A 50,450-nucleotide genomic window follows, 5' to 3' on the forward strand; every position below is an offset into this window, starting at 1 on the left:
GAGCGACTGAAACAGTAATTATCAACTACACTATATCTGATGAGAACAATGCTCAAAGTAATTCTACTATTACAGTAACAGTAAATGGAACAAATGATACTCCAATTGCATCTTCAAATATAGATTCTTCCACACAAGAAGATGCAAATTTAATTACGGGAACTATTATTTCCACAGACCTTGATACTGGTGCAATACTTAGCTATGCAACAACAGCAGCAATTGCAGGATTTAATTTAGACTTTAGTGGTACTTATAGCTTTAATCCAGCAGATGCTGCGTACCAGCACTTAAATGTTGGGGAATCTAAAATTATGACTATCCCTATAGTTGTAAGTGATGAGCATGACGCAACTGATAATATGAATATCACAATCACGCTAGTTGGGACTAATGGTATCCCAACCGCAAATGATACAACTAGTAATGCAAGTGAAGATAGCAGTATAATTTCTGGAACTATTATAGCAATAGATGAAGATACAACGGCTACACATACTTTTAACACTACATATCTAGTAAATGGCTTTACTCTTAATGCAAACGGAACCTATAGCTTTGATCCATCTCATAATAGTTATCAGTATTTAAATGTGGGCGAATCTCAAGTAATCACTATACCAGTAACTCTAAGTGATGAACATAATGCACAGTCTACTATGAGTATTACATTAACAGTAGAAGGTACAAATGATCAACCAGTAGCATCTTCTTCTGTAGTCCATTCTATGCTTGAAGGAAGTGGTTCGTTTGTTGGGCAATTTAGTGCTACAGATATAGATACTACAGCTACTTTTACTTACTCTTCAGAGTCCGTAGCTGGATTTGAGATTATAGGTTCAACAGGTTATTTTACATATGACTCAAACAACAGCGCTTATGATTATTTAAGTGTAGGCGAAACATTTACTAAAACAATAGCAATAACCGTAACAGATGATAATGGAGCAAGTGATGACACGAATTTAACTATCACTCTCTCCGGAAGCAATGATGCTCCAATTATCACTTCAAATGAAGGCTTAGAATATACAACTATTACTTATCCTGAAAATGACACCCAAGTTTTAACTGCTGTATCTGCAATAGATTATGATAGTGATGCAAATGTAAGATTTCATATAGCGAATAACTTTGATTATGAATACTTTGAAATAGATGCTAGCACAGGAGAAGTAAGCTTTATACAATCTCCAAATCATGAAGATAAACTTCTTTATACGCTAAAAATTATAGCAAGAGATAATCATAATGAAGAAGATGTTCAAACTCTCTCAATTGACATTACAAATGTAGTTGAAGATGAAGATACTAAAGACACAGATGAAGATGGCATTCCAGATGTAACAGACCCTGATGATGATAATGATGGAATCCCTGATGATGAAGAGGGAGTCAAAGACACAGATGGCGATGGTATCCCTGATTCGAAAGATAAAGACGCTGACAATGATGGTATTTCTGACACTGAAGAAGGTGCTACTGATAGCGATGGCGATGGTATACCTGATAACAAAGATCCAGATGCTGATAATGATGGCATTCCTGATATAGATGAAGGTAATGGAGATGCCGATAATGATGGTATTCCTGATAACAAAGATAAAGATAGTACAGGAACTAAAGATACTGATGGAGATGGTACTCCAGATGTAAGAGATACGGATGATGATAACGATGGAATAAGTGATGAAGACGAAGGTTCATTAAACACTCCTCCAACAGATTCAGATAACGATGGTATCCCTGATTATAAAGATAGAGACTCAGACAATGATGGAGTCCCAGATACAGATGAGGGATCAGGCGATAGCGATAACGACGGTATACCTGATAATCAAGATCCAGATACAACTGGAACTAAAGATACGGATGGCGATGGTATACCAGACATAACAGATGTGGATGATGATAACGATGGAATAAGCGATGAAGAGGAAGGTTCTTTAACTACTCCACCATTAGATTCAGATAATGATGGAATTCCAAACTATAAAGACGAAGACTCAGACAATGATGGCTTTAAAGATGTAGATGAAGGCGATGCTGATAATGATGGTAATGGTATCCCTGATTACCAAGATCCAAATTCCACTGGGACTCAAGATACAGATGAAGATGGAATATCAAATATAGATGAAGGTTCCACTGAAACGCCACAAAGAGATAGTGATGGAGATGGAACAGTAGATTATCTTGATAAAGATTCTGACAATGATGGTATCTTAGATATTGACGAAGGAAGTGGTGACACTGATGGAGATGGTAAACTAGATTATCTTGATGAAGACTCCGATGATGATGGTATACCTGATAATCAAGAGGGTGGTGGCGATAGTGATGGAGATGGTATTCCTGATTCTATAGACACTGATTCAGATAACGATGGTATAAGTGATATAGATGAAGGCAATGTAGATACAGATAATGATGGTATACCAAACTACAAAGATGAAGATAGTGATGGGGATGGTCAACTTGATAGCTCTGAATACACACTTGATGATGATAACGATGGAATTTCGAATTATTTAGATGATAATGATGCCGGTAGTGATGGACCAATAGATAATGGAGATGGAACACAAACAACTACATATAAAAAAGTTCCAGGAAGCGGTAATGATAAAGTAACTGAAGTAATTATTCCCAACGGTATAGCTTCTGATACTACAGAAAATGAAGATAACTCTACTTCTGTTACGTTCTATGAACCAAATGTAGATATAACAATTAAAGACGATGGTGGATTAGAAATAATCATGGATGAGACGAATGGAGATCATACTATATCAGTTGCTAATCCAGGTACAGATGTAACGGTACATGATGATGAAAAGATGAGTCTAATAACGCCACTTCTTACTAATAGTGATGGAAGTACATGTCAATATAACCTTGAAATAGCTTATGATGGTACAGATATGATTACTAAACATATCTTAGGTAAAATGGATGGATCGAATATCATTACAACAGTTGTTATGAAAATACTAAATGCGAATATAGACATTACAAGCGATAATAGAGTTCTTCATACGGGAGAGTTCATAAATAGCAATACTAAAAGAGTTAATGTTACAGCTACAGTTGATTGTAGTGGATCAATAGCAACAACAACCAAACTCGAAGATGTAAGTGCAACATACGTAGCTGTAAATAGACCTGGAAGTACTATTATTATTGATGTAGATGGAAATGTAGATACATCTACACCACTAGAAGAAAGCACCGATAATTCAACAGTTTTAGAAGGTCTTAATTTTAAAGTAGATAGTGATACTGGAGATGTTAATGCATCTAAAGTCTTTAAAGATACAACTACAGATGAAGTAACGTATACGCAAGCAAACATCTATTTAGCGGGTAGCATATTAAATGTAAATGGTAACTCAATTGCTGAAGTAGAAGTGGATTTAACAAATGTTAGGTTTGTCGAGGTTAGAGCTACCGATACTGCAAGTAATGTTATAACTTCTACAACCGAGATTGATAGTTCTGTGTTGGATGATAAAATTACTAGAACAAGTAATGGAGAGACAGGAGCGGTTACTACAGAGATTAGTACTCCAAAGAGTAGAATTGTAGTAGACAATTTTCTTGATGGAAAAGTGACTCATACAGTAGATGTAAATGGAACAACGACTTCAGCCACCTCAAAACTAGAAGGTGCGAATGTAACTGTAAATTCTAATGGAGTCACAACGACTTATGAAGATGAGACTAGAGGTCTTAAAGCTCAAGTCTTAGCGACCATAGATGGAATTGCTACTCACTTGCTACAAATTGGAAATCTACTTACAAGTGCTATTTCTGAAATCATTGGAGCAAGAACGCTTATTGAGAATGATGAAAATGGCGATATGAAGATAGTGACACAAGTTCAGACTACGAATGTAAATAATCGTTTAGTTGAAATACAAGTAGATGCAAAAGCAAATGGTCAAGCAATTCATATGATCACAATAGATGGTAAGTCAACTAAAGCTACATCTGAAATAATTGGTGCTAAAACAGTTATTAAAGAAACTGGCGAAGTTCAAACGAATTCTATCCTTGATACTTTAAATAATATTGTTGCCATAGTAAAAGCCTTAACAGATGGTTCAGCAGTTCATGAAGTAAATGGGGATGAATTTGATACGAAGGTAACTTCTAACATAGCAGGAGCACAAACAATTGTCAAAGTAACTGGAAAAGTACAGACAAGTGTTGATAATAAAACAGCACAATGTGAAAATGCTGCTCAATACACCGATGCATATGTTACAACTGCTAAAGATGGTACAAGCGTAACGAAGTTCGCAAAATACGCGTGTATAGATGATAGCTTTATTGAAGAAGATCCAACCTTATTGGATGATATTTCTTTTTATAGAAATAATAATGTGACTATACAAGAAGTTAACGGACGCATGAGAATAATCATAGTAACACCACTTAACGACGATATAAGATTCTAAGGAGAAGATGATGAAAAACGTATATTTAATAGTAATGGTAAGTGTAGTTGGACTTCTTCTTAGTGCATGTAGTGGCGGAGAAGGTAGTTTCGATACTGGAGAGGAAAAGATCACTATTACTCACTGTAGTGAGACGTATATAACTACACAGCTAAACGACTTACTAATAAAAGATGAAAGTGATACAACTATAGAAGTATTGCATGATGTTAATGGAACAAAGAGAGTGTGTGTACTTACAGGAAGTGCTCATATTATAAGGGAGAAAAACTAAGATGAATAAAATTATATGTAGTGTAGTAGCAATTGGAACATTATGCTCTCTTATCGCAAGGGATATAAACTCTGAAAATGATTACTTCGTAGGAGTAGGCGTTCATTCTAATGCCTTAAGTGTAAAGAAGACAAATATATCAGGCAATATACTTCTTGCTCGTACACTTGATGATAGTACATCATCTATAAGTGTACAGGCCGGGAAAAAAATAGAAAACTATGTAATGAGCATAAACTATGAATCAGCTAAACTCGATGATGTAGATATGAAAAGTCTGTACCTGAGTGTAGATTATGAGTTTGAGACATTTTTAAATCCTTTTATAGGTATCTCTCTTGGTATGAGCAACCTAAAGTGGAAAACAGATCCTTTAGTAAACTCAAAGATTAAAGATGAAAAACTCTCATCACTTCTATATGGAGTACAAGCTGGGATTAGTTATAAGCTATATAAAAACTGGAGTATATATTCAACAATTTCTTACCAAAAACTAGATTTTAAGACTAACCTTATTGCAACTCCAGCTAAGGCTGAAGTTACACATGAAGATAAAACTTCTATTGGAGTTGGGGTTAGGTATTCTTTTTAGGGAAATTTAATATATAGTATTATTGGGGTTTAAGAATGTAATAGTTGGTTTAACCCGAAAAGAAGAGCAGAAAATTTACAAGAAACCATCTTTAAAAAGTATATTTATAGAAGACAGATCTTAAAGGATTTAGAGCTTGATTATCATGCTGCTATGTTCATGGATAAAAAAGTAAATTGTCTGATAGTAAATATTCCATATAGTTGTAAATATATGTATCTAATGGATAAGTTAAGGATGAAGTTTAATCAAGATTTTATAAAGCATAGCTCAGTTATAATTTCTTATAAGAGCGAATGTATATCCACATTAAATATATATTCTTAATTAACTTAATGTGGATATATATTTGTATTAAACAACTTATTATAGGACTTTATAGAGTGTTTATTATTCTTTATGAGTTATAATAGAAAAAAATATTTGTAGGAATTTAATATGTATATAGAAGATTTGAAGTTCTCTTTATGGGCAGATTTTATAGAAAGAGATTATTTAGATAATGAATTTAAGACCTTAATTGATGATGGTATTATAAATGGAGCTACTTCAAACCCTGCGATTTTTAAAAATGCGATTTTAAATTCGCCAGCATATAAAGAACAACTCTCTTCTCTTACAGGCTTATCCCCAAAAGAAAAGTATGAAGCAGTTGCAATTTTTGATATTACTAAAGCTGCTGATATATTAAAACCTTTGTATGATAAGAACGATGATGGATATGTAAGTATAGAAGTAGATCCGTTTCTAAGTGATGACGCTGAAGCCACTATCTCTGAGGGTAAAAGACTTTTTAAAAGTATAAATAGAGAAAATGTAATGATCAAAGTACCGGCTACGCCTGCCGGATATATTGCGATGGAAGAACTTACAGCTTCTGGAATACCTGTAAATGCAACTTTAATATTTAAGAAGCAACAGGCTATTGCTTGTGCTAAAGCTTTTGAGGCTGGAGTAAAGAAAAATGCTGCGACAGTACATACTGTTATTAGTATTTTTGTGAGTCGAGTTGATCGCGCTTTGGATGCTAAACTTTCAGAAAATGGTATTGATGTAGCCTTAAGTGGGATTTATAATTCAGCGGATATTTACAATGTTATAGAAAAAATGCAAGTACCAGGATGTAGAACACTTTTTGCAAGTACCGGTGTAAAAGACGATTCATTAGCTGCGCATTACTATATAGATGGATTGTTAGCATATAACTCAGTAAATACTGCTCCTATCGATACAATAAAAGCTTTTCATGCTAATGGTGTAAAGAAAAAAGCCTTACCTTTAAAAGATGAGGTCATTCAAAAACACTTCGAAAAACTAGATTCAATAGGCATAGACTTTGAAAAAATCTTAGATAAACAAATTTCTGATGGACTAGTGGCCTTTGAAGATGCTTTTAGGGATATATTGGAGTCATTATGAGTCAGTACGACGTAGATATATCTCAGTTAACTTTTGAGCAATTAAAAAAAATCCGAGCCTATTTGAGGAAGATGATTGAGCTAGGAGGAAGTGACCTTCATATAAAAGCGAATTCTGTAATTCGTGCAAGAATAGATGGTGAGCTAGTGCAATTTGCTGGAGGTGTTTTATCTAAAGATGATGCTATGACTTTTGCAAAAGAGTTGCTCAAAGGAAGATTTGGGGAGTTTGTTGAAAACAAAGAGATAGATTTAGTGTACCCATTTGATGAGAGAAATCGTTTTCGTGTAAACATGTTTTTTCAAGTCGACGGAGTCTCCGCTGTATTCCGTGTTATTCCAATCCAAATTCCATCATTCGAAGAGTTACATCTTCCTGATATTTTAAGAAAATTTACGAAACTTGAACGTGGACTAGTTTTAGTAACAGGAATTACTGGTTCTGGTAAATCAACGACATTAGCTACTCTCATTAACGAAATAAACATTTCTAGAAAAAAACATATTATTACTATCGAAGATCCAGTTGAGTTTGTACATAAAGATAGAGGATGTATTATAAATCAGCGTTCAGTTGGACAAGACACCCTCTCTTTTAAAAACGCACTTCGTGCAGCACTACGTGAAGATCCAGATATAATCCTTGTTGGTGAAATGAGAGATATGGAGACTATTAATCTTGCCTTACATGCAGCGGACACAGGACATTTAGTATTTTCAACCCTTCATACAATTGACGCAAAAGAGACTATCAATCGTATAATTGCACAATTTCCAACGGAGGAACAGCCTCGTATACGTTTGTCTTTAGCAAGTGTTATTCAAGGAGTTGTATCTCAGAGGTTAATTAAAACGATAGATAAGAAACGTCGTGCAGCCATGGAAATTCTTGTTAAAACACCTAGAATAGAAAAACTCATTATGGAAAATCGTGATTATGAACTCAGTGATGCAATCGCTGAGGGTCGTGATCATTACAAATCGCAAACTTTTGACCAGTCGATTCTTGAGTTGTATAATGAGGGTATTATTTCCGAAGAAAATGCTCTGAGTAATGCCACTTCCGCTTCAGATTTAAAACTCAAAATGAGTGGTTTGAATGCATCTGGATCCTTAACTTCGAATGACGCAGCTGAGATAAATAATGAAAATGAAGATGTTTTTGATTTAAAATAATTTATAAACTAACATATTCTAAAGATAATTTAGATATAATTCCGCTTATTTTAATTTAAGGAATTAATATGTTAGAAGGTATAGTTAGAGAGAGTATTGGTAAGAAGGGTACAAAAGCACTTCGCCGTGATGGTTATCTAATTGCGAATATTTATGGAAAAGGTGTTGAAAATATCAATGCTGCATTCAAGATGAATGAGTATATCCGTGCAGTTCGTAATAAAGAAACTATAGCATTCCCAGTGAATGTTGGTGGTAAAGAGATGAATGTAGTAGTTCAGTCTTATGAGTCACAAGCAGTTACGGGTAGTCTTTTACATGTTGATTTAATGGTAGCACAAGCTGGTGTTGAAACTACTTTTAATATCCCTGTTGTTGCACTAGGTGAAGCAGTTGGTCTTAAAAATAAAGGTCTTGTTCATATGGCTAAAGAACGTGTAACTGTAAAATGTACACCGGAAAATCTTCCAAACACAATCGAAATTGATGTAACGGAAATGGATGTAGGTAATTCTAAATTAGTTCGTGATTTATCAGCAATTCCAAATGTTACAATTTTAGATTCTGATCGTGTTGCATTAATTAGTATTATTAAAGCTAAGTAATCATGCTTATAGTCGGGCTAGGTAATCCTGGACCCGAGTATGCTAATACACGCCATAACATAGGTTTTATGGTTCTGGATGAGCTTATTCGTAGACAAAATGCTCAAAAAATTTCTTCTTCATCATTTGAAGGTCTTCTTTATAAATTTCAAAATCATTTTTTATTAAAACCACTTACATTTATGAATCTTTCGGGTAATTCTATCGTTGCTGTTAAAAAGTTTTATAAAATGGAAGAAGTAGTTGTAATACATGATGATTTAGATTTACCCTTTGGAACACTTCGTTTTAAACATGGCGGTGGACATGGCGGGCATAATGGCTTACGTTCTACAGATGAGAGAATATCAAAAGCATATACAAGAGTAAGAATGGGAATTGGACGACCTGAACATAAAGGTGAAGTCGCATCTTATGTTTTAAGCAACTTCAGTTTATCTCAGCATATACATCTTCAAGAATGGATTATTAAAGCTTGTGATGCAGTAGAATTCTTACTAAAAAACTCCATGGAAGATACAAGTTCAAAGTTCTCTATTAAAAAATTTCAGATAAAATAAATATATGCTAGTATTCAAATATATATCTTTTCATTATCTCAAATATTTTTTTGTAATACTTGGGGCATTAGTTTTATTCCTTGTAGGTTTTGACTTTATGGATAAGGCAGAACAAGTTTCAAGATCTGCGAATATTATGCTTATTTATCTTGTATATAAATCATTTTTTGCTATAGATATGTTACTTCCATTGTCACTTATATTTGCGATGATAACAACAAAGATATTTTTAATTCGCTCAAACGCTCTTGTCTCTTTTTATTCGCTTGGATATTCTAGAATTGATATTTTACGACCTTTTGTTGTTGTCTCAACTGGAATTATCATTTTATTTATATCCTTACATAATTTACCAAATTTTTCACGTGCAGATGAATTTTCAAAAAATATTCGTGTACATTCTCAATATCTTCACCCTTCAAAAGATTTATTTTTTACGTATGAAGATAAATATGTGTATTTTTCTAAATTATTACCACTTACAAATGAAGCCAAAGACATTCGAGTATTTAGTGTAAAAGATAAATCATTAAAAGAAGTTATTATCGCAAAAAAGGCAACGTATAAAAATGAAGCATGGCATATTAAACAAGCCGACTTACTTATAAAACCAGATGATATGAGTTTTAATTCTCCTGGTATGATAGTCAAAGAGGAAAAAGACTTAGAAATTCTTCATGGATTTAAACCTAAAATGCTAGATCAAATTTATGAAGGAAAAGTGAATTTCACCATCACTGATGCCCTGGATGCCTACACGCTCCTAGAAAAGCAGGGTGTTGATACCAGTAGTATTAAAGGTGCTTTATATAAGATATTTATATATCCATTTTTTGTACCATCAGTTGTTATTATTATTTTCTTTTTTGTTCCAATGAGTGTACGATTTTTAAATGTTTCGTTATTTAGTTTTGGAGCAATTCTTGCAACCTTATTAGTTTGGGGAATGCTTTTTATGCTTATAGAAATTTCAACAAATAAGACAATATCAGGTGAAGTAGGAATTATTGGACCTGTTTTTATACTTTTTGTAATTGCGTTCAGGCAATGGAGAAAGTACAGACAATCAACATAATATTCCTATAACAAAAATATAAGCACTTTTTAGATAAAATCCATAAAAATATTTTAGGATTTTTATGATTGATTTTAAACAACTAGCGAGTAAGTATAAAACTCCACTTTACATCTATGATTTAGACTATATGACAGCTCAATATACAGAGCTAAAAGATGCATTTAAAGCTAGAAAATCAATTCTTTGTTACGCAGTCAAAGCAAACTCAAACCTCAGTGTAGTACGACATTTTGCAAAGATGGGAAGTGGAGCTGATTGTGTATCTATTGGTGAAGTTAGACGTGCTTTTCTTGCAGGTATACCAGCATATAAAATCATTTTTTCAGGTGTTGGTAAAAGTGATGATGAAATTCGTGAAGCAATTCTTAAAGATATCCTTTACATCAATGTTGAGAGTGAAGCAGAACTTGGTCGTGTGGAACTTATTGCAAAAGAGCTCAAGGTAAAATCACGTATTAGTATTCGTGTAAACCCAAATATAGATCCTCAAACACATCCATATATTTCAACTGGATTACATGACAATAAATTTGGAGTTGATTTAAACACTGCAAAAAGAATGTATATTAAAGCAAACAACTCTGATAACCTTGATCCAGTAGGAATTCATTTTCATATAGGCTCGCAACTTACAGAACTTAAACCAATTTATGAATCAGCTGAGATTGTTGCTGACTTGGTACGTTCTTTACAAAATATTAAGATTGAGTTGAAGTTTTTTGATGTGGGTGGTGGACTTGGAATTAAGTATGATAACGAAACTTTAATTCCAACATATGATTACGCACAAGCAATATTGAGTACTTTAAAGGGTCTTGATTTAACTATCCTTTGTGAACCAGGAAGATTTTTAACTGCGAATGCTGGCTATTTCGTATCTAAAGTTTTGTATGAAAAACAAAATGGCTCCAAGAAATTTGTTGTTATTGATGGTGCAATGAATGACTTACTTCGTCCAGCCTTGTATAGTGCATATCATAAGATTGAAGCTATAACAGATTCAAAGTCTGAGCTAAGGGCTGTTGATATTGTTGGTCCTGTATGCGAAAGTGGAGATTTCTTTGCGAAAGATTATAGTTTGCCTGAATTAGAACATAACGACTTAGTTGTTGTACATAGTGCCGGAGCATATGGTTTTGGAATGGGTAGTAACTATAACACGCGTGGAAGAAGTGCTGAAATAGCGTTAGAAAGTGGTAAAGCAAGACTGATTAGAAAGCGTGAAACTTTTGAAGATCTAATCGCACTAGAGACAGAATACTTAGAAGACTAGGGGAAATGTACACTTGTATTTTATAGACGTTCAAGGAACTCTTATTAGTGATATTGATAAATCTCCACTTCCTGGAAGTATAGAGTTCATCAACCACTTGAATGAAAATAATATTCCTTATATGATTGTGACGAATAATACTAAAAAGTCAAGTCAAGATTTTTATACTTTTTTACAAAGACAAGGTTTTATTTTTTCTAATGATAATTATATTGATCCCTTAATGCTTTTAGAGTCTCGTGTAGCGAAAACTTCGGTTGCCGCATATGGAGCAGAAGAGTTCTTAGATACTCTTGTTGGGATGGGATACACCCTTAATTACGATAATCCTCAAACAGTTCTCATCGCAATAAAAGAAAATTTTACACACGATGAATATGCACAAATGATAGATTTTTTACTCTCAGGTGCATCTCTAGTAGGGATGCATGAGACTTCGATTTATGCCAAGAACAATAAAAGATATCCGGGTGTTGGTGCAATTTTAAAGCTTCTTGAGTTCGCTACATCTGTGAAGTATGATGTGATAGGTAAACCAAGTGATGCATTTTATAAAAAGGCTTTGGCTAAGTTAGCTAAGGGTACTAAATTTACAGATATCACAATGATTAGTGATGATGTAAAAGGTGATTTGGGTGGAGCAAAAGAGCTTGGTATGAAAACAATTTTTGTAACAAGTGGAAAGTATAAAACACAAGAAGAGATAGTTCCATTTTTAGATGAGAATCTTCGACCAGATGAAGTATATGCTGATATGCAAGAAATTTTAGACAAAAGTGAGTTAGTATGAAAACATTAGATGATTGTCGCGTAGCTATTGATTCCATAGATAATGAGGTTCTAGAACTTTTAAATAAAAGAATGAAAGTTGTTGAGAGAGTTGGTGAAATAAAAAGTGACTCAGGTGGAGCTATTTATCGACCAGAGCGAGAAAAAGCTATTATCGAGCGTTTATCACTTCAGAGTAAAGATACTAATGGTCTTTTAAATGATAAAGCTATTGAGGCTATATTCCTAGAAATTTTTGCGGTTTCTCGTAACCTTGAACTTCCTGAACGTATTGCATATCTTGGTCCTGAGGGAACATTTACCCATCAAGCAGCTGAGAGTAGATTTGGTGCGATGAGTGATTATATTTCACTTGGTTCCATTCACTCTGTTTTTAAAACACTTGAAGCTGGTCGTGCAAAGTTTGGTGTAGTACCAATAGAGAATTCAAAAGATGGTATTGTTGGGGAAACTCTTGATTTACTTTCAAAGTCTTCTGTCAAAATCGTAGCAGAACTCTACATGCCTATTCATGCTTCTTTTGCGACGAAGGCTAAAAAACTTGAAGATATTACAAAGATTTATTCAAAAGATAAAGGTTTTGGTCAATGTCGAGAATTTTTACAAGAACATGGTTTTGTTAACATTGAACAGATTCCAGTAGACTCAACTGCTAAAGCAGCAATTTTAGCAGCTGAAGATCCAGAAGCTGCCGCAATATGTTCTCATATCGCTGCAAAGTTGTACGGTGTCCCTACTATGTTTGAAAATATTGAAGATGAACATGATAGTTCTACTCGCTTTATCATTTTAAGTGATTTTAAAAATGCTCAAAGTGAACATGATAAAACTTCAATTTTGGTAAAATTACATGATGCACAAGAACCAGGTTCTCTCGTACACTTTTTACAAGATTTTGATTCAGAGGATATAAATCTCTCAAAAATCGAATCACGTCCTTCAAAAGGAAAAAGTGGTTTTGGATATTGGTTTTATATAGATTTTTATGGACATATTGATGATGAAGCAATCCAAAGAGTTTTAAATAAACATGATGGTGAAGTTACATGGCTTGGTAGTTATGTTAAGGGGGAGGATTAATACATGAATTTTAATAAAAATCTAGAAGATATAAAAACATATGAAGCTGGAAAACCAATTGAGTTGGTTGTTCGTGAATTTGGAATAGAACCTAAGGACATTGTAAAGCTTGCTTCAAATGAGAATCCTTATGGTTGTTCACCCAAAGTTCAAGATGCAGTAGGTAAAATTATCGCAAATATGGCTCTCTATCCAGATGATTCGATGGTAAAACTAAAAATAGCCTTGAGTGAAAGGTTTAAAGTAGAAGCTAACAACTTAATTATTGGTTCAGGGAGTGATCAGGTCATTGAATTTTTGATGCATGCCAAAGCAAATGCTAAATCAAAAATTCTCATAAACAGTGTGACATTTGCAATGTATGAGATTTATGCAAAGCATGTAGGAGCCGAGATCATCCGAACTACTTCACAACAGCATGATTTAGAAGAATTTTATGAGCTTTATAAACAAGAATCTCCAGATATAATTTTTCTTTGTACTCCAAATAATCCAACTGGGGATGCCATTGACGCAAAAGAAATGTTTAGATTTATAGACAAAATAGACAAAGATACTTTAGTAGTAGTAGATGGTGCTTATATGGAATATGCACAGCTAAAAGATGAAAGTAAAAAGGTTGATCCAAAAATAATTGTAGATTCATACGATAATGTAATTTATCTTGGAACTTTTTCAAAAGCATATGGTCTTGGTGGTATGAGAGTTGGATATGGTATAGCGAATGAAAAAATTATAAAAGAACTCTATAAATTACGTCCACCATTTAACATTACAACACTTTCCCTTGAAGCTGCAAGTGTAGCTTTAAGTGACGAAGAATTTGTACAAAAAAGTGTGTCTTTGAATTTTGATGAGATGAAACGTTATGAAGAATTTGCATCGAAGCAAAAAATAGCTATAATAAACAGCTATACAAACTTTGTAACTTTATGCCTAAATAAAGATCAAAATTCTTCAGAAATATCCTCTGCATTACTACGTAGAGGAATGATAGTAAGAGACTTAAATGGCTATGGTATGAACGCGATACGTGTAACAGTTGGGACTTCTTTGCAAAATAGTAAATTTTTTGATTTATTCGAAGAACTAATATAAATATAAAACGGGAAATGAATGGATTTTAAAGTACTTTTTTCACAATTATCTGTTTTATATACAAAGTTAACACAGCAACAGCGTATAATTATTGCTGTTGCAATTGTTGGGATCGTTTCCTTTTTAGTCTTTATGGTAATTTTCACAGCGAATAAAAACGGAAAAGACAAGTATGAAGTACTTTTTGATTCTCTTAGTTCTTCTGATGCAGCTAAAGTTGTAGAACAGTTAGAAAAAGATGAAATTCCGTATGAACTTTTGGATAACAATGTTATTAAAGTTCCAAAAGATGTAGTGTATAAAGAAAGAATTACTATTGCATCTTTGGGAATTCCAAAAGATGGTGGTGTTGGATTTGAGCTTTTTGATACGCAAGAATTTGGAGCTACAAGCTTTGATCAAAAAATTAAACACCTTCGTGCATTAGAAGGGGAACTCTCCCGTACAATCAATGCACTCTCTCCCATAGATAATGCAAGTGTAAGTTTAGCATTACCAAAAGAAACACTTTTTGTTTCAAAAGAGGTTGCTCCTACTGCTTCAGTTATGGTTACTCTTCTTGAAGGACGAAATTTATCATCTAAGCAAATTAGAGGGATAAAAAATCTTGTTGCTTCTGCCGTACCAAAACTTACCTCAGAAAATGTAACATTAGTCAATGGAGATGGTGTTACTCTTGGAGATGAAAACGAGATGGCTCAAATGGGTGAACTCTCAGTGGTAGAGCAAAAATACAAATCAAAAGAAGAGAAAAAAAGACAAAACAAGATTATCCAAATTATTTCACCATTTGTTGGTGGAACTTCAAAAGTTATTGCTCAAGTGGCTATTGAGTATGATTTTTCAGTGCAAAACTCTACCTCTGAAACATATGACCCTGAAAATGTTGTAAGAAGTGAGCAGATTAGTGAAGAAAAGCGTGAGGGTGGATCTCCTGAACAAGTTGGGGGCGTACCTGGGGCTGTGAGTAATATTGGCCCTGTTCAAGGTCTTCAAAAACAAGATAGCTCTGAAAAGTATGAGAAAAATACAGGTACAACAAACTATGAAGTCGGTAAAACTGTACAAACAACAAAGTCACAGTTTGCACGAATAAAAAGAATTACTGCGGCGGTAATAGTTGATGGAAAATACAAAAATAAACTTGACGGAGATGGTGTAGATACAGGCGAGATAGAATATCTAGCCCTAGAAGAGAGTGATCTTGAGGCACTTTCATCTCTCGTTCGTCAATCAATAGGGATTAATGAAGAACGTGGAGATGTCATTAGTGTAAAGAATCTACAGTTTAAAAGAGAAAGTACGGAACCTGGTAAAGATGCAGTATCCCAGGTAGCTTCGATGATAGATATATACATAGCACCATTTTCTGGAGTGTTTAAATATTTATTTGTACTTATTTTATTGTTAATCGTATATAAAAAAGTTATTACTCCATTCTCTATTAGAATGCTTGAAGTTTCAAAAGAGGATGATGATATTGAGAAACCTTTTCTTGATTTAGAAGATGATGAAGATGAAGATCTTATTGAAAAAGTACAGGCTATGCGTAAAAAAGTTGAAGATCAACTTGGTGTTAATGATGGATTTAATGAAGATGAACTTAAGCATGATGTATTACTTGAAAAAGTGAAGGTTATGGTTGCTGATGCACCTGAAGACATAGCGGTGCTTCTTCAAGCTTTACTCAGTGAAGAAGCAGAAGCAACAGCACCAAATTAGGACAAGGAAAAGTTATGAACTTATCTCCAGCACAACAAGCGTCATTTGATGAAATGTCGATATCAAAAAAGATGGCAATTCTTTTACTTCAGTTAGGTGAAGACGTAACTGCAGAAATTTTTACTCATATGGATGTAGAGTCTATTACAGACATTTCCAAACATATTGCTGCCGGTAGTTCTATTGATAGGGGAGTTGCGAGTGCTGTTTTAGAAGAGTTTCATGCAATTTTTCAATCTGGAAAGTATATGACTTCAGGCGGTATGGAGTATGCACGAGAGTTACTATATAGAACACTTGGTCCAGAAGAGGCAAAAAGAGTTATGGAAAAACTTTCAAAAAGTATGCAAAATACACAAAATTTTTCGTATCTTTCTAAGATTAAACCACAACAATTATCCGACTTTATTACGCATGAACATCCTCAAACTATTGCTCTAATCTTAGCGCATATGGAACCTACTGAAGCTGCAGACACTTTACAGTTTTTCCCGGATGATTTACGAAGTGAGGTAGCTATGAGAATGGCACGACTCGGGGATATTTCCCCATCGGTAATTAAAAGAGTCTCCGCTGTACTTGAATCTAAACTTGAATCTCTTGCTTCGTATAAAGTTGAGGTTGGTGGAACACGTGCTGTTGCAGATATATTTAATCGTCTTGGTGCAAAATCGTCTAAATCTACACTTGCTACAATTGAGCAAGTTGATGAATCATTAGCATCTCAGATCAAAGAGATGATGTTTACTTTTGATGATATGGTTTCACTTGATAAAAATGCAATTACAGAAACGCTAAAAACTGTTGATAAAGCTGAGTTAATGCTTGCCCTTAAATCTTCACCAGAAGAGCTTAAAGAAAAATTCTTCTCTGCAATGAGTGAAAGAGCTAGAGACGCATTTGAAGAAGAAATGCAGTTCCTTGGTGCTGTTAAAATGAAAGATGTAGAGGCTGCGCAGAGAAAAATTGTTGAAGTTGTCGATGGTCTTGCTGAAGCTGGTACTATCCAAATGGGTTCATCAGAAGAGATGATTGACTAACAATGTCTACATTAATAAGCACCGAAAGTTTAGATAAACATACTGTAAATAAATATAACTTTAAATCGCTTAGTGGTGCGGGTGAAGAAGAGGTAGCCTATAGCTCTTTAATTGATTCTCAAAATGAAGAGGAAAATATTGAAGAAGTAGCGGAAAACCCAGTGAGTGAATCATATACGGAGGATGAGAATCCAAATCGTAGAGTAAGTGATGTAGATGCTAGTTCTATGAGTAAGAGCTCAAAGGATGCACTTATAGAGTCGTTAATGAAAAAAACAGATGAAATGTCATCTAATTTTATTAAGTTGCAAATGAAGCTTGAAGATAAAGAAGTAGAATATACAGCATCTCTAGAGACAACTAAAACAACCGCATACAATGAAGGTCTAGCTGCTGGTACAAAACAAGCGATGGAAGATACAGGTAGTGACTTAAAAGAAGGGATTGTACAACTTGGTAACTCGATAAAGACTTTGGAAAATTCAGCGAAAGAGTTTGAATCAGCTTTAGAAGTGATTAAGGCTGACTTAATGACAGCTGCTATAGATATTGCCCAAGAGGTTATTAATGTAGAAGTTGATACAAAGTCTTCAGAAATTGCATTAGTACTTAGCGAAGCACTTATAAAAGATCTTCAAAGTGCAGCTAAAATTACTTTAAAAGTAAATCCAAAGGATCATGGATTTATCTCCGAACAGGTTGGTTCATTAAAACATATAGAGATTGTGTCGGACTCTGCAGTAAGTGATGGTGGTGTCATAGCAATTAGTGATGCCGGTAATATTGATTCACAAATATCAAAAAGATTTGAAAGAGTAAAGAGAGCAGCACTTAGTGAATAATATAAATATAAAAGAAAAAAGCTTAGAAGAATTAGATAATGTTTGTAAAGACATTAGAGAAGAGATTTTAAGAGTTGTAAGTAAAAACGGTGGTCATTTAAGCTCTACTCTTGGAGCTACAGAAATCATTGTAGCTATGCATAAGGTATTTGATTCTAAAAAAGATCCATTTATTTTTGATGTGTCTCATCAGTCCTATGCCCATAAATTAGTGACAGGAAGATGGGCAGACTTTGATACCCTTCGTCAGTTCAATGGTCTATGTGGCTATACAAAACCAACTGAAAGTGAAGATGATTATTTTGTTGCAGGACATAGTTCAACTTCGATCTCTTTAGGTGTTGGTGCAGCAAAAGCTATAGCCATTAAAGGTGAAGAAGACTCTAGAGTTCCTGTAGTTCTCATAGGGGATGGGTCTATGACCGCTGGTATGGTGTATGAAGCGCTCAATGAACTAGGGGATAGAAAATATCCTATGGTTATTATCTTAAATGATAATGAGATGAGTATAGCAAAACCTATTGGAGCAATTAGTAGGGTTTTAAGTTCTGTTATGGCGGGACCTTTTTATCAAAAATTTAAAAAACATACTGAAAGTTTTGTAGATAACTTTGGCGAGGGTGCTCATTATATTGCTAAAAGAATGGAAGAAGGTTTAAAGCTTATTACTCCAGGATTACTGTTTGAAGAGATGGGTATTGAATATATTGGTCCAATTGATGGACATAATTTAAAATCGCTTACAGATACTTTAGAGTTGGCAAAAGGGATGGGAAAACCAGTAATTGTTCATTGTCAAACACTTAAAGGTAAAGGCTATGAGATAGCTGAGGGTAAAGAAGAAAAGTGGCATGGTGTAAGCCCGTTTGATATAAAAAGTGGAACAAGTGCTAAAAAATCTTCTGTAAAGTCTGCTACTCAAATATATACAGACGCTTTAATGCATCTAGCAAAAAATAACGACAAGATTGTTGGTGCTACAGCAGCAATGCCAAGTGGTACGGGATTAAGTGATTTGATGGAAGCATACCCAAACAGATTTTGGGATGTAGCGATTGCTGAACAGCATGCAGTAACTTCAATGTCTGCCTTAGCAAAAGAGGGATTTAAACCTTTTTGTACGATATACTCAACATTTTTACAACGGGGATATGATCAAGTTATCCATGATACATGTTTAATGGATTTACCTGTGGTGTTCGCACTTGATCGTGCTGGTATAGTTGGAGAAGATGGTGAAACACATCAAGGTGTCTTTGATATTTCATTTTTACGAGCTATTCCAAATATGACTCTTTTTGCACCACGTGATGAGAAGTCATTTCACCAAGCAATGGCGTTTGCATCAGAGTATGATCATCCGTGTTCTCTACGTTATCCAAGAGGTTCTTTTACCCAGACAGATCTACCGGAGTCAACACCATTTAGACTTTCAAAGTCACAACTGCTTCGTTCTAACGAAAGTAATATACTTTTCATTGGTTACGGAAATGGAGTTGGACGTGCCTATGAGACAGCAAAGCTTATTGATGAAAAAGTGAGTATTTTAGATTTACGTTTTGTAAAACCATTAGATACACAAATGCTTCTTTCTCTTGTCAGTAAACATAAAAAATGGTTTGTATTTTCAGATAGTGCAAAAATGGGTGGAGTAGGCTCTGCAATTTTAGAATTTTTAGCGCATGAGAAAATTATGAATATTGAGTTAACTAGCTTTGAATATGAAGATGATTTTATTACACATGGAAATACAAAATTAGTGGAAGAATCTTTAGGTTTACTTCCTACTCAACTCGCTCAAAAAGTGAAAAATTCACTTTAGCATAATAACTCCGGCAAATCTTCCTGTATTTGCCTTGGCTCTATATGAATAGTACTTCTCTTTTAAACAGCAAGTACATTCATTAGAAACTTCAATGTGTTCTTCTTGTATGCCGGCATCTAAAAGTTGTTTTTTAAGAATATAACTTACATTTAGGTAATAATGATTTCCTCTTATTTGTAGAGAATCTTCTAAATTCAATTGTTTAGCTTCTTTATATATCTCTTCTCCAACTTCATAACAACATACCCCAATGCTAGCTCCAATACTTACATGTATATTTTTCTGAGATGCGTAAAAATTCAGACACATAGCATCTATAGTATTTTGCACAATATTTTTAAAAGCACCTTGTCTACCAGCATGAGCAACAGCGATTACCTGAGTAGTATCATCATAAAAAAGTATAGGAGAACAATCTGCAACCATTACCATTAATGGAGTGTTTCTTTTGTTTGTAACGAGTGCATCACAGCTCTGTGGATTTGTGAAATTATCATCAGCATTGACAATTCTAACATCAGCAGAATGAATCTGTTTCATATGGAGAAGGGAGTCTTTTTTATAGTCTAGTTCATGTGCAAGTTTTTCATGGTTTTTGGTAACGTTACTAATAGTATCGTTGACATGAAAAGCTAAGTTGCCAATTTCTCTAGTCGTAAAGCCTGATGTTAAATTTATAAACTTTCTTAACGAAGTACTTTGAATAATATTCATATAATGATTATAGCAACATAATCCCTAATACAGTTTTTTGTACAGGGAACTTTCGGGAATTTTTAAATATCATTTTTTATGATTGTTAATTATTGATATTAAGGCTGTTCTATATATAATGATGTTAAATAAATGGTTAAGTATCAAAAGGAGATTATTAATTGATAGATGAAAGCAACCCAGCAGGTAGATTACATAAAGTACTCTCCCAAGCTAAGAATAATCCAGATAATATAAAGGTAAGAGAAGTATGGTCAAAAGTTCTTGAACTTGAAAAAGATGATGTAACTATTACAAAAGCCGTAGTAGAACTCTATTCACTCTCAAATGAAATTCAGTCTCTAATCAAAATGAACAACCAACTTAATCATGAGTTGTATTTAAAGTCTTTCAATTCCATAAATCAGGCATTCTTTCCTTTAAATCTAAATACAAATTGGAATACCGTAAAGGCACACTTAACTGATGAAGCTTTAACACGACTGCAATTTTGTGCAGAATTATTATCCTCATTTTACGCCGAAGACACTCTATCTGAAGAAGATTTAAAACAAATAATTGAAAAAACTGAAGCATTATTTGAAGCTGTTTATTCTTCCAATCTTCCTGATACGCTAAGACTATCACTTTTAGAAGAAGTTGAACGTTTAAGAAATGCAATTTCTATGTATAAAATAAAGGGTGCAAAAGGTTTAAAAGAAGCGATGCAAGGGACTATAGGAGCTGTTGTTGTCAATCAAGATAATTTAAAGTCAACTTCTGAAGATAATCCTAATGTTCTAATAAAATTGGGAGAACTAATTGATAAACTTGACTCTTTTACTGCAAGAGCTTTGAAATTAAAAAAAATGCTAACACAACCAATACGTTTTTTATTAGAAAAGGCAACTGATCCTGAAGATGAAAAAAATGAAGTTGAAGCAAGTACTTAACAAATCGAAGTAGCAATAATTGACCCAAAAGCGAGTCAATTATTGCTCTCCTTAACCGCGTTATACACACAAGGACAACATGAAAAATCCAAATAGAGAAATTGTTTCAACACTAGAAGCCTTACCAAATCTTGGAAAAGCTATTAGTGCTGACCTTAGATTAATAGGAATATCTAAACCTCAAAACTTAATTGGAAAAAATCCTTTTGACCTATACAATGAACTATGTATAAAAAAAGGTAAACATGTTGACCATTGTGTCATAGATGTATTTATGTCCGTAGTAGATTTTATGGAAGGTGGAGAACCACAACCATGGTGGAATTTTACACATGAACGAAAAGAAATTTTGAAAAAGGAAAAATAAAATGAAGGAACATGAAAAAATCAACTATGTTGTATTTTCAAAAGAAGGGCTTTAATTATTTTTTACAGTAATGATTTAAAAACTACTCAATCAAAAATTATAGATGCTGATGGTTCTATAATAAAACCAATATAATCGTTATATAAAGGAAAAAAGTGAATATCATAAAAATAATTCTACTCATTAGTATAATCTTAAATTTAGCACTTGCGAAAGACAATAAGTTAACAAATATCTTTGATAAAACTAAGCTAAATGGAACATTAGTTATAGCATCATTAAATAATGATATAAAGTATATACACAATAAACAAAGGTCAATTAAAGGATATATACCTGCTTCAACATTTAAGATAATTAATACGCTTATTGCTCTAGAAGAAAAAGTCATAAAAGATGAACATGAAATCATAAAGTGGGATGGAAAAGTTCGGTCATACACTCCTTGGAATAAAGACCAAACTTTACAAAGTGCTATTTCAGTTTCATGTATATGGTGTTACCAAAAATTTGCAAAAGAAATTAAAAATAAAAAATATTTAACTTATCTCAGTAAGATAAATTACGGTAATCAACAAACTGGCTCTAATGTAACAACATTTTGGTTAGATGGTAACATAAGAATCTCAGCCATGCAGCAAATAGATTTTTTAAAAAAGTTATATAAAAATGAATTGCCTTTTAAACAAAAATATATTGATATCACTAAAAAAATATTAACAGTTGAAAAGACAAAAGACTATACGATAAAAGCAAAAACTGGATTTTCTGGAAAAATTGGTTGGTATGTTGGCTATGTAGAAATAAAAAATAAAGTTTGGTTTTTCGCACTAAATGCTGATGTAACAAAAGACAAACTAAAATATAGAAAACAAATTGTAATGGAAGCTTTAATAAGCAAAAACATCATATAATAAGTACTGGGAGAGATACAAGAAGCCTAGCAGGTCAACTTATTTCTCAAGACAAACATTATGTAAGAAAAGAGACTAATGGAAGTTGTAGAAATAAGTTAGAGCATTTTGAAAATTAAGAAAATGCTTAGTTATCAAGTCCCGTATTTCAAACTTTCTTAGTCGTAAAGCCTTGACTGAAGTTTATAAACTTATTTAATGAAGTACTTTGAATTATTTTTATATAATGATTCTAACAAATTTAAAGGTAGATTTTGAGCCAACTTAGTATGTCCCCTATAACACTTGATGGTAATGATATTCAGATGAAACGTCAAGAGATCAAAGAATATTTTTTAAATACATGTGAACTTTATGAAAGAATCTTTGATGTGCTTAAAAATGATGAAGTGTTTTATAAAAAAAGCGAGATTACACGGCATCCTATGATATTTTATTTTGGTCATACCTCTACATTCTTTGTAAATAAATTGATACAAATGAAAATTATCCAAAAGCGTATAAATCCAGAGTATGAATCGATTTTTGCAGTTGGTGTAGATGAAATGACCTGGGATGATGTAGATTCCTCTCATTATCAATGGCCAAGCGTAGATGATACAAAAAGGTATAGAGAAGAAGTAAAAGAACTGGTATTAGGTCTTATAGATACACTACCTTTATCTTTACCTGTTTCCTGGGAAAGTGAGATGTGGGTAATCCTTATGGGAATAGAACATGAGAGAATTCACCTCGAAACATCCTCAGTACTTCACCGTCAGATGCCATTGGAGTATATTAAAGATGTTAATGAATTTAAGGTCTATGAAAAGAGCAATGAAGCACCTCAAAACGCCTTAGTCACAATTCCTTCTACTGAGATATATTTAGGTAAAAATCATAACGATACATATTATGGATGGGATAATGAGTATGGTAAAAGTAAGCAAAATGTTGAAGAGTTTGAAGTTTCAAAGTATTTAGTCTCAAACGCAGAGTTTTTAGAGTTTGTGAAAGCTGGTGGATATGAAAGAAAAGAATACTGGAGTGATGAAGGTCTAAAGTTTTTAAAAATCTCTAAGGCAAAACACCCTATTTTTTGGGTGGAGGAAAATGGAGTATATGAATACAGAACTTTAACATCTGTAATAAAAATGCCAAAAAACTTTCCAGTTGATGTGAATGCACTTGAAGCAGAAGCCTTCTGCAAATATAAATCGCTTAAAGATGATAAAGATTATGTATTACCAAGTGAAGGTGAATATGAGGCTATGTGTATTTATTCTGGAGTTGATGACTTAGTGCAAAATAAAGAAGCAAATATTGCTTTTAAACATAGTTCTTCAACACCGGTTGATAGCTACAACATGAATGGTATCTATGACGTCGTTGGAAATGTTTGGCAATGGTCTCGAACATTAATGTATCCATTTGATGGCTTTAAGGTGCATCCAGCATACGATGACTTTACAGCCCCAACATTCGATGATAAACATGCATTGATTTTGGGTTCTTCATGGGCAAGTACCGGAAATTTGGTAATGAAAAAATCTCGTTATGCATTTAGAAAGCATTTTTACCAGCACACTGGTTTTAGATATGTTGTTACAAATAAAAAGGAAGTAGAAGTGAAAGATATATATGAAACAGATGATTTAGTATCTCAGTATTGTGAGTTCCAATATGGAGATACTCATTTTGGAGTTGAGAACTTTGCAATAGAGTGCGCAAGAATAGCAAGTTCATTTGCAAGTAACAAAACAAAGGCTCTTGACTTAGGTTGTGCCACAGGTCGTGCAACATATGAGTTAGCTAAAGAGTTTGACAACGTTGAAGGAATTGATTTTTCAGCGAGATTTGTTCAAGTCGGGTCAAAACTAAAAGAAGATGGTTACATTGCTTTTAGCTCAAAAGAAGAGGGTGAATTAGTCGCACATAAAAAAATTACTATTGAAGATTTAGAATATGAAAATTTAAAAGAAAAAGTTTCTTTTTGGCAAGGTGATGCTTGTAATATGAAGCCAAATTTCAGTGCTTATGATTTAGTAATGGCAACTAACCTTATAGACAGACTATACAACCCAAGACTTTTTCTAGATACGATTGAAAAGCGTTTAAATAAAGATGGAATTCTCGTAATTACTTCACCATACACTTGGCAAGAAAGCTCAACTCAAAAAGAGTTTTGGCTAGGTGGTTATAAAGATGAAAATGGTAAAGAAGTTAAAACACTTGATTCACTTCAAAAAATTCTTTCAGATAGATTCGAATTAGTGCATACACAAGATGTAGATTTTGTCATCAAAGAAACAGCGAGAAAATATCAACATACAATCTCGGAGTTAAGTGTTTGGAAAAAGAAGTAAAATATACTTTTTCTCGCTCAGCTGAGAGGGAAAATACAAATGCTGAGAAATATACTCTAAGAAAAGAGTTATTTGGTACAGATGATGTAATTCCAGCTTGGGTAGCTGATATGGACATAGATACTCCTGACTTTGTTTTAGATGCAGTTAAAGAGAGACTAAAGCATCCAGTGATGGGGTATGAAGAAGTACCTGAATCCGCATTTTTAGCGCAGATTCAGTGGATGAAAAAGGAACATAATTTTTCCTTTAATCTCGAAGATATACTTTATTCTCATTCTGTTGTTGCTAGTATGAGTGTAGCAATCGAAGCTTTTTCTGAGATAGGAGACAAGGTTATTGTTCAGACACCGGTCTACCCACCTTTTTTTCACTCTGTACGTCATTCAAAAAGAAAAGTGCTTAACAATTCACTCAAACAGCTTGAAGATGGAAGTTACACTTTTGATATAGAAGACTTGAAATCAAAAATAGATAAAGATACAAAGCTTTTACTTTTATGTTCACCACATAATCCAGTGGGAAGAGTGTGGAAGAGGGCAGAACTTGAAGAGATTTTAAAAGTATGTATTGAACATAATATTGTTGTTTTTGCAGATGAAATACATTCTGACTTAGTGTATGCACCTAATGTACATATCCCTTTTTCGACACTTTCTCCAGAGGCCAAGAAGATTACAATAAGTGCTATTGGAGTTGGTAAAACTTTTAATATGGCTGGTTTCGCTATAAGTACTGTAGTTATCCAAGATAAAGCTTTACGTGAAAAGTTTAAATATGTGTATGATAAAAATCACTTTGCACAAGGAAGCTCTCTTTCTCATGTAGCATTTGAATCTGCATATAAAAATGGAAAATATTGGTTGCAAGATTTAAAAGAACATCTGCAAATAAACTATGATTTATTGGCTAAGCTTTGTAGTCGTTATTCAAAATATATAAAATTGACAAAGATTGAAGCTACATATTTGGCTTGGCTTGATTGTAGAGGAATGGAGTTACGGGATAAGTACTTAAGAGAATTTTTTGTTGATGAAGCAAAACTAGGTTTAAATGCTGGAATTAGTTTTGGTAAAGAGGGAAGTGGTTTTATGAGATTGAATTTTGCTATTTCTTCTGCTAAAATGATAGAACTAATTCAAAGATTAGAAAATGCATTAGAAAATAGGAAGTAAACGTGTTAACATTTAATTGGGATGAATATAAAGAATTTAAGAAGCATACGAGTCAAACTGATAAATTAAAAATCGCAATAGATTTTATGAGAAGTTATTACAATATAAGTAGTCCATATGAGATGTTTGGGATGCTAAAAGCAGATGAACTTGGTGAAATGCTACTCAATAAAAGAGAAATTACATCTTCGGATGAACTAGAAAACTTCATGTACCAAGGTCTTCACAGTTAAAACAAAAGAAAAGATAGAGGAATTTCTAGGTAGGCACCATGTACTTAGTCTCGCTACGTCAAGTGCTGAAGATTTAAGTGTATGTAGTTTATTCTACTCATATATCAAAGAAGAGACTTCCTTTATTGTGGCTAGTAGTGATGATACTACACATATAAAACATACTAAAAAAAACAACTCTGTTGCAGGAAATATACTACTTGAAACTAAAACAGTAGGTAAAATTCAAGGAGTGCAATTTTCAGGGAGTATTATACTCTTAGAAGAAAAAAGTTTAGCAAATCACTACTTTAAAGACTTTCCCTATGCTCTTGCTCTGAATCCAAAACTATGGCAAATAAAAGTTACATCTTTTAAGATGACAGACAATAGATTAGGTTTTGGTAAAAAGCTTATTTGGCCATAGGTTTTTGCTTAAACAGAGTACACGCAGTACCTGAACTTTGAAAGACTACTATTGAAGGGATATTATCTGACTTGAAGCCATATGCCTTACATCCGTGAGGTTGCTTAGGTTTCCAAGTTACAAAATAGTGCTCACATCTTCTACAGTTTATTCTTTTCATAAATCTCTCTTTTTAAGTATGGAATAGTAGCATATTAGATAAAATAAACAAATAAAATTACAAAGAGAAATATAATGGATAAAATACTTTTAATGATTCAACTTCAAGCACAGCTTAATGATGCTACAAATGGTGAAGATTGGACAAAAGGTACTACAAAAAATGGTAAGACTATTAACTGGAAAAGATGTATATATATGGAATGTGCTGAGATGGTGGATTCTTTTTCTTGGAAACATTGGAAAAGTATAAATCAAGAACCTGATTGGGATAACTTACAGATTGAAGTAGTTGATGTATGGCACTTTATTATATCTTTAGCTATTGAAGATTATGCACGAAATATGAAAGGTGGTGTTGAAGACTTAGGGATTAATATATCACAACTAGAGAGCTTTGCTACAATAGATGTACATAATTATGAGTTTGATACGCAAGACAATGTTATAGCTAAGGTTGAAAATATAATCCGTTTATCTTTAGCTCAAGATAACTTAGATATCGAAGTACTGATTGCAGAATTTTTTGATTTAGCTGTGATGAGTGGACTTAATTTAGAATCACTTTATAGGCTTTATGTTGGGAAAAATATTTTAAATCAACTACGTCAAGATCATGGTTACAAAGATGGCTCGTACATTAAAATTTGGAATTCTGAAGAAGATAATGTTGTAATGAAAAGAGTATGGGAAAAAGATGCAAACATTAAACCCGATGCACTTTATAAAGAACTAACAAAACTATACATGGCATTAACGAAGAAGTAAATTTTGAATAAAATCTTAGAGGTCAATAATCTCTCTTTTGGATACATGAAAGATACCTTGCTTTTTGATGATTTCTCCATAGAGCTTCATAAGGGTGAAGTAAAGGCGATTGTGGGTGAAAGTGGTGCTGGTAAAAGTACACTTTTTGAACTCATTTTGCAAAACCTAAAGCCGTTCTCCGGTACTATAAGTAGTGCTAGATGTGCACAAGTATTTCAAGATCCTTATAGTTCCTTTCACCCATCCTATACACTTTTAAATCAAATCCAAGATGTAGCACCAACAGATGATATACAAGAGCTTTTAGAGTTAATTAACTTAGATTATGAGCTTTTACTCAAGTTACCTCATGAACTCTCTGGTGGTCAACTACAACGCGCCTCAATTCTTCGTGCTATGCTCATGAAACCAGATCTATTACTTTTAGATGAACCAACTTCAGCACTTGATAATGTAATTCAGCTTGAAGTTATGAGTATGTTAATGAATAATCTTGATGGATTAGGAATACTACTCATAACACATGATATGGAATTAGCTTCTTGGTGTGCAGATGAGGTTGTTGTTATTTAAGGGTGGGGTGTATTTAAAATAAATTGTTTAACGATGTAAAATCCACTACCTGCCATAAATACAGACCCAAAAGCATTGAGTGAGATATTTGCAAGGGCGAGTAAAATATGTCCACCTTCAAGCAACAAAAAACTCTCTATCGCAAATGTAGAGTAGGTTGTAAGCGCACCTAAAATACCAGTAGTAAGAAAAGACTTAGTGTGAAGTGAAAAAAATGTTGTGTACATAAAATAAGCTACTAGCACACCCATTAAAAAACTACCTATGAGGTTTACTCCAAGTGTACCATAGGGTAAATCGTGTGCTACTCTATGAGATATTAGACCATTAAGATAAGATCTTAGGATTGCACCTATAAAGCCACCACTACCTATGGCTAAGATTGTTAGAAAGCTCATCGTCATACACCTTTTGCATTTTTATACGTAAATTACTTAACCATTTTTCATCACTTTTATCTGCGATAAATGAGTCCATAAAAATAACTTTAATTCTTCCTGGTTTATAGTAAAATCTTTTTATATCATAGTACTTTGCTGTTTGCATTAGGACAATAGGTTGTACTTTGAGTTGATATTTGTCAGCTACAACTTTTGCCCCATTCTTAAAGGGAAGCATTTTAAAGTTTCTCGATCGTGTTCCTTCGGGAAACATAGTAATAACTCTCCCTTTGTTAAGTCGATCTTTAGAATTTTTCAAAAGTTTTAGTAGAGATGTTTTACTTTGTCTTTCTATGGGAATATCTTCGGGCATACTCATAACAAGACCAAAAAATGGAACATCAAATAACTCTTTTTTTGCAACCCACGAAAGGTCTTTTTTAGAGATAGTTTCCATTATCCCTATATCTAAATCACTTTGATGGTTGATGAGATACATTTGCGCAGCAGGGTCTTCTACTCCTTGTATATCCGTGGAGAAAAAGATACTTAGTCTTACAAACCACGCAGATATTTTTCGTGCATAAGGACGAGGTAAAAGCCAATAGGTAAGGATTACTAAAGTAAGGGAAATAAAAATAATGGTAGTAGCATAAAGCCAACTAAGGTGTGCAAAGATCTTCATTTCTTACCCAACCAATTTTTTCATTGTTTAATTTTACTTTTGTATATGCCTGAGCACTACCTTCTTTTGTAAGTATATATTTACTTTGTGTAGTCTCGAAAATTGTACCATTATTTACAGGAAGTAAGTGTATATTACTTCCCATTTTAATACATACATCTTTTGCAGGAATAGAAATATAAGCTATATAAGCGAGAGGAAATAAAACTAAAATTAAATAAATAAATCGTCGTCTAAAAATTGCAAATAGGAAAATAAATATTGCTATACCAATGGCAATATTAACTTTTAGCTTTTCTTTAGATTGATCTTTAGGTTTTAAGTCAGTTTGCGTTGTAACGCTATCATCATCGACAACAATAGGAATCGTGATATCAGCAAATTTATTCATTTGTAAATTAAAGTAAGAGAAAGAAAACTTTTCAAGTTCTTTTCGTATAACTACAAAGTAGGTTATTTTAGGGTCTATAACATTGTTTTTACTAAGAGATTCTACACCTTGTTTAAATACATTTTTAAATTTAATAGGAGAAAGACTAGTATTTTGTGCGATTGCTGTAAATACAACAATATTATGTTTGTTGTCATAGCTAGTTGTTTTGTATTCAGTAATTTCAAAAGAGGACGCTATAACATTTGAGAAATCTTGTTTTGGATTTAATGATATGACATTAAGTTTAGGACCTATAAGAGTAGTTTTTTCATACTCTATATCAGCATCTAAAGAAGCAATTATATCAGGGAGTCTTGAGTTATTTCTCGTGGCAATAAACTTGAAAGTCTCAAGATAAAACTTCCCCTTTTGTTCTCTATAAGGAATTGTATTTAAAATTGTTACACCCATTTTATTAGAGAATCTATATTTTATTTCATTGAAGTTTTTTACAGTTGATATAGTTTTGATTGTAATAGAAAAAACTTCACCTTTAATAACTCTATCTGGAATATTTTCATAGCTTAGGTATAAAACCTTATTAGCAAAGAGACTTGAAAATAAGAAAAGAGTTAGTAGGAGTAGGGCTTTCACTATTTAAGAAACCCTTGAAGCATTGCTACACCATCGTCTGAACCAAGGATAGACTCCATTGCACGTTCTGGATGTGGCATAAGACCAAATACATTTTTTTCTTTGTTGCAAATACCAGCGATAGATGCAACACTCCCATTTGGATTTTGGATTTCACCATTTTTATCAGTGTACTGTAAAAGGATTTGATTGTTTTCTTTCAAGTCTTTTAATCCATCAGAATCAATGAAATAGTTTCCATCATGGTGTGCAATCGGAATGTTTACTATCGTACCATTAGCAAGTTTTTCTAAAAAAGTATTGTCATTATTGATAACTTTTAAATGATGATGTTTAGAGATAAAGTGAAGGTTGTCATTTCTCTTTAATGCACCTGGAAGTAGTCCAGCTTCAGTTAAAACTTGAAAACCGTTACAAATTCCAAGAACTTTTCCACCATTGTTTGCATAAGAAACTACAGCTTTCATAACAGGTGAAAATTTAGCAATTGCACCTGAACGTAAATAGTCTCCATAAGAAAATCCACCAGCAACAACAAGTAAATCAGTATCTTGGGGAAGAGATTCCTCTTTATGCCATATTATTTGGGTATCTGCACCAAGATTTTCAAAAGCATGCTGTGTATCATACTCACAGTTAGTACCCGGAAACTGTAAAATTGTTACTTTCATTATACTAACTCAATCTCGTAGTCTTCGATTACCGTGTTCGCTAAAAGTTCTTCACACATTTTTGTAACATCAGCCATTGCCTCAGTCTTATTATCAGTATCTAACTTTAAAATAATTTGTTTTCCAACACGTACATCAGATACATCTTTAAAGTGTAGAGAGTCTAAAGCATGGTGAACAGCTTTTCCTTGAGAATCTAACACTCCAGCTTTCAAGCTAACATTTATTATTGCTTTCATTTATTTTCCTAAAATTCTGTTTAATACTTCTTCGTAAGCTACTTTTAGCCCACCTAAACCTTGACGGAATCTATCTTTATCCATTTTTTTACCACTTTCAATGTCCCAAAAACGACAATTATCAGGTGAAATTTCATCAATTAAGATGATATTTCCATCTTTATCTTTACCAAACTCTAGTTTGAAATCAACAAGGTTAAGACCTTTTTCTTCAAAGTATGGTTTAAGAATATCATTGATTTGTCGCGCTACTCGACGAAGTTTATCTAACTCATCTTGATGCTCTACAAGTTCTAAGATAAGGGCATGTTGATCGTTAAGTTTCGGATCACCTAAGTCATCATCTTTGTAGTCAAATTCTACCAGTGTAAAGGGAAGTACTTTCCCGTCTTCTATACCAAGAGTACGAGTTAAACTACCAGTTGCAATATTTCTAACAATAACTTCTATTAAAATTACATCTGCTTTTTTATGAAGCATGTGATTATCATCTAGCATTTCTACAAAGTGAGTTTGAACACCTTTTGAGTCAAGATATTTAAAAAGTTCTGTTGAAATCTTATTGTTAAGTGCGCCTTTTCCAGCTTCACTAGATTTTTTCTCACCATTAAATGCAGTTAAATCATCTTTAAATTCTGAGATTACTAAGTTTTCATCATCTGTTAGGAAAAGTCTTTTTGCTTTTCCTTCATAAAGGAGTTCCCTTTTTTCCATATATTCTTTATCCTTTTATTATTACTAGTGCCTTCAAGATATCTACAGCCTCTTTAAGTTGCATATCTTTATTCATCATCTCTGGTGTAATTATATCTTTATTTGCTTTATCATCATCTTTTTCATCAGTATCTTTTTCATTTTTCCCGTCAACTTTTTCAAGTTCCTCTTCGAGGTGCTTTTTAAGGTCAGCTTCTTTGATTGCGAATTCGTTCTTTTTAGTATTTACAAGACCGGGAAAAACTTCAATATCAGGTTTTACACCAACAGCCTGAATAGTTCTTCCACTTGGAAGATAGTATCTTGCAATAGTGAGTTTAATAGCTTCTTTGTCAGTAATTTGAAGTACGATTTGAACACTTCCTTTACCGAATGTATTTTCACCTAAAAGTACAGCACGTTTATGGTCTTGCAGGGCACCACTAACAATTTCACTAGCACTAGCACTTCCCCCGTTTATAAGTACTACAACGGGAACTGAAGTGATTGTGGTACTTGGCGATGCTGAGTATGTTTTGTTATCTGCATCATCACGCCCTTTTTGTGAAACGATATCTCCTTCGTCAACAAATAAATCTGTAAGACCGACTGCTTGGTCAAGTAAGCCGCCTGGATTATTTCTTAAATCAAGAATGATACCTTTTGTAGTTTTTTTTCTTTTGTTAATTTCTTTTGTAACATCTTTTACAACTTTCTTATCAAAGCTTGTAACACGAATATAGCTAATATCATCTCCAATATCTTTGGCATATACAGATTGAATAGAAATAACACCTCTCACTATATGAATTGCTATAGGTTTATTTTCCCCTTCACGTACAATCATTAAATCTATTGGAGTCCCAACCTTACCTCTCATAACATTTACTGCATCATCTATACTCATTCCAATAGTTGATTTATCATCAATTTTGAGAATAATATCTTTAGATTCTAAGCCAGCTTTGTCTGCGGGAGTTCCTTCAATGGGAGCAATAACTGTTAATGCTCCATCGCGTACACCAACTGTAATTCCAAGACCACCGAATTCACCTTTAGTCTGTACTTTTAATTTCTTATAATCTTTTTGTTTGAGATAGTTTGAATGTGCATCAATATTGCTAAGCATACCTTCAAGAGCTTTGTCCATAAGCTCTTGGATACTTAAGTCATCTACATTGTATTTTTCTACGATACCAATTACTTTTGTAAATTTTGCTAAAGACTGTAATCGAGAGAGCTCTTTCTCTTCAGTGTTCACGCTATCTGATTCTTTTGCAAAAAGGTTTGAAGAGAGGAGTAAACTAACTGCTACGGCAATTGAGGCAAAGCCAAGAGTAATATATTTTTTGTTTTTCATTGATGTTCCATGTATAAAGAGTTTTAAAGAGATATTATAGTTAAAAGCTGTTTATATAACAAATGTAAGAAGCTGATTCTTTATTGTGATTTAACAAGAGCTTTAAAAATCCTTTTATGAAATTCTTTTTCATCGGCTAAATGAAGTGAAGCATCTCTCATTTTTTCTCCCCACATAGGATTTGGAAAATAACTATCTTCTTCAAATCTAGCCATTACATGGATATGTACACGTGGAAGCATATTTGCAAAAGAGGCCATATTTATTTTTTTTGGATTGTAGTAGTGCTTCATTTCGTACTCAAGTATATCGTATACTTCCCAAAGTCTGGTTCGTAACTCTTTTGGAACATCTCCGAGTTCTTTATAGGGTTCTTTTGTGAAAATTTTCAACCACGGAATTTCGCTTTCTTCTTTTTCAATATATATTTCTTTATCTTCATAAATGAGATGCATAAAAGTGCCTTTGTATTTATATATAAAAATTATAGCAAGTTTTAGTTTCTAGGAAGTATTAAAAGGTTTTTGGCACCTCAAGGATGCCAAAGAGGAGTTATAAAGGTTAGTCTCTATGTCTGTTTGAACTAGAACGGTTTCCACGGTAACCACCGCCGCCACCATCTCTGCTTCCACCACCATCACGACTTCCGCCTTCTTTGTTTCCACGGTAACCACCGCCACCATTTCCGCCACCATCACGACTTCCGCCGCCACCTGAACGTGGTTTGTTACCACGGTAACCACCACCGCCGCCGCCACCATTTCTACTACGTCCACGACCACGGCCACCACCGCCGCCTCCACGTTGTGCAGCACGAGCAAGAACAGCGTCCATTCTATCAGCAGGAATACCAATAGAGTTAGGTCCTTTAATTTCTTGTTGATCAAGAAGCATTGAAATTAACTTATACGCCATTTGCTCTTCATCTATATCTTCACGAAGTTTGTCTAAAACTTTATGTGCTTCGTCATAAATTTTATGATCTTCAACTTTTTTAACAAGTGAATCTATAGTTGATTCTCTTAAGTCATTCTTGCTTGGAATATAAGCGTGACCCATAGAAGTTCCAACTTTATTCTTAATACGTTGCAATTCTTTAAATTCTAGTGGAGTAAGTAAAGTAATCGCTTTACCTTTTGTTCCAGCACGACCTGTTCTACCAATACGGTGAACATAAGACTCAGGATCAAATGGAATATGGAAATTGAAAACATGAGAAATATCATTTACATGTATACCACGAGCAGCAACATCAGTAGCAACAAGTACTTTTACTGAGTTACTTTTGAAACCTTTAATAACAGTTTCACGTTGACGCTGCTCCATATCTCCATGAAGACCATTTGCAAGGTAACCAGAGTTAGAAAGTACATTAGAAAGTCTATCAACTTCAGATTTTGTTCTACAAAATACAATACATTTATTTGTATCTTCTGAATCCATAAGACGAATGATTGCATCATCTCTTTCAGATTCTTCAATTACGTAGTAAAGTTGTTCGATGTCAGAGTTTGTAGTCTCACCCTTTGTAATAGAAATAAATTCAGGCTTATCAAGAATTCTAGAAGCTAGAGTCTTAATAGGCTGAGGCATAGTAGCCGAGAAAAGTAGTGTTTGACGCTTCGTTGGTAAAAATGAAAATATTTCATTAATATCATCTAAAAAACCCATGTCAAGCATCTCATCAGCTTCATCTAGTACAACCATACTTGGAGCGAAATCTTTAAGCATACCACGCTTAAGAATGTCTAAAAGACGACCAGGAGTTGCAACTACTACAGAAGCTCCACGGTTTATTAGGTCTAGTTGACGACTGTATGAACTACCACCATAAACTGTAACAGTTTTAGCATTTAAGTTTCTACCATATTTGAAAATTTCATCTGAAACTTGCGTAGCAAGCTCTCTTGTTGGTGTAATAACTAGAAGTTCAACTTTCCCATTCATTTTCATGTTGTGAAGTGCTGGAAGACCAAAAGCAGCTGTTTTACCAGTACCAGTATGTGCTTGACCTACCATATCGCGACCAGCCATAACTAATGGAATTGCTTGGGCTTGAATAGGACTTGGTGTAACAAAACCAGCGAATTTCACGCTTCTAAGTAGTTCTTGTTTTAAACCTAAGTCATCGAATGTGAGTGTGTTTTCTTCTTCAACGGGTGAAGTTTCTTGTGCATTTTCTTGCATCATAATCCTTTGCATTAAGGAGATGATACAAGCTCTTTCCACGCTGTAATAGCGGTCTTAAGCATCTTCCCCTTAAATAATACGCGAATTATAGCTAAAAGAACCAAAATTTTTATTGAAGTTATTTATATTTTTAATAACTTAATTTTATACTGCTACAAATCGGCTACTATTTTTATGTCTTTTAGTCATAAAATATACGATAGCACTTTGAATATTGTATAATAACTTAAATTTAATACTAAAGGTTTTGTTGGTGAATATCTCTTTACAAACTAGTTCTGATTTATATATGGTACTTTTTATACTTGCGTTTTTTGTAATTATTGTATTGACAACTATATATTTAAAACTCAAAGAGAAATTACATGGGAGCTATCTAGAAAATGATGAACTTACATCAGTGCATGCAAAAGTTTTAGAAGAAAAAAATAACTTGCACCTTAAATATGTAGTACTCCATACACGTTATGAAGAAGAAGTTAAATCTTCAAGTGAAAAACTAGATGTTTTACAAAATGCAAAAGATGAGTTAAGTAAAGAATTTAAAATCCTTGCAAATCAAATCTTCGATGATAAAACAAAACAATTTACCCATACGCAAAAAGAACAGTTCGATATTTTACTCAAACCATTTCGCGAACAAATTACAAACTTTGCTACACAGTCACGTGAACAGTTTAACACTAGTGCTAAAGATGGCTACTTACTAAAAGATGAACTTAAGCGTTTAAAAGAGATGAATACGCAATTATCTCGTGATGCACTTAATCTTACAAATGCACTAAAGGGTGAGAATAAAACGCAAGGAAACTGGGGCGAATTTGTTTTAGAGCGGATTCTTGAAGAATCAGGCTTACGTGAAGGTTCAGAGTATGAACTGCAAGCTACCTTAAAGTCCCAAGAAGGGAAGACGTACAGACCTGATGTTATTATCCATATGCCAGAGGAACGTGATATTGTCATAGATTCTAAGGTTTCTCTTGTTGCCTATGAAAGGTATATGAGTACAGAAGAAGACACGTTAAAAGCACTTGCTTTAAAAGAGCATCTTCAAAGTATTTCTGGGCATATTAAAGAATTAAGTGCTAAAAACTATGAAAAACTTGAGGGGATAAATACCCTTGATTATGTCCTGTTATTCATGCCTATAGAAGGTGCATTTCATTTGGCACTTGGCGCAGATGGAGAGTTTTTTAAACGTGCATACGATAATAACATTTTAGTTGTTTCGCCGTCTACACTGTTAGTAACACTGAGAACTATAGAACATATTTGGCGTACACAAAGGCAGCAAGACCATGCACTGAAGATTGCTAGTGAAGCTGAGGCTATGTATGAAAAGCTTGTTGCTTTTGTAGAGGAGATGAAAAAGGTTGGAATGCACCTTCAAAAAGCTCAGGACTCTTACGATATATCTATGAATCGTTTAAGTTCAGGACGTGGAAATATTATAAAAAGAGCGCAAAATATTGTTTCACTTGGGATTAAACCTAAGAAGATGTTGAGTATACAAAGTGAGGATGAGGAATAATGAAAAAGCAGTTTATTTATATTGGTGTTATCGTTTTATTTGTTATGTTTCTTGGCTTTAGTATTTTTTATTTTTGGAATGAAGATACAAGGCAGGAAAAAAAATATCCAATGCCAAAAAAAATACAAATCATTAAAAATACTGTGCCAGAGTTGAAACCACATAAGGAAGAAGCAATTGAGATTAGTATGGATGATATTTTTCAAGTAGAAGAGATACATGAAATCGTAGAAGAAGCTGTAGTTTTAAGTGTCCAAGAAAGAGAACTAGAATTAAAAATAAGGATACAAGAACAGCTTGAAACTCGTATGGATTTCATATATAGACAATCTCAAAAGATAAATACAAAAAAAAGCATTCTCCAAAAGTTTCAAAAAATGCAATATGAAGATGTATTTCTTTCGGACATGGAAGGGAATACACTGTATGGTTCGAATGATATTGAAGATATAAATGTACGAACAATTAAACTAGAACAAATACAAAAAGTTGGCAAATACGGTGAAGGATTGATTGTAAGTGATGTTGATAGACAAGGGAATAAACGTTATATTTATGTTAAAAGCTTAGCGCTTGAAAATCTATATATAGGTGTAGAGTTTTATGCAACAAGCTTTTAATTAGGATATGATAAACATATGAAAATACAAACACAATACAGCTATGAAAAAACATGGACAGATACAAATGAAAAAGACTTACTTCGAATGATAGAAGAAGAGATAGGGGATGCAGACCCTCAGGGTACATTACTTTATGTTAAAGAAGTTATAAAAAATGGAAAAACAATTACTGTAGGCAATTGTAGATTTAAAATAAAGGGATAATCATGGATACTGAATTAATAAATAAAGAGTTAGAAGAGGTAAGTCAATTTTATAACATTGTTATAGAGTTTTTTACGAACTACTCTTTCCAAATTATAGGTGCCTTAATAATATTTACCATTGGTATCTTTGCATCTAAATTTATACAAAAAATTGTGTTAAAAGTTTTACTGAAAAATAATATAGATGAAACGTTAAGTGGATTTATTGCAAGTTTTGTCCGTTTTTTAGTTGTTATGATGGTTGCTATTTTGGCACTTGGAAAACTTGGAATCTCCATAGCACCATTTATAGCTGCGATTGGTGCTCTTTCATTAACTGCTGGTTTGGCTTTACAAGGAAGTGTCGCAAACTTTGCTGCTGGAATCATTTTAGTGATAACTAAACCTTTTAAGATAGGAGACACTTTAACAGTACATGAAGTATATGGTGAAGTAGAAGCAATAAAACTATCTTACAGTGTTTTAAGAAATGAGGATGGTGAAGAGATAACTATACCAAACAAGTACATGATAGGAGACGTTTTAGTGAACTCCTTTTCTTACCGTGTAGTTGAGGGAAGTGTTGGTATAGCGTATGACAGTGATGCTACAAAAGCGATAAGTGCAATTAAAGATATGCTGATTAAGCATGAAAATATCAGCTCAGAGAATGAAGCTATAGTAGGAATAGAAAAGTTTAATGATAGCAGCATAGATGTTGCATACAGATACTGGGTTCCAACAAAAAGCTTTTTCAAGACACAGTATGATGTAAATTTACAAATTCTAGATGTTTTAAATAAGACAAATATTACGATACCTTTTCCTCAAAGAGAGATCAAAATACTAGGAGAAACAGATGTTCCAAAATAACGATATAGCAAAACTATTACTCAGGATACTCGTTGGCGGGATGATGATGTTTCATGGCCTTGATAAAATAATCAATGGCATAAAAGGTGTAAAACAATTAACAGTGAACGCAGGCTTACCAGAATTTTTTGCTTATGGTGTGTATGTTGGTGAAGTGATTGTTCCAATTCTTATTATTCTTGGACTATATGCGAGAGGAGCTTCTCTCGTTCTAGCTTTAAATATGATTATGGCTATTTTCTTAGCTTACGGGAATGACCTTTTTACTTTAGGGAAGCATGGTGCACCACTGATAGAATTACCACTTTTTTACCTTGTTCTTTCTGTAGTTATATTTTTTCTTGGAAGTGGAAGATACGCTGTAAATTCTAAGTAAGAGATATACTTCATGAATTATCAAAAAATACTTGAAGATATTGCAGAAGAAATTAAACCTCATTTAAAAGATGGTCATGTTGCAGATTACATTCCTGCTTTAGCTAAAGTAGACCCTGAACAGTTTGCGATGAGCCTGACGCTTTTTGATGGGACGCAGTATCATGTAGGAGATACTGAGACATTGTTTTCTATTCAGAGTATTTCTAAGGTTTTTACATTTACCTTAGCTCTGAAGTTTTATAACAACAGTATTTATAAGCGCATAGGTGTTGAGCCCTCAGGAAATCCTTTTAACTCTTTAGTGCAACTCGAGTATGAAAATGGAAAACCAAGAAACCCATTTATAAATGCGGGAGCTATTAATATGACTGATGCATTAGTAAAGCATTATAAAAATGCAGAGCTAACATATAAAGAAGTTTTGAATTTCATAAAAGAAATTGCAGACGATAACTCAATATCTTTAAACGACGTTATTCTTAAATCTGAAAAAGAGCATGGATATAGAAATATTGCCTTAGCAAACTTAATGAAAAGCTTTAATAATTTAGACAATGATGTAAGTGAAGTAGTAGATATTTACTTTAAACATTGCTCACTTGAGATGAATACTAAAATGCTCTCTAGAACTATGCTGTATCTGGCAAACCATGGTGAAGACCCTATAAGTAAAAAAACACATATATCTCAAAGACAAGCCAAACGTATAAACTCAGTCATGCTTACTTGTGGACATTATGATGCCTCAGGAGATTTCGCCTTTAATGTAGGACTTCCTGGAAAAAGTGGTGTTGGCGGTGGTATAGTTGCTGTAGTGCCAAAACTGATGGGGATCTCAGTATGGGCACCAGCTCTCAATGAGCAAGGCAATTCTCTAGTGGGAACAATGGCATTGGAGCTTTTTACGACAAAAACAGGTTTGTCGATTTTTTAGGTCTTCATTTCGCATAATAACTGCCCAGTTGTTTATACTAAACAGGATTTGTTTTGAAGTAACTCATTTAAAATGAGATGATTGAGACTATAATCCACAGGTACATCGATAACATGGACACCTTTAGAGTTTATCGCAGTTTTTAACACAGAGACGAACTCATCACAAGAATTTGGACGGTATCCAACGGCGCCAAATGAGTTTGCATACTGAACAAAGTCAGGATTTGAATAGTCGAGTCCAAAGTTTTCAAAACCCATACCTTCTTGTTTCCACTTGATCATACCAAAAGCATTGTCATTTAAAATAATCACGACAAGGTCTAATTGAAGTCTAACAGCTGTTTCTAACTCTTGGGAATTCATCATAAAGCCGCCATCACCAGAGACTGAGATAACTTTTTTTTCTGGAAAGATCATCTTGGCAGCCATAGCTGAAGGAAGTCCTGCACCCATAGTTGCTAGCGCATTATCAAGTAGAAGAGTGTTGGGGAGAGAACATTTATAGTTACGTGAGAACCATATTTTATATACGCCATTATCAAGTGTTAAAATGCCATCTTTTGGTAATATATCTCTTATGTCTTTAAGAGCTCTTTGCGGTAATATTGGAAATCTATCATCTTTAAAATATTTTTTTATATGCTCTTGGGATTCGTCTATAACCCTCATATAATAGGAAAAATCCCAATGCTCTTGTTTTTGAGTAAGTTGTGTGAGTTGTTTTATATTACATGCAATGTCCCCTGCAATATCTAAGTGAGGAAAATATGTGGGGTCTACATCAGAAGGTAAAAAGTTGATATGGATTACTTTTGTTTTGCCTTTTTGCATAAAGAATGGAGGCTTTTCAATAATATCATGGCCAACATTTATAATTAAATCAGCTCTATCAATAGCACAATGCAGATAATCATTGTCTGAAAGAGAAGCTGTTCCTAGACAAAGAGGATGAAACTCATCTACTACACCTTTACCCATCTGCGTCATAAAAAATGGAATCCCTAACTTTTCTATGAAGTCTGTCATAGCTGTACCAATACGTGTACGATTCGCTCCAGCACCAATCAAAATCAGAGGCATTTTCGCTTTATATATCATTTGTATAGCTGCATCTAAATTTTCTTCTCGTGCGATTGGGTATCGTTGACTATGAACATGATATATAATATCCTCTACCTCTTCTCTTGCAATGTCTTCGGGAAGTTCAAGGTGTACAGCCCCTGGTCTCTCTTGTGCAGCTATTTTAAAACTTTCACGAACCATAGAGGATATGTTGTTACCATTGACTATCTGTTTTGAGTATTTAGTAATAGGCTTCATCATTTGCACAACATCTATAATTTGAAAACGGCCTTGTTTGCTTTTTTTGATTGGTTTTTGCCCAGTTATCATAAGCATAGGCATCCCGCCTAAGTTGGCATAAGCAGCAGACGTAACTAAGTTTGTAGCTCCTGGACCTAGCGTAGCTAGGCAGACTCCAACCTTTCCTGTCAATCTTCCATAGGTAGCGGCCATAAAACCTGCACCTTGTTCATGACGAGTAAGAATGAGTTTGATACTTGAGTTCTGTAAAGAGTTTAGAAAATCAAGATTTTCTTCTCCTGGAATTCCAAATATATACTCAACACCTTCGTTTTCTAAGGCTTTTATAAACAAATCTGAAGCTTTCATTTTAGAGTCCTTTATTACGTAGATACTATTTTTATACAAGAATTATAGTTAAGGTAAGCTAGCCTTGGTAAATTACCTAGCGCAGTGTATGAGATATTTAAGTTATAATAATTACAATTTTAACTATACATCAAAAGGATAATGAAAATATGAATGATTTTACATATCATAACCCGACAAAAGTAGAATTTGGAAAAGACAAAGAGAAGAAGATTGGTCTTTATATAAAAGAAGCAAATATTAAAAAAGTTTTACTTGTTTATGGAATGGGAAGTATCAAGAAAAATGGTTTATATGATAATGTTATCGACTCGTTAAATGAGCATGGCATATCCTATGAAGAATTGGATGGAGTTGTAAGTAATCCACTTCTAAGTCGTGTAAACGATGGAATTAAAATGGCAAAAGAGAAAAATATAGAAGCTATTCTCGCTGTAGGCGGAGGAAGTGTAGCTGATTCAGCAAAAGCAATAGCTGCCGGTGCTGTGTACGATGGCGACGTATGGGACTTCTTTACGAACAAGGTTCAAATTAGCCAAGCGCTTCCAGTCTTTACCGTTATGACTCTTGGAGCAACGGCTAGTGAAATGAATGGAAACTCCGTAGTTATGAACGATGAGACAATGCAGAAGTATTCTATAGCTTCGGTTTTTGTAAATCCTCGTGTTTCAGTTGTAAACCCTCAACTAATGGCAACAGTCTCAAAAGCATATTTGGCATATTCTGCTGTAGATATCATCGCTCATAGTATAGAAGTTTACTTCACAGCGACTGATCATCCTCATTTCAACTCTCGTATCGTAGAGTCAATCATAAAAACAGTGATACAGACAACAGAAGTTTTACTTGAGAATCCAAATGACTATGATGCAAGAGCAGAGTTCGCATGGGTAGCTATTCAAGCACTCAATGGTCTTACTCCAGCAGGAACTGAGGGCGGAAACTTTCCAAATCACATGATAGAACATTCACTCTCCGCACTCTATAATGTAGCACATGGAGCTGGTCTAGCAGTAGTTATCCCAGCTTGGATGAAGTGGCATAAAAATCAAAATATTAAACAATACGAGCGATTTGCAAAAGAGATTTTTAACGAAGATAATGCAGATAAAGGTATAGAACTTTTAGAATCATGGTTCGCTAAAATAGGTGCGCCAGTAACTCTCGAAAGTGCAAAGATTCCAAGGGAGGGCATCAAAGGATTAGCGATAAATGCTAATGGCACGGCAAATATGTGGGGAATGGGTGAAGATTACTCAGTAGATACTATAATTGAGATACTTGAAAAAGCATAAGGAAAAAACTTTTTAAGTAACTAAATTAAGGATGTCTCACTTTGATAGTAGAGTTGAGACTCCATCCAATAACTGCCATTAAAGTTACAACAACAAGTGCATGTGAAATTGCATAGGCATGAGAAAGATATACAAGCCAAAGTAAAATCGCACCAAGTGGGGTTGGAACTCCTGTGAAGTACTTGTCTACTTCACCCGCATCTGTATGAATGTTGAAATGGATTAATCTTCGTAGTCCTGAGATAACATAGTAGATACTAACAATGGCAGCAACAATAATTTCTATGCCTGAGAGTGAAGTGCTATACACAGCTTGAAAAATCAAAAAGACAGGTACAAGTACAAAGCTTAAAAAGTCTGCAAAGCTATCTAGTTGTACACCAAACTCATTAGAGAGATTATATTTTCTAGCGATTTTCCCGTCAAATATATCAAAAGCTCCACCTATCCAAGCTAGGATGACAGCTAGAAAAAAATTGTTTTGAGTTATAAAATAAGTTGCTAAAAGTCCAGCTGTAATGTTTACAAAAGTAAAAAGATTTGCCAAGTTAAAATGTGAAGATGGAGTCCATAAAAATTTCATACAATACCTTTAAAATGAATATGTAATTGTATCTTAATCTTAATAATTATATCAATAACACATTAATATAATTATTTTAGTTATGAGTAATAATTTTTAGTATACAATCCACGCATATAATGAAAAAGTTCAGAATTAAAATAGTATCGGCTCTATTGTTAGCATTTACATTCTTCATGGTTCATGATTATGTGATACAACATCCAGCGGATGTGCAATATACTCAGTTGTACTTGGATGCTAATAGCATGGAAGATATATCTGAAGTACATGATAAAATTCATTCAGTGTTTCATAGTAGTTTACTTATTATAACTCTTCTGGATTTTGATTCTATAAATACTAAACCAAATACAAATGAACCTATCTACCTTTCCCACACTAGTTTTATTCCTAGTCGACCTCCTGCAATATAATCATTTTTAAATCAATACATTAAAAAACAATTATAATACAAAGGTCAAAAATGAAAAGAATACTTCTTTTAAGTATATTTGTAGCCCTGAATCTCAGTGCAAATAACTTATCTCAAATAATAAAATCAGTACAAACAAGTAGTAAATCAAAAGCAATTTTAGAAAAACTAAAATCAGATATAGCTCAAAATGAGCTTTCGCAAAGTTATGATGCACCCTCCCTTAATGCGAGTGTATCTCATGCGGACTCCATCCCTAGTGATGCAAAAGATGGCATAGAATATGCAGTCGGAATTTCTCAAGACATATCGCACCCATTTTCGCGTTCCTTAAATGATACAAGTGTCCAAGAGTATACTAAAGCAATGAAGCAAGAAGCAAAACATAAGCTTCATATATTAGAGTTAGAAATTATCTCAGCGTACCATAGCACATGTATCTCTAAAGAGATGAGTGAAAAATCTTTGTTGTTATATCAACAACAAAGTAAAAGGTACTATCAAGTTAAAACAGCGTATGAACTCGGTGAAATATCAAAAAAAGATTTACTTTTTAACAAGTTAGATTTATCAAAATTACAAAAAAATGTGAATGCATATAAAAGAGCTTATTTGAGTGAATTTTCATCACTTCAAGAGCGTGTAGACAATCTAAAGATAGATTCACTTGAGTGTAATGATTTAGTACTTCCTCGTAAACACATAGTTTTAAATGCAATTGATGAACACGGGGAATTAAAAGTACTCCAATATCAAAAGAATGCAACACAAGCCTTATCTCAACTTTATGATTCACCGATTACCTCACTTGGTTATGAGCTTGGGTATGAAAAAGAATTAGATACAAGAAGATATACCTTCGGTATAAATATTCCACTCGGTGGTTTAAGTTCTCAAAAAGAGAAATTAAAAGCAGAACAATTAGCTTTAAGCTCTTCTTATGAGTATGAAAAAGAAGCGACTAAAGCACAGATTCAAAATTATTCAAATAATGCTGTTGCTACTTTAGAGCTTTTATTTAATGAATTTCAGTTACTTGAAAATGAAATTTTGCCACTCAACAAAGAATTACTTAGTTTGTCAAAATTAGCACTACTAGAAGGTGAAGGGGATATTATGGAGTATATAGATGCTTCTCGTTCGTATTCTTTAAATCTTATAGAGATGCTGGAGACAAAGAAAAAGTATTATTATGAATTATTTGAACTATATAAAAAAGCAGATTTAGAATTAGGGGAAAAAGCATGCGTACATTAATTAGTATTTTAACACTTACAGTGAGTCTATTTGGCTTAGAAACAATCAAAGTTACACAAGAACAGCAGCGTGACTTAGGTATAAGAATGCAGGCTGTAACAAGCGTCGAGAGTATAGATTTTGGTCCTTATAGTGGTCTTGTAGTACTTGATAAAAAAGACATTATAACTGTGAGTTCTAATATAGAATCCATTGTTAAGACAATCTATGTGAGAGAATTAGAACATGTAAGAAAAGGACAAAAACTGCTTACTCTAAGAAGTAATGCTTTACTTGGACTGCAACAAGAATACATTGAAGCAATATTTGAAAGTGAAAGTGCAAATCAAAATTATAAAAGAAACTTCAAACTTCAAATGGATGGAATAATCTCAAATAAAAGATTATTAGAATCTAAAAAAATTAAACGTACTAGTGATTTACATGTTAACTTAACAAAAAGTAAACTTTTAACAAATGGTTTTACTACATCAATGATCAAGCGTTTGGAGGAAAATTCTACTCCAATAGCCGAGATTACTATATATGCACCAAAAAGTGGTGTTGTGAATGATGTAAATGTAAATAATGGAGCATATGTACAATCAGATCATAAAATAATTGAAATTTATGCAGATGGAAAAAGATTTATTGAAGTAACGGTACCTGTAAAAAATGTAAAAAGTATAACCATTGGAGATAAAAGTAGTTTTGAGTCATTTACAGCAAAAGTTACAGCAATCGGAAATGTAGTAAACACAAGTTCTCAGTCAGTTATAGTGAGAGCTATGATAGATGATGCTCAAAATATAATGATAAACCGAGTATATGAAGTACATGTTGCTAAAAAAATAAGTGCTGCATATAAAGTGAAAAAAACTGCTTTAGTTTTTGATGGGCAGAAATCACTTGTATTTAGAAAAAATGCATTAGGTTTTGAAGTTTTAGAAGTTGATATTATTAAAGAGGGACCAACGTGCTACATCGTAAAAGCAGATTTAAATGTAGGTGATCTTGTAGCGGCAACTTCTACTTCAGCGCTATTAAGTGCAAAGGATTCTGAAGATGAGTGAATCCTTCGTTAGCTTTGCCCTAAAGCAAAGGTTCCTAATACTTCTACTTTCTTTTTCTGTACTGTTTTTTGGTGCGTACTCTATGATGAAGTTACCTGTAGATGCATATCCAGATGTAGCACCTACGCAGGTAAAGTTAATTCTTAAAGCTTCAGGAATGACCCCAAATGAGATGGAATCGCGTGTAACTATTCCTATTGAGCAAAATATTCAAAGTATTCCGAACCAGACAATAGTACGTTCTCTTTCTAAATACGGTTTATGTGATATTACGATTGACTTTGATGAGGGTGTAGATATTTACTGGGCAAGACAACAAGTAGCGCAAAGACTCAGTGAAGTGATGGATGATCTACCTCCAAATGTAAGTGGAGGACTTGCACCTATTACTACACCACTCGGTGAAGTACTCATGTTTACTATTGAGTCAGAGACACTTGATTTGATGGAAAAAAGAACACTTCTTGATTGGGTTATTAACAAAAGACTGCGCTCTATTGATGGGGTTGCAGACACGAATGCTCTTGGTGGATATGTAAAAACCTATGAGATTATTCCTGATTTTTCAAAAATGAAACAGTATAAAGTCACAATGAGTATGTTAAAAGATGTCCTAAGTGAGAACAATCAAAATGATGGAATTGGTAGATTGTCTCTTGGTGAACAAAGTCTTTATATCCGTTCGGAGGGAAGATTAAAAAATATTGATGATATTGCAAACCTGATTGTAAAACATGAAGATGGTCGTAATGTAAGAATATCTGATATCTCAGATGTAGAGATAGGTTCTCTTACTCGAGCAGGATTTGTAACTAAAGATGGAAAAGAAGAAGCAGTTCAAGGTTTAGTTCTTTCAAGAAAAGGGGTGGATACATCTACAGTTTTAACAAGTGTAAAAGCAGAACTTGAGAAAATAGAAAAAGATTTACCAAAAGGGACAAGTATAAATATTTTCTATGATCGTTCAGACCTTGTTTCTAAGGCGATAGAAACAGTTTCTACTGCACTTTTAGAAGCACTTGTTTTAATTGTTATAGTCTTATTTGTATTTTTAGGGAACTTTGCTTCAGCTTTTAGTGTTGCTATTATTTTACCTTTTGCTGGAATGATGACTTTTATAGCTATGAGCTATTTTGGAATTTCTGCAAACCTTATGAGTCTTGGAGGTTTAGCAATTGCTATTGGTATGCTTGTGGATGCTGGTGTTGTTATGGTTGAAAATATTAGCGAATATCTCCATGATGAAAAGCATAAAGATGAGAAGAAAATTGATGTAGTTTTACGCTCAGCACAAGAGGTAGCAAGTCCTGTCTTTACCGGAATCCTTATTATCATTATAGTTTTTTTACCATTACTCACACTTGAAGGACTTGAAGGAAAGCTATTTGTACCAGTTGCACTAAGCATTGTTTTTGCACTTTCATCTTCACTATTGTTAGCACTTACTTTTATCCCAGTTGTTAGCTTTTATGTTTTAAAACAAGCTCCAGTTAAAAAAGTAGCTATCATGGTTTTTTTAGAACATTGGTACGAAAAACTTTTAGGTTTGACTTTGAAGTATCAAAAAAGTGTACTTTTTATAGCTGTAGGACTATGGATTGTAGCTGTTGGTGCATATACTCAGGTAGGTAAAACATTTATGCCTGAACTTGATGAGGGTAATGTCATCATTGGAATAGAGAAAAATCCATCTATTTCACTTGAAGCGAGTAGAGATATAGACTTAAAAATCCAACAAGCTTTAATCAGAGAAGTTCCTGAAATTTTATCTATAGTTGCTCGTGGTGGTAGTGATGAGATTGGACTTGACCCAATGGGACTTAATGATACAGATACATTTTTAGTACTCAAACCAAAAGAAGAATGGAGAGTTCCTTCCAATGAATGGTTGCTTGATGAATTTAGACGGGTTTTAGATGAGTTTGTTGGGATAGAATATGGATTTACGCAACCGATTGCAATGAGAATATCTGAAATGTTGAGTGGTTCTCGTGGAGATATTGTTGTAAATATATATGGTGAAGATTCGTCAAAGTTAGAAGAAATTGCGAAGAAAATTGCTAAAATTACAGAAGATACAGCGGGAAGTAGCGACGTATATAAAAAAGCTAATGAAGGTGTTGCATACTGGGAGATTGCTTTTAAAGATGAAGCGATGGCACGTTATGGTGTAAATAGAGCAGAACTTTCATCGTATCTTCAAAGTGCTGTCAATGGAACACAGGCTGGAATCATACAAGAGGAACTTCGTCGTATCCCACTTATGATAAAGGGCTCAAAAAGCATGCAAACAAGCATGAGTAAAAGTGTTGATTTGCAGTATGTCTTAGCTGATGGAACTAGCGTTGAGTTAAATGAACTAGCAAGCTTTACAATGACACAAGGACCAGTGCAGATAGACCATGAAAATGGTATGCGAAAGAGTCTAGTTCAAACAAATGTAGTGGGACGAGATTTAGTTGGATTTGTAAATGAACTTGATGCAAAGATAAGTGAGAAAATACAATTACCACAAGGATACTTTATAGAGTTTGCCGGTGAATACCAAAACCAACAACGTGCAGCGGCAAGGTTATCTTTTATTGTACCTCTCAGTATAGGCTTAGTTTTTATTCTTTTACTTCTTACTTTTAAATCAGCATTACAATCATTCTTAGTTTTACTTAACATTCCATTTGCTTTGATTGGTGGTGTGTTTGGTTTATACATCACAGGCGAATATATGAGTGTCCCTGCGATAGTCGGGTTTATCGCTTTAATGGGTATAGCAGTACTTAATGGCGTTGTTATGATTAATTATTTTAACTATCTTAAAAATACTATTAGCGATCCGATTAAATTAGTTACTATCGGGTCATTGAGAAGGTTGAGACCAGTTCTTATGACGGCTTTTATCGCGGCCCTTGGTCTTATCCCTATGTTGTTCGCAGATGGACCAGGTTCTGAAATTCAAAAACCATTAGCTATTGTGATTATTAATGGTCTTGTTTCCTCAACATTCTTGACCTTAGTTCTACTTCCTATTTTATATCATAAGTTTGTATTGAAAAAATAGAATTAATCTTAGTAATGATAATTCTTATCATTATTAAGATATGCTTAAGTTGCTTCTAGTATTATTACAATAATAAAACACTTAAGAGGAAGTACTGTGAAAAAAATAGTATATATTTATTTTTTTCTATGTCTCTCAAGCCTTATAGCGACTGCAAATGAAAATCTTGTCAAAGTGGATAGAGAAACTTCATTTAGAAAATCAATTGATACATTTGGTAAAATAGATCAAAAAGTAGTTCCTGGCGTAAAAAAGTTTACACAGATGTTCATCAATGGTGAATTTACAGGACAATTTCGTTCAATGTATGCTGGATATACACAAGAAAAAGTAGGTGAAGTTGACACTTATGCTACGGCACTTGGTGGAATGATTAAGTATGAGTTAGCAAATTTTAATGGTTTTCATGCAGGAGTTGCAATAACGGGTTCTCAAGATATTGAATTTGCTACTGGAAACACGTATGAATCAAAGCAAAATGATGAATTCTCTTCACCTAAGGGAAGTTATATAGCATTGAGTGAAGCATATATTAATTATGCAATGAATGGCTTTAATATTCGTCTTGGTCGCCAAATGATAGATACACCTCTAGCAGATACGGATGATATTAGAATGATTCCAAATACATTCGAAGCGTACATGATTACGTATGGTTTGGATGGTTTTACTTTTACTCTAGGTAATGTTCAAAAATGGCAAGGAGCAGATGCTGGACTTGGATATATTTCTCAAGCGAAAGAAAATACTAACTGGATAGATACCCAAACAACTATGGTAGGTATTTCTCATGATGAGGTTTTTAAACTTAATACTTGGTACTATAATATACAAAAACAGGAGAATGCTTCAAGGGCTTCTTACTTTGAGTTGGGGTATCATAAGTTTAGAGAAGATATTTCTATTCACGCCTCTATACAGTATCTACAC

At 33.6% G+C, this 50,450-nt stretch carries 49 protein-coding genes and 1 pseudogene; 37 read left to right on the plus strand and 13 right to left on the minus strand.

Translation table 11 applies throughout. From position 1 onward, the window contains the following. The 16 genes from ACI9TV_RS05760 to dxs all read left to right on the plus strand — a co-directional run. Nucleotides 1-4,463, plus strand: a 4,463-nt coding sequence (locus ACI9TV_RS05760) for a VCBS domain-containing protein (RefSeq protein WP_415249814.1), incomplete at its 5' end; no start/stop codon positions are given. Nucleotides 4,464-4,473: 10 nt separating this feature from the next. Further along, complete coding sequence (locus ACI9TV_RS05765; RefSeq protein ID WP_415249815.1) at nucleotides 4,474-4,737, plus strand: hypothetical protein; 264 nt, start codon at nucleotides 4,474-4,476, stop codon at nucleotides 4,735-4,737. A 1-nt stretch (nucleotide 4,738) separates the two neighbouring features. Continuing rightward, the gene (locus ACI9TV_RS05770; RefSeq protein WP_415249816.1) at nucleotides 4,739-5,329 is read left to right on the plus strand and encodes an opacity family porin; all 591 of its coding nucleotides are present in this window, start codon (nucleotides 4,739-4,741) and stop codon (nucleotides 5,327-5,329) included. Nucleotides 5,330-5,767: 438 nt separating this feature from the next. Then, nucleotides 5,768-6,748: a transaldolase gene (locus ACI9TV_RS05775; RefSeq protein WP_415249817.1), complete on the plus strand. Its 981-nt coding sequence runs from the start codon at nucleotides 5,768-5,770 to the stop codon at nucleotides 6,746-6,748. Then, nucleotides 6,745-7,923, plus strand: coding sequence for a type IV pilus twitching motility protein PilT (locus ACI9TV_RS05780; RefSeq protein WP_415249818.1), 1,179 nt, complete (start codon nucleotides 6,745-6,747; stop codon nucleotides 7,921-7,923). The genes ACI9TV_RS05775 and ACI9TV_RS05780 overlap by 4 nt, the downstream gene beginning before the upstream one ends. A 68-nt stretch (nucleotides 7,924-7,991) precedes the next feature. Then, on the plus strand, nucleotides 7,992-8,528 hold the full coding sequence (locus ACI9TV_RS05785) for a 50S ribosomal protein L25/general stress protein Ctc (RefSeq protein WP_415249819.1): 537 nt from the start codon (nucleotides 7,992-7,994) through the stop codon (nucleotides 8,526-8,528). Then, nucleotides 8,528-9,088, plus strand: coding sequence for an aminoacyl-tRNA hydrolase (gene pth / locus ACI9TV_RS05790; RefSeq protein ID WP_415249860.1), 561 nt, complete (start codon nucleotides 8,528-8,530; stop codon nucleotides 9,086-9,088). The genes ACI9TV_RS05785 and pth overlap by 1 nt, the downstream gene beginning before the upstream one ends. Nucleotides 9,089-9,092: 4 nt before the next feature. Then, nucleotides 9,093-10,163, plus strand: a complete 1,071-nt coding sequence (locus tag ACI9TV_RS05795) for an LptF/LptG family permease (RefSeq protein ID WP_415249820.1) — start codon at nucleotides 9,093-9,095, stop codon at nucleotides 10,161-10,163. A gap of 64 nt (nucleotides 10,164-10,227) precedes the next feature. After that, on the plus strand, nucleotides 10,228-11,439 hold the full coding sequence (lysA, locus tag ACI9TV_RS05800) for a diaminopimelate decarboxylase (protein ID WP_415249821.1): 1,212 nt from the start codon (nucleotides 10,228-10,230) through the stop codon (nucleotides 11,437-11,439). Nucleotides 11,440-11,452: 13 nt separating this feature from the next. After that, nucleotides 11,453-12,229 carry an HAD-IIA family hydrolase gene (locus tag ACI9TV_RS05805; RefSeq protein WP_415249822.1) on the plus strand — a complete coding sequence of 259 codons (777 nt, stop codon included), beginning with the start codon at nucleotides 11,453-11,455 and terminating at the stop codon, nucleotides 12,227-12,229. Further along, a complete protein-coding gene (pheA, locus tag ACI9TV_RS05810) occupies nucleotides 12,226-13,308 on the plus strand; it encodes a prephenate dehydratase (RefSeq protein ID WP_415249823.1) in 1,083 nt (360 codons plus the stop codon). The genes ACI9TV_RS05805 and pheA overlap by 4 nt, the downstream gene beginning before the upstream one ends. A gap of 3 nt (nucleotides 13,309-13,311) precedes the next feature. Beyond that, the gene (gene hisC, locus ACI9TV_RS05815) at nucleotides 13,312-14,406 is read left to right on the plus strand and encodes a histidinol-phosphate transaminase (RefSeq protein ID WP_415249824.1); all 1,095 of its coding nucleotides are present in this window, start codon (nucleotides 13,312-13,314) and stop codon (nucleotides 14,404-14,406) included. A gap of 18 nt (nucleotides 14,407-14,424) precedes the next feature. Then, nucleotides 14,425-16,128 (plus strand): flagellar basal-body MS-ring/collar protein FliF, encoded by a 1,704-nt coding sequence (gene fliF / locus ACI9TV_RS05820; protein WP_415249825.1) that lies wholly within the window; start codon nucleotides 14,425-14,427, stop codon nucleotides 16,126-16,128. A gap of 14 nt (nucleotides 16,129-16,142) precedes the next feature. After that, a complete protein-coding gene (gene fliG, locus ACI9TV_RS05825; protein WP_415249826.1) occupies nucleotides 16,143-17,168 on the plus strand; it encodes a flagellar motor switch protein FliG in 1,026 nt (341 codons plus the stop codon). 2 nt (nucleotides 17,169-17,170) lie between these two features. Then, nucleotides 17,171-18,010, plus strand: a complete 840-nt coding sequence (fliH, locus tag ACI9TV_RS05830) for a flagellar assembly protein FliH (RefSeq protein ID WP_415249827.1) — start codon at nucleotides 17,171-17,173, stop codon at nucleotides 18,008-18,010. Between the two features lies 1 nt (nucleotide 18,011). After that, nucleotides 18,012-19,832 (plus strand): 1-deoxy-D-xylulose-5-phosphate synthase, encoded by a 1,821-nt coding sequence (gene dxs / locus ACI9TV_RS05835; RefSeq protein WP_415249861.1) that lies wholly within the window; start codon nucleotides 18,012-18,014, stop codon nucleotides 19,830-19,832. On the opposite strand, the gene pgeF is transcribed toward dxs, so the two are convergent. After that, the gene (gene pgeF / locus ACI9TV_RS05840; protein ID WP_415249828.1) at nucleotides 19,824-20,549 is read right to left on the minus strand and encodes a peptidoglycan editing factor PgeF; all 726 of its coding nucleotides are present in this window, start codon (nucleotides 20,547-20,549) and stop codon (nucleotides 19,824-19,826) included. The genes dxs and pgeF overlap by 9 nt on opposite strands. Before the next feature lie 161 nt (nucleotides 20,550-20,710). Between pgeF and ACI9TV_RS05845 the strand changes: the two genes are divergently transcribed. From ACI9TV_RS05845 to ACI9TV_RS05875, 7 genes are all read left to right on the plus strand, one after another. After that, the gene (locus tag ACI9TV_RS05845; RefSeq protein ID WP_415249829.1) at nucleotides 20,711-21,481 is read left to right on the plus strand and encodes a hypothetical protein; all 771 of its coding nucleotides are present in this window, start codon (nucleotides 20,711-20,713) and stop codon (nucleotides 21,479-21,481) included. Between the two features lie 79 nt (nucleotides 21,482-21,560). After that, on the plus strand, nucleotides 21,561-21,848 hold the full coding sequence (locus tag ACI9TV_RS05850; RefSeq protein ID WP_415249830.1) for a helix-hairpin-helix domain-containing protein: 288 nt from the start codon (nucleotides 21,561-21,563) through the stop codon (nucleotides 21,846-21,848). A gap of 155 nt (nucleotides 21,849-22,003) precedes the next feature. Then, nucleotides 22,004-22,762, plus strand: a complete 759-nt coding sequence (gene blaOXA / locus ACI9TV_RS05855) for a class D beta-lactamase (RefSeq protein WP_415249831.1) — start codon at nucleotides 22,004-22,006, stop codon at nucleotides 22,760-22,762. Nucleotides 22,763-23,016: 254 nt separating this feature from the next. Further along, nucleotides 23,017-25,107 (plus strand): 5-histidylcysteine sulfoxide synthase, encoded by a 2,091-nt coding sequence (gene ovoA / locus ACI9TV_RS05860; RefSeq protein WP_415249832.1) that lies wholly within the window; start codon nucleotides 23,017-23,019, stop codon nucleotides 25,105-25,107. Then, nucleotides 25,092-26,282, plus strand: coding sequence for a PatB family C-S lyase (locus ACI9TV_RS05865; RefSeq protein WP_415249833.1), 1,191 nt, complete (start codon nucleotides 25,092-25,094; stop codon nucleotides 26,280-26,282). The genes ovoA and ACI9TV_RS05865 overlap by 16 nt, the downstream gene beginning before the upstream one ends. A gap of 2 nt (nucleotides 26,283-26,284) precedes the next feature. After that, nucleotides 26,285-26,515: a hypothetical protein gene (locus ACI9TV_RS05870; protein WP_415249834.1), complete on the plus strand. Its 231-nt coding sequence runs from the start codon at nucleotides 26,285-26,287 to the stop codon at nucleotides 26,513-26,515. Between the two features lie 13 nt (nucleotides 26,516-26,528). Beyond that, a complete protein-coding gene (locus ACI9TV_RS05875) occupies nucleotides 26,529-26,921 on the plus strand; it encodes a hypothetical protein (protein WP_415249862.1) in 393 nt (130 codons plus the stop codon). Here the strand turns inward: ACI9TV_RS05875 and ACI9TV_RS05880 are convergent. Continuing rightward, the gene (locus ACI9TV_RS05880) at nucleotides 26,908-27,081 is read right to left on the minus strand and encodes a uracil-DNA glycosylase (protein ID WP_415249835.1); all 174 of its coding nucleotides are present in this window, start codon (nucleotides 27,079-27,081) and stop codon (nucleotides 26,908-26,910) included. The genes ACI9TV_RS05875 and ACI9TV_RS05880 overlap by 14 nt on opposite strands. A gap of 74 nt (nucleotides 27,082-27,155) precedes the next feature. Here ACI9TV_RS05880 and ACI9TV_RS05885 point away from each other — a divergent pair, with 74 nt between their 5' ends. Together ACI9TV_RS05885 and ACI9TV_RS05890 are read left to right on the plus strand one after the other, a co-directional pair. Further along, complete coding sequence (locus ACI9TV_RS05885) at nucleotides 27,156-27,848, plus strand: dUTP diphosphatase (RefSeq protein WP_415249836.1); 693 nt, start codon at nucleotides 27,156-27,158, stop codon at nucleotides 27,846-27,848. Nucleotides 27,849-27,851: 3 nt separating this feature from the next. Beyond that, nucleotides 27,852-28,421 carry an ABC transporter ATP-binding protein gene (locus ACI9TV_RS05890; RefSeq protein ID WP_415249837.1) on the plus strand — a complete coding sequence of 190 codons (570 nt, stop codon included), beginning with the start codon at nucleotides 27,852-27,854 and terminating at the stop codon, nucleotides 28,419-28,421. On the opposite strand, the gene crcB is transcribed toward ACI9TV_RS05890, so the two are convergent. The 9 genes from crcB to ACI9TV_RS05935 all read right to left on the minus strand — a co-directional run bounded on the left by crcB (nucleotide 28,418) and on the right by ACI9TV_RS05935 (nucleotide 35,663). Beyond that, nucleotides 28,418-28,819: a fluoride efflux transporter CrcB gene (gene crcB, locus ACI9TV_RS05895; RefSeq protein WP_415249838.1), complete on the minus strand. Its 402-nt coding sequence runs from the start codon at nucleotides 28,817-28,819 to the stop codon at nucleotides 28,418-28,420. The genes ACI9TV_RS05890 and crcB overlap by 4 nt on opposite strands. Then, nucleotides 28,788-29,486, minus strand: a complete 699-nt coding sequence (locus tag ACI9TV_RS05900; protein WP_415249839.1) for a lysophospholipid acyltransferase family protein — start codon at nucleotides 29,484-29,486, stop codon at nucleotides 28,788-28,790. Before ACI9TV_RS05900 ends, crcB begins: the two co-directional genes overlap by 32 nt. Further along, the gene (locus ACI9TV_RS05905) at nucleotides 29,464-30,513 is read right to left on the minus strand and encodes a hypothetical protein (protein WP_415249840.1); all 1,050 of its coding nucleotides are present in this window, start codon (nucleotides 30,511-30,513) and stop codon (nucleotides 29,464-29,466) included. Before ACI9TV_RS05905 ends, ACI9TV_RS05900 begins: the two co-directional genes overlap by 23 nt. Then, complete coding sequence (purQ, locus tag ACI9TV_RS05910; protein ID WP_415249841.1) at nucleotides 30,513-31,184, minus strand: phosphoribosylformylglycinamidine synthase subunit PurQ; 672 nt, start codon at nucleotides 31,182-31,184, stop codon at nucleotides 30,513-30,515. The genes ACI9TV_RS05905 and purQ overlap by 1 nt, the downstream gene beginning before the upstream one ends. Further along, nucleotides 31,184-31,423 carry a phosphoribosylformylglycinamidine synthase subunit PurS gene (gene purS / locus ACI9TV_RS05915; protein WP_415249842.1) on the minus strand — a complete coding sequence of 80 codons (240 nt, stop codon included), beginning with the start codon at nucleotides 31,421-31,423 and terminating at the stop codon, nucleotides 31,184-31,186. Before purS ends, purQ begins: the two co-directional genes overlap by 1 nt. Then, the gene (gene purC, locus ACI9TV_RS05920; RefSeq protein WP_415249843.1) at nucleotides 31,424-32,137 is read right to left on the minus strand and encodes a phosphoribosylaminoimidazolesuccinocarboxamide synthase; all 714 of its coding nucleotides are present in this window, start codon (nucleotides 32,135-32,137) and stop codon (nucleotides 31,424-31,426) included. It lies immediately after the preceding gene. Nucleotides 32,138-32,144: 7 nt separating this feature from the next. After that, nucleotides 32,145-33,476, minus strand: coding sequence for a S41 family peptidase (locus ACI9TV_RS05925; protein ID WP_415249844.1), 1,332 nt, complete (start codon nucleotides 33,474-33,476; stop codon nucleotides 32,145-32,147). 80 nt (nucleotides 33,477-33,556) lie between these two features. After that, nucleotides 33,557-33,931 carry an HIT domain-containing protein gene (locus tag ACI9TV_RS05930; protein ID WP_415249845.1) on the minus strand — a complete coding sequence of 125 codons (375 nt, stop codon included), beginning with the start codon at nucleotides 33,929-33,931 and terminating at the stop codon, nucleotides 33,557-33,559. 106 nt (nucleotides 33,932-34,037) lie between these two features. Continuing rightward, nucleotides 34,038-35,663: a DEAD/DEAH box helicase gene (locus tag ACI9TV_RS05935; protein WP_415249846.1), complete on the minus strand. Its 1,626-nt coding sequence runs from the start codon at nucleotides 35,661-35,663 to the stop codon at nucleotides 34,038-34,040. Nucleotides 35,664-35,919: 256 nt separating this feature from the next. Between ACI9TV_RS05935 and ACI9TV_RS05940 the strand changes: the two genes are divergently transcribed. The 6 genes from ACI9TV_RS05940 to ACI9TV_RS05965 are packed head-to-tail and all read left to right on the plus strand — an operon-like array spanning nucleotide 35,920 to nucleotide 40,190. Beyond that, a complete protein-coding gene (locus ACI9TV_RS05940; protein WP_415249847.1) occupies nucleotides 35,920-37,197 on the plus strand; it encodes a DNA recombination protein RmuC in 1,278 nt (425 codons plus the stop codon). Continuing rightward, nucleotides 37,197-37,817 (plus strand): hypothetical protein, encoded by a 621-nt coding sequence (locus ACI9TV_RS05945; protein ID WP_415249848.1) that lies wholly within the window; start codon nucleotides 37,197-37,199, stop codon nucleotides 37,815-37,817. The genes ACI9TV_RS05940 and ACI9TV_RS05945 overlap by 1 nt, the downstream gene beginning before the upstream one ends. A gap of 18 nt (nucleotides 37,818-37,835) precedes the next feature. Continuing rightward, entirely contained in the window at nucleotides 37,836-38,024 is a 189-nt protein-coding gene (locus ACI9TV_RS05950) for a hypothetical protein (protein ID WP_415249849.1), read from the plus strand. Nucleotides 38,025-38,026: 2 nt separating this feature from the next. Beyond that, entirely contained in the window at nucleotides 38,027-38,878 is an 852-nt protein-coding gene (locus ACI9TV_RS05955; RefSeq protein WP_415249850.1) for a mechanosensitive ion channel family protein, read from the plus strand. Next, entirely contained in the window at nucleotides 38,865-39,254 is a 390-nt protein-coding gene (locus tag ACI9TV_RS05960) for a DoxX family protein (RefSeq protein ID WP_415249851.1), read from the plus strand. The genes ACI9TV_RS05955 and ACI9TV_RS05960 overlap by 14 nt, the downstream gene beginning before the upstream one ends. A gap of 12 nt (nucleotides 39,255-39,266) precedes the next feature. Continuing rightward, nucleotides 39,267-40,190: a glutaminase gene (locus ACI9TV_RS05965; RefSeq protein ID WP_415249852.1), complete on the plus strand. Its 924-nt coding sequence runs from the start codon at nucleotides 39,267-39,269 to the stop codon at nucleotides 40,188-40,190. Nucleotides 40,191-40,222: 32 nt separating this feature from the next. On the opposite strand, the gene ACI9TV_RS05970 is transcribed toward ACI9TV_RS05965, so the two are convergent. Continuing rightward, complete coding sequence (locus tag ACI9TV_RS05970) at nucleotides 40,223-41,863, minus strand: acetolactate synthase large subunit (RefSeq protein WP_415249853.1); 1,641 nt, start codon at nucleotides 41,861-41,863, stop codon at nucleotides 40,223-40,225. Nucleotides 41,864-42,012: 149 nt separating this feature from the next. Between ACI9TV_RS05970 and ACI9TV_RS05975 the strand changes: the two genes are divergently transcribed. Then, entirely contained in the window at nucleotides 42,013-43,158 is a 1,146-nt protein-coding gene (locus tag ACI9TV_RS05975; RefSeq protein WP_415249854.1) for an iron-containing alcohol dehydrogenase, read from the plus strand. 25 nt (nucleotides 43,159-43,183) lie between these two features. Here the strand turns inward: ACI9TV_RS05975 and ACI9TV_RS05980 are convergent, their stop codons facing one another. Then, nucleotides 43,184-43,741 carry a CDP-alcohol phosphatidyltransferase family protein gene (locus ACI9TV_RS05980; protein WP_415249855.1) on the minus strand — a complete coding sequence of 186 codons (558 nt, stop codon included), beginning with the start codon at nucleotides 43,739-43,741 and terminating at the stop codon, nucleotides 43,184-43,186. 119 nt (nucleotides 43,742-43,860) lie between these two features. Between ACI9TV_RS05980 and ACI9TV_RS05985 the strand changes: the two genes are divergently transcribed. The 5 genes and pseudogenes from ACI9TV_RS05985 to ACI9TV_RS06005 all read left to right on the plus strand — a co-directional run. Then, a complete protein-coding gene (locus ACI9TV_RS05985; protein ID WP_415249856.1) occupies nucleotides 43,861-44,157 on the plus strand; it encodes a hypothetical protein in 297 nt (98 codons plus the stop codon). Between the two features lie 50 nt (nucleotides 44,158-44,207). Further along, nucleotides 44,208-45,413, plus strand: a complete 1,206-nt coding sequence (locus ACI9TV_RS05990; protein ID WP_415249857.1) for a TolC family protein — start codon at nucleotides 44,208-44,210, stop codon at nucleotides 45,411-45,413. Next, nucleotides 45,401-46,465: an efflux RND transporter periplasmic adaptor subunit gene (locus tag ACI9TV_RS05995; protein ID WP_415249858.1), complete on the plus strand. Its 1,065-nt coding sequence runs from the start codon at nucleotides 45,401-45,403 to the stop codon at nucleotides 46,463-46,465. The genes ACI9TV_RS05990 and ACI9TV_RS05995 overlap by 13 nt, the downstream gene beginning before the upstream one ends. After that, nucleotides 46,458-49,520 carry an efflux RND transporter permease subunit gene (locus ACI9TV_RS06000; protein ID WP_415249859.1) on the plus strand — a complete coding sequence of 1,021 codons (3,063 nt, stop codon included), beginning with the start codon at nucleotides 46,458-46,460 and terminating at the stop codon, nucleotides 49,518-49,520. The genes ACI9TV_RS05995 and ACI9TV_RS06000 overlap by 8 nt, the downstream gene beginning before the upstream one ends. 96 nt (nucleotides 49,521-49,616) lie before the next feature. Further along, nucleotides 49,617-50,450 (plus strand): annotated as a pseudogene (locus ACI9TV_RS06005) (hypothetical protein); the annotation flags it as partial.

The sequence above is a fragment of the Sulfurimonas sp. genome (assembly GCF_047622445.1).
In the GTDB taxonomy this organism is placed as follows: domain Bacteria; phylum Campylobacterota; class Campylobacteria; order Campylobacterales; family Sulfurimonadaceae; genus Sulfurimonas.

Excerpts from the sequence above, each read along its gene's own strand:
- ACI9TV_RS05765 (WP_415249815.1), top strand. The coding sequence starts at position 4,474 with ATGAAAAACGTATATTTAATAGTAATGGTAAGTGTAGTTGGACTTCTT.
- ACI9TV_RS05770 (WP_415249816.1), top strand. The coding sequence starts at position 4,739 with ATGAATAAAATTATATGTAGTGTAGTAGCAATTGGAACATTATGCTCT.
- ACI9TV_RS05775 (WP_415249817.1), top strand. The coding sequence starts at position 5,768 with ATGTATATAGAAGATTTGAAGTTCTCTTTATGGGCAGATTTTATAGAA.
- ACI9TV_RS05780 (WP_415249818.1), top strand. The coding sequence starts at position 6,745 with ATGAGTCAGTACGACGTAGATATATCTCAGTTAACTTTTGAGCAATTA.
- ACI9TV_RS05785 (WP_415249819.1), top strand. The coding sequence starts at position 7,992 with ATGTTAGAAGGTATAGTTAGAGAGAGTATTGGTAAGAAGGGTACAAAA.
- ACI9TV_RS05795 (WP_415249820.1), top strand. The coding sequence starts at position 9,093 with ATGCTAGTATTCAAATATATATCTTTTCATTATCTCAAATATTTTTTT.
- lysA (WP_415249821.1), top strand. The coding sequence starts at position 10,228 with ATGATTGATTTTAAACAACTAGCGAGTAAGTATAAAACTCCACTTTAC.
- pheA (WP_415249823.1), top strand. The coding sequence starts at position 12,226 with ATGAAAACATTAGATGATTGTCGCGTAGCTATTGATTCCATAGATAAT.
- hisC (WP_415249824.1), top strand. The coding sequence starts at position 13,312 with ATGAATTTTAATAAAAATCTAGAAGATATAAAAACATATGAAGCTGGA.
- fliF (WP_415249825.1), top strand. The coding sequence starts at position 14,425 with ATGGATTTTAAAGTACTTTTTTCACAATTATCTGTTTTATATACAAAG.
- fliG (WP_415249826.1), top strand. The coding sequence starts at position 16,143 with ATGAACTTATCTCCAGCACAACAAGCGTCATTTGATGAAATGTCGATA.
- fliH (WP_415249827.1), top strand. The coding sequence starts at position 17,171 with ATGTCTACATTAATAAGCACCGAAAGTTTAGATAAACATACTGTAAAT.
- pgeF (WP_415249828.1), bottom strand. The coding sequence starts at position 20,549 with ATGAATATTATTCAAAGTACTTCGTTAAGAAAGTTTATAAATTTAACA.
- ACI9TV_RS05850 (WP_415249830.1), top strand. The coding sequence starts at position 21,561 with ATGAAAAATCCAAATAGAGAAATTGTTTCAACACTAGAAGCCTTACCA.
- ACI9TV_RS05880 (WP_415249835.1), bottom strand. The coding sequence starts at position 27,081 with ATGAAAAGAATAAACTGTAGAAGATGTGAGCACTATTTTGTAACTTGG.
- ACI9TV_RS05885 (WP_415249836.1), top strand. The coding sequence starts at position 27,156 with ATGGATAAAATACTTTTAATGATTCAACTTCAAGCACAGCTTAATGAT.
- crcB (WP_415249838.1), bottom strand. The coding sequence starts at position 28,819 with ATGAGCTTTCTAACAATCTTAGCCATAGGTAGTGGTGGCTTTATAGGT.
- ACI9TV_RS05900 (WP_415249839.1), bottom strand. The coding sequence starts at position 29,486 with ATGAAGATCTTTGCACACCTTAGTTGGCTTTATGCTACTACCATTATT.
- purQ (WP_415249841.1), bottom strand. The coding sequence starts at position 31,184 with ATGAAAGTAACAATTTTACAGTTTCCGGGTACTAACTGTGAGTATGAT.
- purS (WP_415249842.1), bottom strand. The coding sequence starts at position 31,423 with ATGAAAGCAATAATAAATGTTAGCTTGAAAGCTGGAGTGTTAGATTCT.
- purC (WP_415249843.1), bottom strand. The coding sequence starts at position 32,137 with ATGGAAAAAAGGGAACTCCTTTATGAAGGAAAAGCAAAAAGACTTTTC.
- ACI9TV_RS05925 (WP_415249844.1), bottom strand. The coding sequence starts at position 33,476 with ATGAAAAACAAAAAATATATTACTCTTGGCTTTGCCTCAATTGCCGTA.
- ACI9TV_RS05930 (WP_415249845.1), bottom strand. The coding sequence starts at position 33,931 with ATGCATCTCATTTATGAAGATAAAGAAATATATATTGAAAAAGAAGAA.
- ACI9TV_RS05935 (WP_415249846.1), bottom strand. The coding sequence starts at position 35,663 with ATGCAAGAAAATGCACAAGAAACTTCACCCGTTGAAGAAGAAAACACA.
- ACI9TV_RS05945 (WP_415249848.1), top strand. The coding sequence starts at position 37,197 with ATGAAAAAGCAGTTTATTTATATTGGTGTTATCGTTTTATTTGTTATG.
- ACI9TV_RS05950 (WP_415249849.1), top strand. The coding sequence starts at position 37,836 with ATGAAAATACAAACACAATACAGCTATGAAAAAACATGGACAGATACA.
- ACI9TV_RS05955 (WP_415249850.1), top strand. The coding sequence starts at position 38,027 with ATGGATACTGAATTAATAAATAAAGAGTTAGAAGAGGTAAGTCAATTT.
- ACI9TV_RS05960 (WP_415249851.1), top strand. The coding sequence starts at position 38,865 with ATGTTCCAAAATAACGATATAGCAAAACTATTACTCAGGATACTCGTT.
- ACI9TV_RS05965 (WP_415249852.1), top strand. The coding sequence starts at position 39,267 with ATGAATTATCAAAAAATACTTGAAGATATTGCAGAAGAAATTAAACCT.
- ACI9TV_RS05970 (WP_415249853.1), bottom strand. The coding sequence starts at position 41,863 with ATGAAAGCTTCAGATTTGTTTATAAAAGCCTTAGAAAACGAAGGTGTT.
- ACI9TV_RS05975 (WP_415249854.1), top strand. The coding sequence starts at position 42,013 with ATGAATGATTTTACATATCATAACCCGACAAAAGTAGAATTTGGAAAA.
- ACI9TV_RS05980 (WP_415249855.1), bottom strand. The coding sequence starts at position 43,741 with ATGAAATTTTTATGGACTCCATCTTCACATTTTAACTTGGCAAATCTT.
- ACI9TV_RS05985 (WP_415249856.1), top strand. The coding sequence starts at position 43,861 with ATGAAAAAGTTCAGAATTAAAATAGTATCGGCTCTATTGTTAGCATTT.
- ACI9TV_RS05990 (WP_415249857.1), top strand. The coding sequence starts at position 44,208 with ATGAAAAGAATACTTCTTTTAAGTATATTTGTAGCCCTGAATCTCAGT.
- ACI9TV_RS05995 (WP_415249858.1), top strand. The coding sequence starts at position 45,401 with ATGCGTACATTAATTAGTATTTTAACACTTACAGTGAGTCTATTTGGC.
- ACI9TV_RS06000 (WP_415249859.1), top strand. The coding sequence starts at position 46,458 with ATGAGTGAATCCTTCGTTAGCTTTGCCCTAAAGCAAAGGTTCCTAATA.